The sequence below is a fragment of the Actinoplanes sp. NPDC049681 genome (assembly GCF_044465265.1).
Taxonomy (GTDB): Bacteria; Actinomycetota; Actinomycetes; order Mycobacteriales; family Micromonosporaceae; genus Actinoplanes.
The window spans coordinates 603,282-656,202 of sequence record NZ_JBITLP010000003.1; the positions used below are offsets into that span (position 1 = coordinate 603,282).

The window sequence follows — 52,921 nt, forward strand, 5'->3', positions numbered from 1 at the left end:
CCCCTGCCAGGCCGTTTCGCCCGCGATGACCTCGCTGTCCGCCTCACTCATGGACCTCAGCGTACGCGGGGCCACCGACGCTTTCCGACCGCCTGGGAGGGGTCGCTCGCGTGCAAGGATGGAGCCGACTCACGATGTCGTTCAACGAGGAACCCAGAAGGTCGAGGAGTACGTGATGGACGCCCAGTTTTCCGTGCCGGTGCCACGGAACGAGCCCGTACGCGGCTATGCGCCCGGCAGCCCCGAGCGCGCCGCCCTGCAGTCGCGGGTCGAGGCCCTCGCGGCCGAGCGCCTGGAGCTGACGAACACCATCGACGGCGTCCAGAAGCGTGGCGGGGGCGACGCCATCGACGTCGTGCAGCCGCACAAGCGGCACCATGTGCTGGGCGTGACGTACAACTCCACCCACGAGGACGCCGCGGCCGCTGTGGCCGCCGCCAAGCGGGCCGCTCCGGCGTGGCGGGCATTGCCGTACAGCGAGCGCGCCGCGGTTTTCCTGCGAGCGGCCGAGATGCTGGCCGGCGGGTGGCGGGACACGCTCAACGCGGCCACCGTGCTCGGTCAGTCGAAGTCGGCGTACCAGGCCGAGATCGACTCCGCCTGCGAGCTGATCGACTTCCTGCGCTTCAACGTGGCCTTCGGCGAGCAGATCCTCGCCGAGCAGCCGCAGTCCGCGCCGGGCTTCTGGAACCGCTTCGACCACCGTCCGCTCGAGGGCTTCGTGTACGCGATCACCCCGTTCAACTTCACCGCGATCGCCGGCAACCTGCCGTCCGCGCCCGCGCTGATGGGCAACACGGTGGTCTGGAAGCCGTCGCCGACCCAGCAGTTCTCCGCGCACTTCACGATGCGCCTGTTCGAGGCGGCCGGCCTGCCGCCCGGCGTGATCAACATGGTGACCGGCGACGGCCTGGCCGTCTCCGACGTCGTCCTGGCCGATCCCGACCTGGCCGGCATCCACTTCACCGGCTCCACGGCCACGTTCCGGCACCTGTGGCGTGAGGTCGGGTCGAACATCGACCGCTACCGGTCGTACCCGCGGCTCGTCGGTGAGACCGGCGGCAAGGACTTCGTCTTCGCGCACCCCAGCGCCGACGTGGACGCGCTGCACACCGCGCTGGTCCGCGGCGCGTACGAGTACCAGGGCCAGAAGTGCTCCGCGGCGTCCCGGGCGTACGTGCCGCGCGGCATCTGGGAGGGCGGCCTGCGGGACCGGCTCGCGGCGACGGTGGCCTCCATCCGGTACGGCGACGTCACCGACCTGTCGACGTTCGGCGGTGCCGTGATCGACGGCCGGGCGTTCGCGAAGCACGCGGCGGCCCTGGACCGGATCAAGAACAGCGCCGCCTGCACCGTGCTGGCCGGCGGTACGGCCGACGACAGCGAGGGCTGGTTCGTCGCTCCGACGCTGGTGGAGTCGAGCGACCCGGCGCACGAGGTGTTCACCACCGAGTACTTCGGCCCGATCCTCGGCGTGCACGTCTACGAGGACGGCGACTTCGAGGGGGCGGTGGCTCAGGCCGAGGCCGTCTCGCCGTACGCGCTCACGGGTTCGATCTTCGCCACCGACCGCGCGATCGTCGACTGGGCGAGCACGGCCCTGCGGAACGCGGCGGGCAACTTCTACATCAACGACAAGCCGACGGGCGCCGTCGTCGGCCAGCAGCCCTTCGGCGGTGCCCGCGGCAGCGGCACCAACGACAAGGCCGGTTCGATGCTCAACCTGCTCCGCTGGGTGTCCCCGCGGACGATCAAGGAGACCTTCGAGCCGCCGACGGCGTGGCAGTATCCCCACATGGGCTGATTGTCCGGTTCGCGGGTCGTCGTCTTTTCTTCCGCGGGAGAACGGGCGGCGATCCGCAACCTTTATGGGGCTTCGTGACTTCGAGCGCCGTCTGACCGTTTCTCTGCTCCATTCTACCGTGCCGGACCCGTCCTCAAGGGCGAAACGCCCGGTCGCGACCCTCGTGGTCGGACTGTCTGTGCGGGACAGTCGTTTGTGGAGACGCAAATTGGACGGATCGGGCGAAATCCTGGACGCCGGAGCGACAAAGTGGCAGCTTAGAAGGCATGCCCGACTCTCAAATCAACCCAACGGCTGCCGCTCTGCTCGGCCTGCTCCACGATGGGCCGATGACCGGCGGACAGCTGATGGCGGCTGCCGAACGCCGCCTCGGGCCCTACTGGTCGATGACGCGGAGCCAGGTCTACCGCGAACTGCCCGTCCTCGCCGAAATGGGCCTCGTCCGACTTGGCAAGCCGGGGCCACGGTCCAGCCAGCCCTATGCCATCACCGCCGCCGGCAAGCGTGCCTTCAGCCGGTGGCTCGCCGAGGCCCCCGGCCGCGATGCGATCCGTAACCCGGTCGCCCTGCGTGTCGCCTTCGGCCAGCAGCACGCCGGTGGCCAGCTCAAGACGCTCTACACCGGCGCCAACGAGTACCACTCCGAGGCCCTCGCCATGGCGCGGGAGCAGGCCAAGGAGGCCAAGAAGGCCGGCGACGCGTACGGCGCCGCCGCCCTCGAGTTCGCAGTCGCGTACCACAAGGCGGCGCTGACCTGGCTCAAGGCCGCACCCGCGGAGTGACGATCGAAGCACGCAGTACGGGCCGCCCGGCCGCGACACGGGCCGGGCGGCGTATTCTTGACCGTCGTGAGTGCAGCCGACTTTCCTGAACAGCTCAAGGCCCTCGACGCCACCCTGCGCAACATCGAGAACGTGCTCGACCTCGACAAGCTGCGCCGCGACCGGGCGGAGCTCGAGGAGCAGGCCTCCGCCCCCGACCTGTGGGACGACCAGGCCCGCGCTCAGGACGTCAACTCCCGGCTGTCGTACGTCGCCGGCGAGATCTCGAAGATGGAGAAGCTTCGCTCGCGCCTCGACGACGCCGCCCTCCTGCTGGAGATGGCCGAGGACGAGGGGGACGCCGACTCGGTCGGCGAGGTCGGCGACGAGCTGGTCAAGCTGCACAAGGCCATCGAGGAGATGGAGGTTCGCACCCTCCTCTCCGGCGAGTACGACTCCCGTGAGGCGGTCGTCGCCATCCGGGCCGGTGCCGGGGGAGTCGACGCCGCGGACTTCGCCGAGATGCTGCTGCGCATGTATCTGCGCTGGGCGGAGCGCCACGGCTACCCCACCGAGGTGTACGAGACCTCGTACGCCGAGGAGGCGGGCCTCAAGTCGGCCACCTTCGCGGTGAAGGTGCCCTACGCGTACGGGACGCTGAGCGTCGAGTCGGGCACGCATCGCCTGGTCCGCATCAGCCCGTTCGACAACCAGGGCCGGCGCCAGACGAGCTTCGCCGGCGTCGAGGTGATGCCGGTCGTCGAGCAGACGGACCACATCGACATCCCCGAGAACGAGATCCGGGTCGACGTCTACCGTTCGTCGGGTCCTGGTGGACAGAGCGTTAACACCACCGACTCCGCTGTGCGCCTGACGCACATCCCGACGGGCATCGTCGTGACGTGTCAGAACGAGAAATCTCAGCTCCAGAACAAGGCCTCGGCCATGCGGGTGCTCCAGGCGCGGCTGCTCGAACGCAAGCGCCAGGAGGAGGAGGCGAAGATGGCCGGCCTCAAGCAGGACACCACCGGCTCCTGGGGCGACCAGATGCGTTCGTACGTGCTGCACCCGTACCAGATGGTCAAGGACCTGCGCACTGAGCAGGAAACGGGCAATCCGTCGTCGGTCTTCGACGGCGAGCTCGACGAGTTCATCGAGGCCGGCATCCGGTGGCGCAAGCAGACCCAGATGGCCGGCTGAGCCGTCCGCGACACGCCGCCTGAACGAAGAGTCAGGCGGCGTTCACCTTGGGTGCAGATTCCGCCCGCCGCGGTGAAGATCAGCCTCGCGGGGCGCGAAAACCGGCCACCGCCGGGGTTGGCGTTTCCGTTACACCGCGTAGACTCTCCACCCGTGATTCAGCTCGAGAACGTGACGAAGACGTATCCGAAGGCGTCTCGGCCGTCGTTGGACGATGTCAGCGTCGGTATCGAGAAGGGTGAGTTCGTCTTCTTCATCGGCCCCTCCGGTTCCGGCAAGTCGACGATCATCAAGCTCCTCCTGCACGAGGTGGCGCCCACTCGCGGCAAGGTCGTGGTGAACTCCAAGGACGTCACCTCGATGCGGTCGTGGAAGATCCCGCACTTCCGCCGCTCGATCGGCTGCGTGTTCCAGGACTTCCGCCTGCTGCCCAACCGCACGGCGTACGAGAACGTGGCCTTCGCCCTGGAGGTCATCGGCAAGACCAAGGCCGTGGCCCGCCGGGTCGTGCCCGAGGTGCTGGAGCTGGTGGGTCTCGGCGGCAAGGAGCACCGCTACCCGCACGAGCTCTCCGGCGGTGAACAGCAGCGTGTCGCGGTGGCCCGGGCGTTCGTCAACCGGCCGCTGATCCTGCTGGCGGACGAGCCGACGGGCAACCTGGACCCGGACACGTCCATCGAGATCATGCGCCTGCTGGACCGGATCAACCGGACCGGCACGACGGTCGTGATGGTCACCCACGACTCCAACATCGTCAACCAGATGCGCCGCCGGGTCATCGAGATCGAGAGCGGGCGAATCGTCCGCGACCAGGCGCGAGGCGTCTACGGCTGACACCGGGCCCCGCCCCCACAGCTTTTCCTGATTTACGAACGCGGAGTCCCGGAAGGAACCCCCGATGCGTTTCAAGTACGTCCTCAACGAGGTGCTGGTCGGCCTGTGGCGCAACGTCACGATGACCATCGCCATGATCATCACCATGTCGGTGTCGCTCACCATGCTCGGCGCCAGCGTGCTGATGTACATGCAGGTCGACCAGATGAAGAACTACTACTACGGGGAGATCCAGGTTTCGATCTTCCTCCGTGAGGACGTCACGGACGCTCAGCGCGCCGCGATCAACCAGGCCATCGACCAGAGCCCGCTCGTGAAGGAGAAGGAGTACGAGACTCGCGAGCAGGCCTTCGAGAAGTTCAAGGTGCTGTGGCGCGACGAGCCCGACTTCATCAAGTCGGTCACTCCGGACAGCCTGCCGGAGTCGTACCGGGTCAAGCTCAAGGATCCTGAGCAGTACCAGGCGTTCGCCGACCAGATCAAGGGCCAGCAGGGCATCCAGGAGATCATCGACCAGCGGGAGCTGCTCGAGAAGGTGTTCAAGATCTTCAACGCGATCCAGGTGATGGCCCTGGTGGTGGCCGGCTTCATGGCCCTGGCGGCGCTGTTGCTGGTGGGTAACACCATCCAGGTGGCCGCGTACAGCAAGCGCCGCGAGGTCGCGGTGATGAAACTGGTCGGCGCGTCGAACTGGTTCATCCAGGCACCGTTCGTCCTCGAGGCGGTGGTGGCCGGCCTGATCGGCGCGATCCTCGGCTTCGTGTTCATCTTCGTCGGCAAGGTGGTGCTGCTCGACGGCCGGCTCCAGGCGCTGACGAACGTCCTCACGCCGATTCCGGACGGTAACGTCTGGCTGATGCTCCCGCTCTTGGCGGCGGTCGGCGCAGGAGTCTCAGCAATCACCGCCTGGATCACCCTGCGCTTCTACCTCAAGGTCTGACGACCCTCGAGCGCCCGGTCGCCGCGCATCCCGTACGGGGTGCGCGGCGATTGCCGTTCTGGGCGATTTCGGCGGATCGTGACGGAAAGTCGGAGTACGGTTACTCTTCGTGGAGTTCAATCGACGCCGACACCACGGGTCCCGTACCGCGCTGGCCGTCTGCCTGAGCGTGCTCTGCAGTGCCGGGCTCGCCGTCGCGGCCCCCGGCACGGCCCACGCCGACCCGTCCCAGGACGACGCCCGCAAGGCCGGCCGGGCCGTGGACCGCGCCGAGGCGATCCTCGAGGACGCCACGGCGACCGCGCGCAACGCCGCCCGCCGCCTGGAGGCCGCCACGGCCGCCCTGCCCGCGGCGCAGAACAAGGTCGCGACCTCCCGCGGGATCGTCGCCGCCGCGTCCGTCCAGGCGGCCACCGCCCGCCGCAAGGCCGACGCCGTCCGCGAGACGTACGACCGGACCGCCGCCGCCTTCGCCGCCGCCGAGCACCGGGTGTCGGACGCCCGCGACCGCGTCGACGACATCGCCGCCGCGTCGTACATGGGCGGCAACTTCGCCGCGATCAACGTGCTGGTCGGTGCCCGGGGGCCGCAGGACGCCATGGATCGCCTCGGCATGGTCGATCAGGTCATGCAGCACCAGCAGGACGACGTCGACACGCTCATGGCAGCGCAGCGGGTCGCGCGTATCCAACAGGACAAGGCCGGCCTCGCCAAGCGCGCGGCCGAGGACGCCGAGCGGGAGGCCGCCGACAAGCTGGCGGCGGCCCGCGACGCCCAGGCCGCCGCCCAGCGCGCCCGCGCCGCCGTCATCCGGCTCGCCCAGAGCCGCAAGTCGGCGCTGCGGCTCGCCCGCTCCCAGCGCGCCATCGTGCTGGCCAAATACGAGCAGGCCAGGGCCGAGGAGGCGCGCATCCAGGCCGCGCTGCGCGGCTGGGACGACAAGAACGGCGGCGGCTCGTACGCCGGCGGCACCCTGCTCATGCCCGTCCACGGCTGGAAGACCAGCGACTTCGGCACCCGCTACGACCCGTACTACCGGGTGTGGCAGCTGCACGCGGGCACCGACATCGCGGCCCCCGGCGGTACCCCGATCCACGCGGCGGCGAGCGGCCGGGTCATCCGGGCCGGCTGGAACGGCGGGTACGGCAAGTACACCTGCATCGCCCACGGCAAGAAACAGGGCCGCAGCTTCTCCACCTGCTACGGCCACCAGTCCCGGATCTCGGTGCACCCCGGCCAGTACGTGCGCCGCGGAGAGGTCATCGGGCGGGTCGGCACCACCGGCGCCTCGACCGGATATCACCTGCATTTCGAGACGCGCTTCGACGGCGTACCGAAGAATCCCCTGAATTATCTGCCGAGCTGCCTGTGCTGACCCGACGCTAGAATGGCCCTTTCCCCCGGGGTAAGGAGCTCAGATGCCGCGCGAACAGGGGCGCAAAGTGGTGGCCTCCAACCGTAAAGCGCGGCACGACTACGCCATCCTCGCCACCTACGAGGCAGGCATGGCGCTCACCGGCACCGAGGTGAAGTCGCTGCGCGCCGGGCGGGCCTCGCTGGTCGACGCCTTCGGCCACGAGAACAACGGCGAGATCTTCCTGCACGGGATGCACATCCCCGAATACACCCAGGGCACCTGGACCAACCACGAACCGCGCCGCACCCGCAAGCTGCTCCTCAACCGCGAGGAAATCACCAAGCTGACGGGCAAGCTCCGCGACGACGGCGTCACCCTCGTGCCGCTCCAGGTCTACTTCCACAACGGGTACGCGAAAGTCGAGCTCGGGCTGGCCAAGGGCAAGAAGGCGTACGACAAGCGCCAGGATCTCGCCGCCAGGGACGCCAACAAGGAAATCCAGCGCGCCATGGGGCGCCGGAGCAAGGGCATGGATTGACGGGTAACCTCGCCGCGGCCCACAACACCCGCGCGAAGGGATCGCCGTTGTCCGGCAAGCACACCCCAGGACAGTTCGGCCTGCCCCGTTACTCGTTCATCGCCGCGGCCGCCACGCTGCTCGTGATCCTGGTGGCGTGGGTCGCGGTACGTGCGACCGGCCCCGGCTACGACCAGGCACCCGTGCTGATCGTGCCGCCCTCGTCACCCGTGGCGGACGCCGGCTACGCGCTGCCGTCCACGATCCCGGTCGTCGCGCCGTCGCCCGTGGTGTCGAGCACGTCGTCCCGCCCCGTGCGCCCGTCCGCCACGCGGAAATCCGTCGCGCCGACTTCCGCCGTACCGAAGAAACCCGAGCGGACACCGACCCCCGCCCGGACCGCATCATTCACCGCGACCTACCGCACCGGAGCCACCTGGGACCGCGGCTTCATCGGCGCGGTCCAGGTCACCAACACCGGGCGGACCGCGCACGACTGGCGGGTGAGCGTCACCTACCCGTCCCGCGCCCGGGTGGCCGTGACCAACGTCTGGAACGCCCAGGTCACCCACGCCGGCGACACCTGGACCTTCACCGCCGCCGACCTGGCCCCGGGCGCGACCGCCGCCTTCGGCTTCCAGGCCACCCAGCAGTCCCGGGACGGCGCCCGCCCCACCGGCTGTGTGGTGAACGGCACGCCCTGCCGCATCGGCTGATACCGGAATGAACTCCGGGCACCGACGCGTTAGTCTTGTACGGCTGCCGCAGTCGCGGCGGCCCTACGAGGGGGTGACTGGTTTCGACTTCGTACGTGGAGACAGGGGAAGCGAGCCGAGGAAGCCGACGTCGTCTCGAGAATCGGTCGTCGGAAAACAATAAGCGCCAAGGATAACTCCCGCGCTGACTTCGCTCTTGCCGCCTGAGGTAAGTAGCAAGTCTGTCGGACTGAGCACACCTCCGGCTCAGATCTCCGGCATCAGCTAGGAGGTTGGCCAAACGGTCCCGGTCGCGGGGACCGTGCGGCGAGATCAATCAGCGACTGGGCCCGTCACACCATCTTGCTCACGTGAACGGTGGGGCCGAGTAGAGGCACAGTGAGCTGCGCTCGGAGAAGCCCTGACAAAACAACGAAGGACCCGGGTTCGATTCCCGGCACCTCCACGGCCGACGGCCCCCGGTTCGCGAAGAGCGCGAACCGGGGGCCGTTCCGTATGTCTGCTCCGGGGCCGAGCCCCCGGACGCCCCGCGGTGCGGTGGCTGCGGCTGGTGGGACGGTCAGCTTGCCGTTGCACAGATCGCGTACGCCGTCACGGAGCCGTTGCTCGTTCGGTTGGTGACGGTCCACGCCGTCGGCGATGACGGGTAGCTCGATCCGACCTGGGCGTTCGACGTGGCGTTGCCGCCGCCCCCGATGACCTTCTTGCCGGTCGGGCAGGTGGCGATGGAGGTGTTGTTGTTGGCGGAGGCGGTCACCAGTTGCCAGCCGCTCACGCCGTCTGCGCCTGCCGGGCCGCTGTCGCCCTTCGGGCCGGTCGCGCCGGTCTCGCCCTTCGGTCCCTGGCTGCCCGTCGCGCCGGTCTCGCCCTTCGGGCCGGTTGCGCCGGTCGCGCCGGTCTCGCCCTGCGGACCGGTGGCGCCGGTCTCGCCCTGGGCGCCGGTGGCGCCCTGCGGACCGATCGGGCCGGACACGCCCTGCGGCCCCATCGGACCCGTGGCGCCGGTGTCACCCGTCGCGCCCTGCGGGCCGGTGGCGCCGGTGTCGCCCTTCTCGCCGGTCGGGCCCTGCTGACCTTCCGGGCCCATCGGACCCTGTGGACCGACCGCGCCCTGCGGGCCGACGAGGCCGGACAGGAACTCGGTCACGGTGCCGTCGGCGTTGCCGTCCAGCGAGCGCCACACCTCGAAGGCGGATGCGCCGGTGTCGCCCTTCGCGCCCACCAGCGACAGCAGGAAGTCGTCGAGGGTGCCGTCGTGGGACTGGCTCCACAGCTCGTACGCGGACTTGCCGTCGAAGCCCTGCCGGCCGACCAGCGAGGCCAGGAACTCGTCCACGGTGCCGACGTGGCCGTTGGCCAGCCACAGCTGGTAGGCCGAGAGGCCGTCGGCTCCGCGCTCGCCGGCCAGCGAGGCGAGGAAGTCGCCCACCGCGCCGCTGTTCCCGTTCTGCAGCCACAGCTCGAAGGCCGAGAGCCCGACGGTGCCGTCAGCGCCCGCGTCTCCGGCCAGGCCTTGCGGTCCGCGGGGCCCGATCGCTCCGGTGCGGCCGGTGGCGCCCCTGGCGCCGGTGAGGCCCTGGATGCCGGGCACGCCCTGCATGCCGCGGCGGCCGGGGTCGCCGGTCCGGCCCTGCGGGCCGACGCGATTCCACGAGATCGGCGTCTCGGCCGAGCTGCAGCGGTGGCCGGCGGCGTGGTCGATGACGCGTACGGCGCCGGTCTTCTGGTGGGCACAGGCGTAGATCACGGACGACGGCGTCGAGGCGAACTTGCCGGCCGCGGCGGCGCCGACGGCGGAGCCGAACAGCAGCACCGAAGCCGAGACGGTGGCGATGCCGACCCGCTTCTTCGAGATCTTCATGGGGAGCCTTCCTGAGGGGCCGGGATCCTTGCAGAAGATTACGTTACGTAACGAAATGTCCGTCGTGAAAGCGCACAGTAGCGCTTATGTCCTTACGGCCAGGTCGCCTTGCCGCTTAGGATGGCCTGAATACGGTCAAGAGCGGCCAAACCGACGTTACTCAAAGTAGCTACCTTGCGGGTACGGAACGTTAGAGCAGCGAGCCTGTCGGTGGCACAACGGGATCGCACCCGGGCGGGACCTGTGGCAGCGGGTTACGGCGGCGATGGTCTAGCCATGGCCCGAGAAGCGCTGCGCGGCGGGTACGAACGGTTGCGGCTGTTCGTACGGCGGGACCTCATGCGGTCGCTGCGCCTGACGTTCCTGCTCGCGCTGGCACTGAGCGCCGTGGGACTCACGGTGCAGATGGGACACATGGCCGTCGGTGCCGGCGCCGTCTGCGCCGTGGTGCAGCTCTTCGGGCTGGCGCTTCGCCTGGTCGAGTTCCGGCGGGGCGCCCCCGTGCCGGTCTGGGTGGATGCGCTCGAGCTGGGCGGCCTGCTCCTCCTGCTCTCGCAGGTGACCGCGGTACACCCGGTCATCAGCGTCATCTACATGTCGCTGCTGTTCCGCGCCGCGATCGGGGGGTTCTGGCGGCTCATCCTGTCTCAGGCCGGGTATCTCCTCACCTGGCTCGTCGCCATCGCGCTGTTCCCGTCGGTGGATGCGGTGCCCGGCGCGATGATCTCCCTGCCGACCACCACGCTGCTGGTGTACGGCACCCGCACGCTGACGATGCGCCTCCAGGAGCAGCAGCGGGCCCAGAGCGCGCTGCTGGGCGCCGTACTGAGTGAGTTGCCGTTTCCCGTGGTGGTTGCCGATACCGGGGGCGCCGTGGTGCTGGCCAACCCGGCGGTCGCGGAACTGGTGGGCTGGACCGGCAGTGGTGAGCCGCAGCTGGGCGATCTCCGCCTCCAGGACGTCGAGGGCCGGCCCGTGGACCTGCGCCGGGTGATCGCCGACGCGACCCGGGCCAAGCTCGAGGTGCAGCTGGTGCGCGCCGACGGGTCCACGCGGCAGCTCAAGGTGCAGACCATGCCGATCACCGGTGGGATCGGTGCCGGGTCCGGTGTGGTGCTCGCCCTGCTGGACGTGACCGCTCAGCGCATGCACGAGCAGCATCTGCACCGGGCCGCGTACTTCGACATGCTCACCGGGCTCCCGAACCGCCGGATGCTGTTCGAGCGGCTCCAGCTGGCCCACCGTACGGACATGCCGTACGGGCTGCTGCTGATCGACCTCAACGACTTCAAGGCGGTCAACGACACCCACGGCCACAAGGTCGGTGACGAACTGCTGGCCGGCGTGGCCGAGCGGATCCGGTCGGCCGTGGACGAGCAGGCCACCGTCGCGCGGCTGGGCGGCGACGAGTTCGCGGTGCTGCTGCCGCACACTTCGGCGGCGGAGGTCGAGGCCGCCGCGGATCGGGTCCGGGAGACTTTGGTACGCCCGTTGCCGCTGAGCTGCGGCCCGGTGCTGGGGCGGGGCACGGTGGGCCTGGCGGTCGCCGAGCCCGGTCAGAGCCCCGAGGACGTCATGGAGCGCGCGGACGCCGCCATGTACCTGGCGAAGCCGGCCAGGCCGCGCCTCCGTACAGCGGAGAGCCCGCGTACCGCGCGGAGCGGCGATGAGGTCAGGGCAGGTCGATCGGGAGCTTGATGCCGTCCAGAGCCTTGCCGCAGGCACACGTACGCTCGGCCGGCAGGCGGGTCACGGCGTCCAGCAGGACGTCCCGCAGCTTGGCGGTGTTGTCCGCGAAGACCTTGAAGACCTCCTCCATGGTGACCCCGTGGTCGCCCTCCACCCCGGCATCGAGGTCGGTGACCAGCGCGATGGCCGTGTAGCAGAGGCCCAACTCGCGGGCGAGTACCGCTTCCGGGTGACCTGTCATATTCACGATCGTGCCGCCGATCGACGAGAACCAGCGCGACTCCGCGCGGGTCGAGAACCGCGGCCCCTCGACCACCACCATGGTGCCGCCGTCGACCGGGTTCACGCCCTCCGCGGCCGCCAGGACCGCGCGGCGGCCGTCCGGGCAATACGGGTCGGCGAACGACACGTGCACGGCCCCCGTGTCGTAGAACGTCTGCTCGCGGCCGCTCGTCCGGTCGATGAGCTGATCCGGCACCACGAAGGTGCCCGGGCCCAGCTCAGGGCGCAGGCCACCGACGGCACAGGGCGCCACGATCTGGCGTACCCCCAAGGAGCGCAACGCCCACAGATTGGCCCGGTAGGGAATCTTGTGCGGTGGGAAGCGGTGGTCGCGGCCGTGCCGCGGCAGGAACGCCACCCGCCGGCCGCCCACCTCGGCGACCGTCACCGGATCGGACGGAGCACCGTACGGCGTGGACACCTCGTGTTCGGTGGCGCCGTCGAGCAGCGCGTAGAGCCCCGATCCGCCGATGACGCCGATCTCCGCCTCTGAGGGTCGCTCGTTCATGCGCAGACCTTATCGGTGGCCGGAACCGCAAGCTAATGTCCAAGCATGGCGGGAAGGCAGGGCTGTCGTGTTCAGTGAAGAGCAGCGCATCGGAGGTCGGTCGGTGGAGTCGATGACCGGGCAACTGCTGGTCGCGACGCCGACTCTGAAGGACCCCAACTTCGACCGTACGGTCGTGCTGCTCGTGGCCCACGAGACCGGGGGAGCCCTCGGCGTGGTGCTGAACCGCGCCACCGAGGTCCCGGTCGCCGACGTCCTGGGCGACTGGGGCTCCCTCGCGGGCGACCCGGCGGTCCTCTTCGAGGGCGGCCCGGTCCAGCCCGAGTCGGCCATCTGCCTGGCCCGCACCCGCCCTGAGGTGAAGAAGCGCGTCTCCGGCTTCCACCAGGTCGCCGGCGCCCTCGGCACGGTGGACCTCTCCGCCGATCCGGACCGCCTGCGCGAGAGCGTGGCGGGCATCCGGGTGTTCGCGGGCTACTCGGGCTGGTCGCCGGGACAGCTCGAGGACGAGATCGCGTCCGGTTCCTGGTTCGTGTTCGACGCCCTGCCGGGAGACCCCTTCGTGAACCGCCCGGACGACCTGTGGGGCATGGTCCTGCGCCGCCAGGGCGACATTCTGGCAGCGGTGGCGCACTTCCCGCCGGACGTGTCGCTGAACTGAGGACCCCCTGCGGCGGGGGCGGTCAGGGTGTGTAATATTCCGTGAGTGCCCGGGAGACCGGACATGACGGTAGAACATGAGCAAGCAAGGAACGTAAGCAAGCAAGGAACATCAGCAAGCAAGGAACATAAGCAAGCAAGGGGCTGTGGCGCAGCTGGTAGCGCACCACACTGGCAGTGTGGGGGTCAGGGGTTCGAGTCCCCTCAGCTCCACCCTTGAGAAACGCCCGGACAGACGTCCGGGCGTTTTCGTTTTTGAGGTCAGCCCCGCGCGGCCGCCCGGCTTTCGCGTTTGCGGTCGTACATGGCTCGGTCGGCGTGGCGCATCAGGGCTTCGGCCTGGTAGCCGCAGTCGTCGACGGTGGCCAGGCCGATGCTGGCCGCCGCCGTCAGTTCGCCGCAGGCCAGGGCGAGAGGCTCCCGTACCGCGGCTTCCAGGCGCCGGGCCAGGGCGGCCGCTTCCGACGGGGTGGTGGCCTCCGTGGTGAGCACCACGAACTCGTCGCCGCCGAGGCGGGCGACGGTGTCCTGCGGTCCGCCGGCGTCCTGGAGTTGCCACGCCACGTGGGTCAGCAGGAGGTCGCCGACCTCGTGGCCGAGGGTGTCGTTGACCTGCTTGAAGCCGTCGAGGTCGATGAAGATCACCGCGAGGCCCGCCCCCGTGGCTTCAGCGGCGGCGAGGGAGGCGTTCAGGCGCTCCGAGAAGAGGGAACGGTTCGCCAGGCCCGTGAGGGCGTCGCGGTGAGCTTGTTTGCGGACCGTCTCGAAGAGCATCGCCTTGTCCAGCACCAGGCCGCCGAGGTCGGCGAGGTGGCGGAGCAGGGCGTCGCCCTCGCTGTCGGCCGGGGGAGCGTCGTGCACCACCAGGCGGCCCATCTGGCGGCCGCCCGCGCGCAGCGGGAGGGCTCGGACGCGGTCGGGTGCCGGCGCGCCGGAGCCGTGGCTGCAGGTGCCCGCGGTGGCTACCGGTCCGGCGTCGGGCAGCTCCGTGAGGTGTACGGACACGCACCCGCACCCGGTCTCGGCGGCGATCACGCCGGCCAGGGAGCGGGCGATCTCCGTACGGTCGAGCATGCCGGCGAGCCGGGCCGTGAACTCCTGGAGCCGGCGTAGCTGGCGTACCTGGTCCTGGGTGCGGCGATGCAGGCGGGACCGGTCGATGGCCAGCGCGATGCGGGCGGTGACGGCCCGCAGCTCGAGCACGTCGGAGCTGTCGAAGGCGACCGGCTCCTGACGGGCGACGAGCATGTAGCCGAGCAGGTCGCCGGAGGCCTCCAGGCGGGCCCAGACAACCTGTTCCAGGCAGTACGCGGCGAGCCAGGGCGGCAGGGGCACCTCGCCCGCGGGGCCGGCCAGCAGCGGCGCGGTGGCCGGCAGGTCCAGGACGCCCGCGGGCAGCGTCCCGGCGTCGGCGGGCAGGTCCTCGGCCGGTACGCCGCAGTGCGCGGCCACGACGAGGCCGGCCTGACCGGACAGCCACACGGCGACGATGTCGGCGCCGAACATCTCGGCCACCTCGCCCGCGATGCGGTCCGCGGTCTCGTCGGCGTCGGCGACCTGCCCCAGCACGCTGACGACCTGTGCCAGGCGGGTGGCGCGGGAGAGCGAGCGGGCCGCGCCGGACTGGGCGGCCGCGATCTGCTCGCGCAGGACCCGGTTCTCCTCGCGCAGGCGGTCGGCCTCGGTGCCGGGCGGCTGCATCTGCTCGACGGCGGCGGTCACAGCGCCAGCACCGCGACGGAGGCGTTGTGGAAGCCGGTCGAGCCCGAGATCCGGGCGAACTCGCCGTACGTGTAGAAGCCGCACGTGGGTACGCCCGCCAGGGCGCCGGTGATGGCGTCGGTCTCGGCGCGCATGCCGGGCTCGCCGAGCAGGCCGGCGCGGGCGGTGCACCCGAACACCAGGGAGCCGCGCGGGGCGCTGGTGAGTCGTGCGGCGGCGGCCGTGGCGGCGGCACCGGCCGCGGCGATGAGGTCGGCCGGCTCGCTGCGCATGATCTGGACGACGGAGTGGTCGCTGACGTAGCCGAACATCGCCAGCCCGCCGTCGTCGGTGGGGCCCAGGATGTGCCGGACGTCGAACCGGCCCGCCGCGGTGGGCAGGCCCAGCGGCCCGTCCATCACCGAGCCGGCCAGGAACTGCTCGCCGGCGCCCGGCTGGGTGTGGTCGCCGGTGACGGTCGCCCGCTTGTCGAAGTACACCTCGGCCGCGGGCCGGCCGTCCAGCTCGTGGATGACGTTGCCGTCGGCCCGCGTCACGATCATGGTGTCGCCCACGGGACTCCAGCCGTGTGCGGTGCCCACACCCACGGGGGTCGGCGAGCCGATCCAGATCACGACCAGGCCGTTGGTCAGGACGCGCTCCTCGCCGTACTGGTAGGTGGCGACCTGGGTCAGGTTTTCGCCCGCGCTGCCGCCGATGACCGGGACCGCGGCGCCGGCGGCCGCGTAGCACCCGCGCATGACCTCGCGCTGGTCGCCGGCCAGGCCGTCCGACAGGACGAGCAGGGTGTTGTGGGGATGACCGGCGCCCGCGCGTGCGCGAGCCGTCTGGGTGGTCTCGCGGGCTACGGCGTACAGGTCGGAGCCGAGGGAATCCGCCACCGCGACGCCGAAGGACAGGCCGGCCGCGGGCAGATAGGCCGCGCTGCAGCCCATGGTGCCCTGGGCGGCGCCGGTCAGCCAGCCGAACGAGCTGCACCCCAGGACCCGGGCGTCGCCGGCCTCGCGGCAGGCCGCGCGGAGGAACTCGTGCGGGTCGTAGTCGACGGTCGGGAAGATCAGGACGAGGTCGTCCGCGGAGGGCCGGCGTCCCCCGAGGGCGGCGCGCACGGCTTCAGTCGCGGCCTGGTCGGCGGTGCCGGCGCTGCTGCCGCCCACGCCCACCCGCTGGTCCGGATACACCGTCGAGGAGCTCACGTCATACCGAGATCGGCAGCCGAGGGGTAAAGCTGAATTCGCTACGCTGCCGATCCACACGCGCTGTGGAGTGGCACACGGGGGAGGGATCGGGAGATGACCGCACCGCTTGACCTGGACCGTCTGGCCGCAGCGGCCGCCCACGACCCGGCTGCCCTGGAGGAGCTCCTCGCGGCGGTGCGTCCCGAGGTGCTGCGGGTCTGTGCACGGTTCCTGCCCAACCGGGAGGACGCCGAGGAGGCCTGTCAGGACGCGCTGCTCGCGGTGGCCCAGGGAATCGCCCGGTTCGAGCGCCGGGCCGCCTTCCGGACCTGGCTGTATCGGATCGCCGCGAACCGCTCCCGCTCGACGTATCAGGTGCTGCGGCGGCGCTTTCTCACCGAGTCGAGCGGGCCGCTGCCCGAGCGGCCGGACCCGCAGCGGACCAGCGTCGTCGCCGGCACCCGGCTCGACCTGCTCGACGCGCTGGAACGCCTCGGCCCCCAGCTCGCCGAACCGGTGGCTCTGCGCGACGTCATCGGCCTGAGCTACGCCGAGATCGCGGTGTGCCTGGAGGTGCCGGAGGGAACGGTGAAGTCTCGGATTCACGAGGGCCGCCGACGGCTGCGCGAGCGGCTCGACGGCGAGAACTGTGATCTAGACCACAGGCCGAACAAATGACGGTGGCGCCATGACGAACAGGGTGCAAGGTTCGACGACCGAAGGAGCCACCGTCATGCACCGCCCCTCCATCAGCCGACTCGCCACGCTGGGTTCGCTCGCCCTCTGCGTGGCCGCGGCGACCGCCGCCTGCGGATCCGAACCGGTGTCTCCGCTGCCCGTCGATGCGCCGCCCCGAGCCGTGGCGTTCTCGGCACCCCCCTCGAAGTCCGCACCCACGACGGCGCCGGCGTGCCTCGGTGCGGTCGACACCGCGATCGACGCGCAGGAGCAGCCGCTGCCGCCGTCACTCTGCATCAGCGTCGGTGGCAGGCTACGGCTGCGGAACCTCGGACCCGGCCTGCTGGACGCGGCCCCGGACTCGCTCGTGGAGGGGTTCTACGGGGGCGGGGTGCACAGCATCCAGTTCGTGCGTCCCGGCACTGTCACGCTGCGCTTCCCCCAGGGCGAGGACGACCGTACGGCCGAAATCACGGTGGTGGTGCGCCGGTAGCGCCCTAGTGCACCTCGATCCCGGCGAGCAGCGCGTCGACGAACGCCGCTGGGCTGCTCGCCGGCGGTGCGATCTGGACGTACACGAGGCCCTCGCCGCCGGGAACCACCCCGGCGGCCTCGACGATGACCGGCTTGCCGGCCTCGCACGACGCGTGCCGAGCCACCACCCAGTCGACGCCGGCCGCGCGACTGGTCCGCACCGGGTCGGCGGTGCACCGGGCATGGCGACGGCCGGCCACGAATGCTGCGGGGGTATCGGTCCGGCCGAGGCCACGCGACACCCCGATGAAGGCTCCCGGCACCTTCGGGTCGGACAACCACCGCCCGGGCGCCGGCGAGATCACCAGGGCCGGATCGCGGCGGCCGTCGGCATCCCGCTGTCCCTCCCAGCCCTGGCCGTCGCCGCGCCAGCCGGGCGGCAGTGCGACGGTGATCCGCCCGGTCGTGTCGCTCGCGCTCGCCGGGAACCGCCCGCCGGCGGCGTCCGCACCCAGGGTGGTGACGGTGAGCGCCGCCCCGAGCAGCAGCCCCGCCGCCACCAAGGGCCGGCGGCGCCGAAGCGATCGGGACCGGTCATCGGCCGTGGTGGCTCGCCCCAGCGCGGCGGCGAACTGGGCCGCGTCGCGGAAACGGTCACCAGGCCGGTGCGCGGTCGCGGTACGCAGCACGTCGGCGACCCCCACAGGTACGCCCGCCCGCAGCCGTACCTGTGACCGGGGAACGTCCGTCCGCGCCGCCAGAAGCCGTTCGCCGAGGCGGCCCAGGGCGTACACGTCGGTGCGGGTGTCCACGATCGACAGTGGGTCGTCCTGCTCAGGCGCCATGTAGCCGGGAGTGCCGGCCCGGGCGGTGAGCCCGGAGGCCGCGGCGAGCGCCTTGGCCAGGCCCAGGTCCGCGATCAGCACCCGCTCCCCGCCCGCCGGTCCGGAGCGGAACAGGATGTTGCCGGGGGTCAGGTCCCGATGCACGATGCCGTTCTCGTGCAGCACACCGACACCGGCGGCGATGTCCTGCAGCAGCCGAAGGCCGCTGCCGACCGGCACCGGGCCTTCGGCCAGCCGGTCGCGCAGGCTGCCGCCGTCGGCCCAGGTCATGACCAGGTACGGACGGCCGTCCGGCAGCTCACCCAGCGAGTGCACCCGGACGACCCGTTCGTGATCGAGCCGCCACAGCAGCCGGGCCTCCTCCTGGAACCGCTCGCGTACCCGTAGGTCGTGGCTCCAGTTCTCGGCGAGCACCTTGATCGCGACCCGGGCGCCGAGCGACGCGTGGTGACCCAGCCACACGGTGGCGAAGGACCCGGTGCCGAGCAGCCGTTCGACACGGTAGGGCCCGATCTGCTGGGGCGCGATCATGCATCGAAGAATAGAGAACAGGGCCCAGCATGCCGGATGGGATGCGAGTCGGTAGCGGGATGGATGGCGTTCGGTAGCTTGGCGGCCGCGGCCGTCAGGAGGACGGCCGCGGCGCCGAATCGGGAGCGGTAGGGCTACTGGGGGAGTGAATCGTGCTGCTGACGTGGGCAGAGGTTTTTCAGGCCGTGGTGGCCGGGGCGGCGGGCATGCTGGGCGTCTACTCGGCCGAGGCCGGCCTGCGGTCGCTGCGGCGCAGCGGGATGTGCCCCGAGCGGTGGGCGCAGAACCGGACCTTCCTGCGGGCCCGCCGGGAGCCGGTCGCCGACCGCCTCGGCTGACGGTTGCGCTGTCGGCGGAACCGCCTCCGCCGGGGCGGCGGGCGCCCGGGATCGCCGCCAGAATCGACCGCATGGCCGCTTTCTCGCTTCAGGCACAGCCGATCGACGCCGCCGAGTGGTTGGACCTCGCGCGGCGCGCCGAGGCCGCCGGGTTCGACACTCTTCTCGCCGCCGACCACCCCGGGTCGTGCGCGGCTCCCTTCGTCGCCCTTGCCGCGGCCGCCGCCATCACCTCGACGATCCAGCTGGGGTCGTACGTCGCCAACGCCGGGATCCGGGAGCCGATGCTGCTCGCCGCCGACGTGGCCACGTTGGACGTTGTCTCCGGCGGGCGGGCGGTGCTGGGTATGGGAGCCGGCCACACGCCGGCCGAGTGGGATGCGGTCGGGCGGGTGCGGCCCGGGGTGCGGGGGCGGGTCGACCGGTGCGTCGCGGTCGCTGATGCCACCGTACGGCTGCTGGCGGGTGAGAAGGTCACGGTCGCCGGCCCGGAGCTGACGATGCTGAACGCCGTGCTCGAGGAGCCGCGGCCGGTGCGGGAGCGGGTGCCGCTGCTCGTGGGCACGGCGAACTCGCGGCTGCTGCGCTGGGCCGGCGAACACGCGGACGTCGTGGGACTGACCGGGTTCGGGCGTACGAAGGCCGACGGGCACCAGCACGAGGCACGGTGGCGTCTCGCCGAGATCGACGCGCAGGTCGAGCTGGCCCGCTCGGGCGGAGACGCGGCTCTCGAGGCGCTCGTGCAGATGGTCGAGGTCACCGACGACGCCGAGGCGGTGCTGGCCGGCCACGCCGAGCGGATGGGCATCAGCGTCGGCGACCTCGCGGAGGTGCCGTTCGTGCTCGTCGGCACCGAGGACGAGATCGTCGCGGCGGTGCGCCGGCACCGCGAACGGTGGGGCATCACGCGCTACGCCGTACGCCGGAATGCTCTTGATCTGCTCGGGCCGCTGCTGCCGCGACTCGCCTGACGGCTCACTCCTGGAAGAGCTCGCGCTCGACCTTCTGCCGGAAGTCGGCGTAGATCTGCTTGTAGCGCGCGACGGCACCCTTGTTGTCGCCGCGGTCGAGCAGGCACAGGGTCTCCTCGTGACCGGTGATCCAGGTCTGCCAGAGATCGCTCTCCGCGCCCATGGCCAGGATCCGCAGGGTACGGGCGACCACGAGGTCGACCATCGTCTGCAGCTCGCGGTTGCCGCTGGCCAGGATCGCGATGGTGCTGAAGTCGGCACCGGCCGCGCCGGCCGCCAGCACATTGCCGGCGCGCAGACCCTCGACGAACTCGCGCTGGCGCTGGCGCATGAGATCGATGTGGGTGGCCGTGAGGTTCTCGACCCCCCATTCGAAGCCGGCGCAGGCCAGTACGCCCATCACGTCGATGAGCTCGAGGGCGTTCTTCTGGGTCACCTTGGTGACGTGGCGGGTGCGGTTGGGTGCGATGTCGATCAGGCCCTCGACGGAGAGCTGAGCGATCGCCTCGCGGACCGGTGTGATGCTGACGCCGAGGCGGGCGGCGAGTTCCGCGTCCTTGATGAGGGTTCCGGGCGGAAGCTCGCCCGTGACGATCTCGTTGCGGAGCTGGCGCACCACGGCGGCCGTACGGGTCGGCGGGACCGTATAGGACATACGGGCAGCCTACTCACCGTCACGAAGCGGTGGCGGACGTACCCGGGCGAGGGGAATCCGGGGCATGCTGAACGGGTGCCGGACGCCGTACCGTTGATCGACCTCGATGTGGCGCCGACGCCTGCCCGCGCCGAGCCGGGAGCGCTCCACCGGCAGCTCGTGCCGCCGCGCCCGGTCCTGCTGCTGGGCGTGCTGACCGCGGTGCTCCTCGGTTTGGCCGCGGCGGCGCCGCCGGCACCGAGGATGGCGCGGGTCCTGTCGGCCGGGGGTACGGCGGCCGCGGCGTTCACGCTCGGGCCGTCCGCGCTCTACACCGCCACCTTCGGGCCGAACCCCAACAGCGAGTCGGGGGTACGCCGCTACGACCTTCCGGCCGGCACCCAGTCGTGGGCGACCGCCGTCCCGCAGAACGTGCAGGCGCTCACCATCGACGCCGCGGCCGGCGTGCTGCTCGCCCGTTCCGGCTCGGATCCCCGGATGACGTTCCTCGACGCCGCGGACGGCACCATCCTCTGGCACCTGGAGTCGGCGGCCACCTCGGCGCTCACCCTCGTGAACGGGAAGGTGCTGCTGCGTACCGATATCGGGGACACGACCGCCCGGCTGGCGCTCGTCGACGCGCGTACCGGGGGGCAGTTCTGGAGCCGGGTCGTGGACAGCCGCTCGGAGATCGGCAACGACCTCGAGGAGACCCCCGACCGGATAGTGGTCATCGGCAGGGACGGGCACGTCACCACCCTGCGGTTCGCCGACGGGGCGCTGCTCGGCGAGGGCGATCTGGGCGTACGCCCGCCGACGCAGCTGCGCGACGCGGTCCTGGCCGACTTCGTGGCGGTGACGGTTGCCGGGCCACGCGTCTACGTGTCGCGGCGGGAGCGGGGGAGACCTTCGCTGACCGCGTACGGGCTGCCGGCACTGTCCGTCGACTGGCGGGTCGAGGGCGGACCCGTCGGCACCGTGTACGGCTGCGGCCCGGTGCTGTGCATCTCGGACACCCGCTGGGTCAGCGCCTTGGATCCCGCCGACGGCTCGGTGCTCTGGTCCGACCCCGCTTGGAGCGCCGCGCGGTTCACACCCCAGGGGCTGATCGCGTACGACCAGTCGGAGGATCCCGAGTCGGCCATGATCGACCCGTCGACGGGGGCGGTGCTGCGGCGGCTGGGGAATACCGTCGTGCTCGGCGGGGTGTGGCTGCGTACGGACACCGAGATCCCGGGGCGTGTCTGGGTGAGCGTCGCGAACGGTCAGGTGCACACCGCGGGATCGCTGGAGTCCACGGCGCCGTACGGGTGTGTGGCGCGGGTGCCGTACCTGGCGTGCCCGACGACCGCCGGGCCGACCGGGGTCTGGCGCTTGCCCCTCACGTAGCGGCAGGGCCTAGCGTCGTCGGCATGGGCGTCCTCCGCGCAAGCACGCATGAGGTCACGTGGAGCGTCGGCGAGCTCGCCGCGGCGACCGGTCTGACCGTGCGGACCTTGCACCACTACGACGAGATCGGCCTGGTGCGCCCGTCCTGGCGCAGCCCGGCCGGGCACCGCCGGTACGCCGCCGCCGAGGTTCGCCGGCTGCACCGGGTGGTGGCCCTGCGCGGCTTCGGGTTCGGCCTGACCGAGATCGCGGCGCTGCTCGATGCGCAGGAGGCGGGGGACGTACGGGAACTGCTCCGGCGGCAACTCGACCAGGTCTCGGACCGGATCGCGCGGGCGACCGCCCTGCGCGATCGACTCGGGGCGGTGCTGGAACGGTTCGACGCGGCGGGCGACCCGTCCGCGGCGGTGCTGGTGAGGCTCATCGAGGGGATGACTGCGGTGGAACACACGTACACGCCTGAGGAACTGGAGCGGATGGCCGCGGCACGCCGGGAAGCGGCCGCGCGGTGGAGCCCGCAGGAGCTTCAGGAGATGGGGGAGCGCCGGCAGGCGATGTGGGACGCGATGACCCCGGAGGAACGGGCCGAGCTGCAGCGCAGCCGGCCCGCCCTGCCCTGAGTCACTTGGTCTTGGTGATGACCAGTTCCTTGGTCTCGGTCAGTGCCAACGGCTCGTTGTAGGCCGGTGGCGCATTCCATGCCTGCAGCTCGTCGCCGTTGCAGGCGGCCATCTTGACCTTGGCGGTGCCGTCGACGTGGGTGTCCTTGTTCGGCCCGGACAGGGCGGTGGGTGTGAGGCAGTATCCGAAGCTGTCCCGGATGACGTAGTCCAGCGTGGAGTCGTTGGTGTCACCGAACACCGTCCACTGGTAGTTCTTCGTGGTTGCCATGCTGCAAGGCGACATCGTGACGTATCCCGTCGTGTTGCCCGGGGATTTCAGGCAGGCATTGGGATTGCCGGTGCCAGCCGTCTTGATCAGCCCGGTCACCGGGTTCTTCGGGTCGAAGGAGATCGCGGGAATCGTCCACTGCTGATTCCAGCCCACGGCGCCGTCCGGGGCCTGCTTGCAGTACCACACGATCATGTACGAGTAGGTGGCATCGAAGTAGGTCACGTCGAGGCACCGGCTGAACTGTTTGTAATTCACCAGCTGGTTGGTCTTCGCCGACGCCATGCCGGCGCCCGCCGCAGCCTCGGGACGGAAGACGTTCTTGTTGGACACGCCTCCGCACCCGCCGACCACGAGCTGGCTCGCGGTGCCGGCGGTCTGGACGTTGATGCAGTAGCCGTCGAGGTTCACCCCGTCGGAGGTGCCTTGGAAGTTTCCGTTGTTGTCCAAGCTCCACTGCTGCCGTGCGGCGCGGGGGCTCAGGCACGGCTGGAACTTGATCGGGGTGTTGTTCACGTGCGGCAGCGGTGCGTCCAGGCACATGCCGGTCGATGTTGCGGCCGCATCCGGGTTGACGACCTGGAGGTAGAGGTCCGCGGTGTAGGCGAAGCGCTGGTCGTCGGAGCCGCCGTCCACGCACGGCTGCGCCCATGCGATGTCACCGGCCTTCGGTGTGTTGTTGAGGCCGGCGTCCATGCAGAGTTGGGTGGGGCTCGTCGGCGACGCCAGGGGAATCTGGCCGCCGACGATGTTCTTGTTGTTGGTCTTGAAGGTGTAGGTCGCTTCGATGGTGCGCGTGCCGGGGTCGCCGAAGTCGGGGACGGTGGCGCCCCGGCCGCCGACCGCCTTGAGGACGGCGTACTTCGGTACGGCCGTCGGCGGGCAGGGAAGTTCGGTGGCCGTGGTGGCGGTGCCGACGATGCCGAAGTACTTGATCGAGACGCGATAGCGCAGGGTAGCGGTGGCGGACGAGGTGTCCTGTAGGCCGCCCGTGTCCTGGCTCCCCGTGAGATTGCAGGGGGGAAGGTCCGCCAGCTTGCCGAGGACCACGGCATTGCCGTCGGCGTCCTTGCCGGGCGAACCGGCCGCGCGTAGGTGAGCGAGGGCCACGTCGATCCCGGCCTGCGCGCCGTCGAGCGACACGGTACGGGCGTCCACGACCCGGGTGGTGGTGTACTGGGTGACCACGACCGGCACCAGCGTGGCGCTCATGCCCATGGCCACCATGCTGACCAGCATCGCCATCGGCATCGAGCCCTCGTCGCCGCGTCCGGGGCGCCGGAACGGGTTCCTCACGACGGTTTCCCTTCGTTGCAGGCGGGCGAGTCCGGCGTGTCCTTGCCGGTGTTGAGCGCGGTGAACGTCGCATCGATGCGGGCCAGGCCGGCGCCCGTCCGTGCGGTCAGCTGGATCCGCAGCATCTGGAACTTGGACTCGAACTTGCCGCCGATCGGTGTGGCCCCGGGCGTCGGGGTCGCCGTGGCGAACGGGGTCGCGCCGTAGGCGTGCTTGGTGAACGGCTTGAACGGATTGGCCGGCGTGTCGGTCATGTCGATCTGCGAGGCGAGCGTCTGCCCCACCGTCCCCGAGGCCGGCGGCAGGCCTGCCTTCCAGCTGAAGAGCTGGAGCACGCCCGGCTTCCCGCTGTCGCCGGGCACCAACCGGAGTTGGTAGCAGTCGGTGGGGTCGACGCCGGCGAACCCCACGTACCAGGTCCCGCTGGTGGCCTTGGCCGGGTCACCGATCCAGGAGGCGTAGCGCAGTTGCTGATCGAAGCGCTGGAAGGCGCGGGCGAGCTGGTTCTGCGCGTCGCTGCGGGTGTCCGTCGCAGACACGGTCTTGTACACCTGGAGGATCGCGCCGGTGAACAGCACCATGACCACCGACATGATCCCCATGGTCACCATCAGTTCCGCCAGCGACGTCCCGGAGTCGTCCGGCCGCCGGCGGCCCCGTCGCATCAGGTCACCGTCCAGACGAACATCAGTTTCGCGGTGTCCGGAACGGCGCTGGTCACGATGAGCGTCACCGTGTACTTGCCCTTCACGGTCGGCTTGCCGCTGACCGTGCCACCGGAGCTGATCGTCACGCCCGGCGGCAGGCCGGTGGCGGTCCAGGTGTGCGACGGCGGGTTGGCGCCGGACGAGTCGGCGGTGAACGACGTGATCGTCGTGTTCACCGGGGTGCTCCGATCCGGGTTGGTCGTGGGGTCGGGAACCGTCACGCGCAGATCGGCGCCGGTGCGGTTGTCGACGATGCACACCACGTCCATGGTCGCGGTGGCGCCGGTCTTGTCCGTGACCGTGATGGTGGTGATGTAGCGGCTGCCGTTCGTCACCGTGCCGGTGACCCGGCCGGTGGCGGCGTTGATCGACAATCCGCCCGGCAGGTTCTGCCCCTGCCAGGTGTACGGCGCCGTCCCGCCCGTCGCGACCAGCGTGTAGTCGATGTAGTCGTCGATCGTCATCGTCTGCTGACCCGGGTTGTAGAGCGTCAGCGGTATGGCGACGCGCCACACGAACGAGACGGACACCGCGCGGGCGGGCGTGCCGGCGTCGGTCATCGTGACGGTGGTCGAGTACGCCTGGACCGCCGCGGAGGTGGTCCCGGAGATGACACCGGTCGTCGCGTTGATCGTCAGGCCGGCCGGCAGGCCGGTGGCGGACCACTTCACGGGCTGCTTGCCCCCGGCTCCGGCCATGGCGAGGTTGACGGGGGTGCTCGGCCGGGTCTGCTGGTCGCCCGGGTTGATCAGCATGGGCGCCTGGATGACGGTCCAGCCGAAGGTGGACTTGTCGCTCCGCTTCTGCGGCAGCTCGCTGTCGGACACGGTGATCTCGACCGTCGGGTACGAGCCGGCCGATGGCGTACCCGTGATCAGGCCGGTGTCGGGGTTGATGCTCAGGCCGTTGGGCAGCCCGGTGGCCGACCACTTCAACGGCAGCGTGCCGCCGGTCACGGTCATCTGCAGGCTCACCGCGTCGTCCGTGTAGTTGGTCTGGTCGGCGGGGTCCTTGATCACGGGCGCCGGCTGCTTGACGTCGAAGGTCGGGTCGGCTCCGACGCTGGCCAGCATGGAGGCGACGTAGACGCAGGCGTTCTCGGGGCAGGGGCGGCGCTGCGTCCAGGTCACCGCCACCAGGACCCGGACGAACTCCGGGCCGGTGGGAATGACCGACGGGTCCGCGGGCGCGGTGCATTCGCCGACGGGCACGGCGCCGGTGCTGGGGTCGGGTGTCGCAGCGGAAGTCAGCTTGGCCTGCCAGCATTTGCCCACGTACCAGCTCTGCTGGTACGTCGGATCCGTCGGCTGCTGTTTAGGAACGGTGTAGGCGGCGGTCGGCAACGGCGCGTCGGTGCCGGCCGACGAGCCGGTCAGGCCCTCGCCCCAGGCGATCCGCATCTTGTCGAGGTGGCGCTTCACCGCGGCGGGCGCGTCGGTCCACTGCTTCTTGACGGCCAGCTCGCCGCGGCCCGACAGCAGCGACGACGGGGTGAGCGCGCGAGCCCGCTCCAAGGCGTCGGTGGCCAGCTGGATGGCGACGTTCTGGCCGCTCTGCGAGTCGGTCGCCACCACCGAGGTGACCAGGAACGGCGCGGCGGCCGTCATCACCGTGGTGATGACCGCGATCGCCATCAGCACCTCGATGAGCGAGAACCCGCCGTCTCCGGACGCGCGCATGCGCCGCGGCGCGCCGGCTACGGCTGGATCCATCGGCATGCTTCGTCCTCGCTGGTGTAGGGCCTACACCGCTCCTATCGACGGGAGAGCCCGCCGACTTGAGGATTCCCGGGCATCAAGCTGTCCGCCGCGGCGGCAGGGCGCCCGGGTCCACCTCCTCGAGGAGATGCCGCTCGACGCCCGCCTCGTCGAGGATGCGTTCCACCGCGGCGATGGAGAGCCAGTCCAGGATGTCCTCACCGTGCACGATGCGATACCAGCGGGTGCCGCGGCGGCGTACCACCTCGACGCGCCAGGACCCGTCCGGTGTCTGCATGGCGCCCTCGATGTCGCCCACCGGCGTCAGTCCGTCGTGACGGCGGGGGCACCCGATCCGGCCGGCGGCGCCACGAACGCGCTGACCGTCAGGCTCAGCCGGGTTCCACCTTCCGCACTGACCTCCAGGTTGGCCGTCTGGATCAGCACCGCACGCTTCTGGCCACTGCCCTGGAGCGAGTCCAGGAATGCGGAGAGGTTGTCGACCGCACCCTCGGCGGAGAGCTGGATCTGGATCGACCACACGCCCGGCAGCGCCTTCAGCTCGGAAGGGATGCCGACGGAGATGCCACTGACGTCGACGTCCAGTGACGTGCCCGACGCCTGGAGCTGGCGCAGAAAGGCCGGTACGCCGGACCCGGAGGGCAGAGCATCCCGGTAGGTGTCCCGCGTGGCGGTCAGCGACTTCTCGTTCTTCTTCTCGTCCGCCAGCTTGGCGACCCGCTTGCGCAGGTCGATGGTCTGCGCCTGCCGCTCCTCGGTCTCGCTCGCCAGCTCCGCGGCCTCCGCCTTGGTGGTGCTCACTACGCCGAAGTAGGTGACCGCGATCAGGACGGCGGTCACGATGACGCCGATGATCATCCATAGGCGATCGGTACGGCCCCGCATCACTTACCCCCGGTCGACTTGCAAGGGTCGCCGAACCGCCCGCACAGCGCATTACGGGTGATGTCGACGGAGAGGCTGAAACTCACCTTGTCGCTCGAGGTGGTGACGCTGGTGACGTACGGGTTCGCGATCTTGGTCTGCTGGGCGAGGGCGTCGACGTACGCCGCGACGGCCTGCTTGTCGGGCGCCGTGCCGGTGACGGTCACACTGCCGATGGTGTCGGACTCACTGGTGCTCGGGAGCGTGCCGGCGGACGATGACTTGCTGCCCTCCTCCGCGTCGTCCACGGAGCCGTTGATACCGGTGACGTCGATGTTCACTGGATCCCCGGTGGTGCGCAGCATGGTGAGCAGATCCGCCCAGTCCAGGTCGTTGGCCATCGTGCTCTTGAGTTGCCCCTTGAGCAGGTCGGTCTCGTTGCGCAGCTGCACCACGGTCGCGTACTTGTCCTGGGCCCGCTGCAGCTTGGCCACCTCGGTGGTAGCCGCCGTCAGGTCTTCGTCGGCCGCCTGCTTGTCGCGGTTGGCAGCGACGATCCAGGCGCCGCACAGGCCGGCGACGATGATGACGATGACGATGACCCAGGTACGCACGCGGCGGGCACGCCGGCCGGCGACGATCTCCTCCGGCAGGAGGCTCGCCGAGATGTTCAGCACCCGGTTGATCCGCTGAGTGGTGACGGCGGGGTCCACGGGCATCAAGGTGGTGGCCATCAGGCTGCCACTCCCAGGGTGAGGCCGATCGACACCGCGGCCGAGGGCAGGAATCCGTCGAAGCCGCGCTGCTTCGCCTTGCGGGTGTCACGCAGCCGGCTGGCGTTGTCCGCGTACACGACCGAGACGCCGAGCTGCTTCTGCACGTGCTCCGCCAGCCCGGGCATCAGGGCGCTGCCGCCGCACAGGGCGATCCTGGTCACCTGCTTCTGCCGCTCGCCCGAGGCGAGGTAGGTGAACGAGCTGCGCAGCTCGCTGATGAGCGGCCGGACCGCGTCGCCGACCGCGGTGGCGCTGTCCGGGCGTTCGTTTCCGTGCAGCCCGTAGCGGCACTTGATCGCCTCGGCCTCCGCGGGCGGAATGCCCAGCCGGGTGGCGATGCTCTCGGTGATTTCGGTGCCGCCCCGCGGAACGGTACGCACGAACAGCGGCTCGCCGTCCGCGTGCACGACCACACTGGTCACGGCGGCCCCGACGTCGACGATGGCCTCGATCTGGGCGTCCAGCCGGGAGGCGGCGCGCAGCAGCGCGAACGACGCCAGGTCCACGTTGACGACGTGCAGGCCGGCGCGCTCGACGGCATGCACCAGATCCATCACGGCGTCCTTGGGGGTGGCGACGAGCAGCCCTCGGATGGTCGGGTTGTCGCCCGGTTCCTCGAGGGGCCGGAAGTCCAGCAGCGAGCGCTCGACCGCGAGCGGGAGCATGTCGCGTACCTGGAACGGCAGCGAGCGGCGCATCTCCTTGGCCGGCAGGTTCGACACCGACGCCTCGCGAACCACCAGCTGGGGGTTCGTCACGCCGAGCACGACGCGCTTGGTGGAGAACTTGCACGCGGCCCAGAGCTGCTTCAGCGCGGACGTGACGGCGAGCGGCTCGGCCGGGATGCCGGCCTGCATCGTGCCGGGCGGGAGCGGCACCTGACCGAAGTTGGTCAGGTTGTACTCGTCCTTGGTGCGGCGGACCTCCACCGCGCGGATGGAGGACGAGCCGATGTCGAGCCCGATCGGAGTGACGCCAGCCATCGGTTCCTTCCTTCTCCTCAGGCGATGGGGGTGAACAGGGAGACGTACCAGTCGGCGATGGGTGCCGCCGCGAACACGGCCAGGAAGGCGCCGGCGAGCATGTACGGGCCGAACGGGATCTTGCTCTTGCGCCCGGCCAGCCGGGTCGCCATCAGCGCCGCGCCGACGAGCCCGCCGAGCAGGAACGCGGCGAACGCGCCCACCGCCACCGGGCCCCACCCGAGCCATCCGAGGTAGAAGCCGAGCAGCGGCGCGAGCTTGACGTCACCGAAGCCCATCCCGCCGAAGTGGGCCAGGAGCCGGTAGACGGCCCAGAGCAGCGCGCCGGCGGCCAGTCCTCGCAGGATCGGGGTCGTCCCGTCGCCGAGCAGTGCCGCCGGCACGAGCAGGGCAACCGCCACGAGGTACGACGGCAGCACGATGGCGTCGGGCAGCCGCATCACGTCCAGATCGATCAGGGCGAGTGCGACGGCGACGGCCGCCAGGTAGAGGTAGGCGGGAAGTGCCCAGGAGTAGCCGAATCTGGCGGCCACCGCCACGAACAGCGCCGCGGTGCCGGCTTCGACCAGCGGGTAGCGGATGCTGATCCTGGTGCGGCAGTCGGCACAGCGGCCCCGCAGGAGCAGCCAGCCGAACACCGGCACGTTGTGCCGGTTCCGGACGGTAGCGCCGCATTGTGGGCAGTGCGAGCCCGGCCGGACCAGCGATTCTCCCCGCGGGATCCGGTAGATCACGACGTTCAGGAACGAGCCGACCGCGAGACCGAGGAGGGCCACGACGCCGAGCAGCAACGGCTGGGGCATGGTGGTCCTCCTCGTTCTCGTCGGTGTTTGGCTCAGAACGGCGCCGGCGTCGGCGCCATTCGGCACACGATCAGCTGGTGGTGAGGCCCGCGCAGTCGTCGACCTTGGGCTTGTCGCCGGCAGCCGCCTTCACCGAGCCACCCTTCGAGCTGTCGTACATGTAGACCTTGCCGGTGCCGCCCTCGTTGGTGGCGCAGATCTTGTAGCTGCCCGAGGTGCCGCTGCCGGTGATCTTCACGTAGTTCATCTTGGTGTTGTCCGACAGCGTGATCTGGTTGGTCGTGCCGCTGCTGTCGAGGCTGAAGCTCTTGTCCTTCACGCCGCTCGACTCCGGGTACTTGTTGCCGTTGTCGGTGTACCACTGCTCGACCGCGCTGACCGCGCCGCGCACGTCGGACTGCGCCGACTTGTCGGCGGCGCCCTGGCGGTAGTTCAGGTACACCGGGACGGCGATCGCGACCAGCACGCCGATGATGACCACGACGACCAGGAGCTCGATGAGCGTGAAGCCCTCGTCGTCCTTCTTGGCGCGCAGCCGGTTGATGATGTCCTGCATGGAACGTGCCTCCGTTGTGGCGTCAGGGTTGGGGCGGGGATGCGGTTGTCCGGGCTCGGGCGCCCGACGTCGACCGGAGACCGGTCGGTCACTGCTCCAGGGCCTTAGTTGCTCTGGATGTTCTGGTAGATGGTGAACATCGGTAGGTACAGGCAGATCACCATTCCGCCGACCACGCCACCCATGACGAGCACCATGATCGGTTCGATCGAGGCCGCCAGGGACTCGGCGGCGCTGTCGACTTCCCTGTCATAGAAATCGGCGACCTTGTCGAGCATCTGACTGATTTGACCGCTTTCTTCGCCGACCTCGATCATCTGCGTGACCATGGCGGGGAAGACCTTGTGGTGGCGCAGGGCCGAGGACATCGGCTGGCCGTCGCGCACGGCGGACTGGACGTCCTGCATGGCTCGGTTGATGACCTCATTGCCGGTGGTCTCGCCGACCACGGTGAGCGCCTGCATCACCGGCACGCCGACGTTGAGCAGCAGGCCCAGATTGCGCGAGAAGCGGCTCATCGCCAGCTTGCCGAGGAGTTGCCCGAAGACCGGCATCCGGAGCTTGATCGTGTCGACCTTCAACCGGAAATCGGCGCTGGTGCGCAGCTGGCGCTTGTAGAGGACCGCGCTGCTGATCGTCACGCCCAGGAACGTCGGGGCGATCCACGCCATGTTGTGGCTCAGGTCGACGAGGAACTGCGTGATGGCGGGTAGCTCACCGCCGAGATTCTTGAACATCTGTTCGAAGATCGGGACGATGAACTTGAGGACCGCCCCGATCATGACGAAGGTGAAACACAGCACGATCGCGGGATACGTCAGGGCGGCCTTGATCTTGCCCCGGAGTGCGGTGTCCTTCTCCATGCTCTCGGCGACCTGCTCGAGAGCCTGGTCGATCATACCGCCGGCCTCGCCGGCGCGGACCATGGCGATCATGAGGCGCGGGAAGATCTTGTCGTGCTTCGCCATCGCCGCCGACAGCGCGACGCCGGTGGACACGTCGGCACTGACCTCGCCGACCGCCTTCTTGAGGCTGAGGGCCGAGGTCTGCTCCTCGAGAATGGCCAGCGAGCGCAGCAGGGACATGCCCGACCCGGTCATCGTGGCGAACTGCCGCGCGAAGATCGCGAGGTCCTTCAGCTTCGTCCGGCCGCCCAGACCCGGGATCTTGATGTCCATGTTGAGGCCCTGGCCGGCCTCGGTCAGGTTCAGCGGCATCTCGCCGCGCTGCTTCAGCATGTGCATGGCGGCCGCATCGTTGGCCGCCTCCACCGTGCCCTTGGTCTTGCGGCCGGTCGAGTCGATGCCGTTGTAGTGGAAGGTCTTGGTCGCCGGCATGTCACACCCGTCCGATGAGGCGCTTGAGTTCGTCGGCCGAGTGGCAGATCTCCAGGGCCGCCTGCAGCGACACGACGCCCTCGCGGACCCGCTCGGCCAGGTGCTGGTCGAAGGCGAGCATGCCGTCGTTGCCGCCGGCCTGCATGAAGGAGGGGATCTGGTGGGACTTGCCCTCGCGGATCAGGCTCCGAATGGCCGGCGTGGCGGTGAGGATCTCGCACACCACGGCCCGGCCCTTGTTGTCGGCGCGCGGCGCGAGCGCCTGCGTGACGACGCCCTGAAGGCTGGCCGCCAGCTGCGCGCGGATCTGCAGCTGCTGGTGCGGCGGGAAGATGTCGATGACGCGGTCGATGGTCTGCGTGGCGCTCTGCGTGTGCAGGGTCGCCAGCACCAGGTGGCCGGTCTCCGCGGCGGTCAGCGCCGTCGCGGTGGTCTCCAGGTCGCGCAGCTCGCCGACCAGGATGATGTCGGGGTCCTGCCGCAGGGCGTGCTTGAGGGCCTGCGCGAACGTCTGGGTGTCCGAGCCGACCTCGCGCTGGTTCACCACGCTGCGCTTGTGCGGGTGCAGGAACTCGATCGGGTCCTCGATGGTGATGATGTGCGCCGCCCGGCTGCGGTTGGCGAGGTCGAGCACCGAGGCCAGCGTCGTGGTCTTACCGGAACCCGTCGGGCCGGTCACCAGTACGAGACCGCGCGGCAGGTGCGCGAAGCGGCTCACCGAGTCCGGCATGCCGAGCTCGTCCAACGGCTTGATCTTGTGGGGGATGGCCCGGAAGACCGCGCCGCACGAGTTGCGCTGGATGTAGAGGTTGCCGCGGAACCGGGAGACGCCCACGATGCTGTGCGCGAAGTCCAGCTCCTGCTCGTGGCGGAACGTCTCCCACTGGGCCGCGGAGACGCCGGCCCGGCACAGCAGGGCGGTGTCCGCCGAGTTGAGCTTGCCGTAGCCGGGCAGCGGGCGCAGACCGCCGTCGACCCGGATCATCGGCGGGGAGCCCACCGTCAGGTGCAGGTCGGACCCGCGCGCCTCGACGAGCGAGACGAGCATCTGGTCCAGCACGGCCAAATCTCCCGCGGCGGGCTCCGCCGGAGCGGCCTCCTGCGGTAGTTCTTGATCGACCGTGTACATCCGCTGCCCCGTCAATCTCCTCGTGAACCTCTGACGTCTCCCCATTCGGCACCGCGATCGAGGGCTTTAGGAGCTTTTCCGCCAGAAATGCGCGGTACCGGCCCGTCCGCGGTACCCTGCCGCGCCGTGTCAGACGGCGACGCGCGAGACCTCGCGTACCGAGGTCAGGCCGCCGGCCGCCTTCGCCAGGCCGTCCGCGCGCAGGTCGTACATGCCCTGGTCGACGGCGACCTCGCGGATCTCACCCGCGGAGGCGCGCCGGATGGTCAGCGTCTCGATCTCGGCTGAGACCGGCATGACCTCGTGCAGCGCGATGCGGCCGCGGTAGCCGGTGTTGGCGCAGTCGCGGCAGCCGATCGGCTTGTACAGCACCTCGGGGATCTTCAGGTCCTCGATCGGCCAGCGCGCCGCCTCCAGCTCCTGCTCGGTGGGTGCGTACGCCTCCTTGCACCAGTCGCAGAGCCGCCGCGCGAGCCGCTGGGCCAGTACGCAGTCCAGCGAGGAACCGACGAGGAAGGGCTCGATGCCCATCTCGGTGAGGCGGGTGACGGCGCCGGGAGCGTCGTTGGTGTGCAGCGTGGAGAGCACGAGGTGACCGGTCAGCGAGGCCTCGGTGGCGATCTGGGCGGTGTGGCCGTCCCGGATCTCACCGATCAGCACGACGTCGGGGTCGGACCGCAGGATCGCCGGGAGAACCGCGGCGAAGGTGAGCCCGGCCTTCGCGTTGACCTGCACCTGGTTGACGCCGCGCAGCCGGAACTCGACCGGGTCCTCGACCGTGATGACGTTGATCTCCGGCTTGCTGATCCGGCCCAGCGTCGCGTACAGGGTGGTGGACTTGCCGGAACCGGTCGGGCCGGTGACCAGGACCATGCCGTGCGGCTTGGTGAACGACTCGGCGAAGCGGGTGAGGTTGTGCTGGGTGAAGCCCAGCTTCTCCATGTCGAGGTCGATGCCGCCGGTGTCGAGCACCCGGAGCACGATCTTCTCGCCCCAGACGGTCGGCAGCGTCGCCGTACGCAGGTCGACCTTCCGGTCCCTGATCATGACGGTGATGCGGCCGTTCTGCGGCACCCGCTTCTCGGTGATGTCGACGCCGGACATGATCTTCAGGCGCGAGATCAGCGCCGACATGACGCCACGGGACACCATGTCCAGCTCGTGCAGCACGCCGTCGATGCGGTAGCGCACGCGGAGCCCGTCCTCGGTCGGCTCCAGGTGCAGGTCGGAGGCGCGGTTCTGGACGGCCTGCTCGATCAGGCTGTTGACGTACCGCACGATCGGCGCGTCGTCGGAGGTGGTGGCCTGCGCCGTCATGCCCGCCTGGTCGTCCAGCGGGTCGTCGGCCAGGTCGCCGAGGTCGCTGTCCTCGCGCTGCAGGCGCTCGATGATGCGGCGGACCTCGCTGCGGGCCACCACCACCGGGCGGACGGTCATGCCGGTGGCGGCGCGGACGTCGTCCAGCGCCACGACGTCGCCCGGGTCGGTCACGCCGACGACCAGCTCGCCGTCCGTGATCTGCAGGCCCAGCACCCGGTGCCGCAGGACGACCGGCAGCGGGATGCGCCTGAGGGCCGTGGGGTCGATGGGGTAGCTGGCCAGGTCGACGGTGTTCATGCCGAACGCGTACGCGGCAGCCTCGGTCAGCTGCTCCTCGGTGACGACCCGCGCGCTGAGCAGCACCGCCCGGACCGATCGGCCGCTGTTCTGCGCCTCCTCGGCCGCAGCGTCCACCGCGTCTTCCTCGATGCCCATCTGCTTGAGGGCGTCGAGCAACGGGCGGAAGGTCTGATCCATGACATCCTCACGACGTATGACCGGGGGATTACGTCTGTCCCATCGGACACTCCCGCCGTGAGCTGAGGACGCGTGTCAGGGGTGACGAAACGCTCTCCGGTATGCCGTCGGCGCCACCCCGACCGAGTGCTGGAAGTGCTGCCGGAGCGCCGTGGCGCTGCCCAGGCCCGAGCGGCGGGCGACCACGTCCACGCTCAGATCGGTCGACTCCAGCAGCAGCCGGGCGTGCGCCATCCGCTGCTGCAGCAGCCACTTCTGCGGGCTCATCCCGGTCTCGTCGCGGAACCGGCGGGTGAACGTCCGTACGCTCATCCGGGCGTGCCCGGCCAGCTCGTCCAGGCTGATCTGCTCCGCCAGCCGGCTCAGGGCCCAGGCGCGGGTGGTCTCGGTGCCGTTGCCGTGCGCTGCCGGGATCGGGCGCTCGATGTACTGCGCCTGGCCCCCGTCGCGCCACGCCGGCATCACGCAACGCCGGGCGGCCTGGTTGGCCACCGCGCTGCCGTGGTCGCCGCGGACGACGTGCAGGCACAGGTCGGCGCCGGCCGCCACGCCGGCCGAGGTGAGCATGTCGCCGTCGTCGACGAACAGCACCTCGAAGTCCCACTCCACCCGCGGGTAGAGCCGGCCCAGCCGCTTCGCCCAGGCCCAGTGGCTGGCGGCCCGGCGGCCGTCGAGCATCCCGGCGGCCGCGAGCAGGACCTCGGCCACCTCGGCCGTGACCGTGCCGTCGGTCAGGGGCGGCCCGCCGCTCACCCCCGGCACGAGCACGGTGTCGGCGGTCGCCAGCGGCGCCAGGTCGTGATCCGGCACGACCGTGAAGCCGCCGCGTTCGGGCCGCACCGGCCGGCCGCCCGGACCGCAGGTGGTCACCGTGTAGAGCGGGGTGTTGTCGGCGGTGCGGGCGGCCCCGAAGACCTGCGGCGGAACGCCGAGGTCGAAGCCGACCACGCCGTCGAGGACGAGCATCGCCACGGCATGGGTCATGGCCCGATTCTTGCGCATCATGGCTTCCCGGCCACTCGTCCGCCCGGCCGGACCTCCGCAGAATGATCGGGTGACTCTCCGCCGCCCGCATCCCGCCTGGCTCGTCGCCGCTGTCGCGTTCATCGCCCTGATCGGTGCCGCCGGCTTCCGCGCCACGCCGTCCGTCCTGCTCCAGCCGCTGCACGACGAGTTCGGCTGGTCGCTCGGCACGATCTCGGCCGCGGTGTCGGTCAACCTCCTGCTGTACGGCCTGACCGCCCCGTTCGCCGCGGCGCTCATGGAGAAGCTGGGCATGCGCCGGGTCGTGGCCGGGGCGCTGATCCTCGTCTCCGCCGGCAGCGGCCTGACCGTCTTCATGCGGGCGAGCTGGCAGCTCGTGCTGTGCTGGGGCGTGCTGGTCGGGCTCGGCACCGGCTCGATGGCGCTGGGCTTCGTCGCGATCGTGGCCAACCGCTGGTTCGTACGGCGCCGGGGACTGGTGACCGGTGTGCTGACCGCGGGCGGCGCGGCCGGCCAGCTCGTGTTCCTGCCGCTGCTCGCGCGGCTCACCGGCGCGCACGGGTGGCGGACCGCCGCGCTGACCGTGGCGGCGGCCGCCCTTGCCGTGGTGCCGCTGGTGTGGTGGCGACTGCGCGACCGGCCGGCGGAACTGGGCGTGGCCGCGTACGGGGCCGGCCCGGGCGATCCTGCGCCGCCCGCCACCCCGCCCGGCAGCGCCGCCCGCAACGCCCTGCGCTCGCTGCGTACGGCGGCCCGTACCCGGGCGTTCTGGCTGCTGGCCGGGGGCTTCGCGATCTGCGGGGCCACCACGAACGGGCTGGTCGGCACCCACTTCATCCCGGCCGCCCACGACCACGGCATGGCGGGGACGACGGCGGCGAGCCTGCTCGCCCTCGTCGGACTCTTCGACATCGCGGGCACGATCGCGTCCGGATGGCTCACCGACCGGGTCGACAGCCGGCTGCTGCTCGGGGCGTACTACGCGCTGCGGGGGCTCTCGCTGCTGGTGCTTCCGTCCCTGTTCGCCGCCACGGCGCATCCGAGCATGGTGGTCTTCATCCTGTTCTACGGCCTGGACTGGGTGGCCACGGTGCCGCCGACCGTCACCCTCTGCCGGGAGTACTTCGGGGCGAGCGGCGCGGTGGTCTTCGGGTGGGTCTTCGCCTCGCACCAGTTCGGCGCGGCGATCGCGGCCACCTCGGCCGGCCTGGTGCGCGACCGGCTCGGCAGCTACGACTGGGCCTGGTACGGCGCGGGCACCTTGGCGCTGACGGCGTCGCTGCTCTCGCTGATGCTGCTGGCCGGGCGGCGTACCCGCGAGACCGGCCCGGCGGGTCCGGGCATCGGCCTCGCGTTTCCCGCCGCCGCGCCGGCCGCGACTACTTCGGCTGGGTGAAGCGGATGCTGTTGCCGAAGGGGTCGCGCAGCCCGCAGTCGATCCCGTACGGACGCTCGGTCGGTTCCTCGGTGAACTCGACGCCCTTGGCGAGCAGCGTCTCGTAGGTCTTGCGGCAGTCGTCCGTGGAGAAGATCAGTGAGCCGCCCGTGGCGCCCTTGGTCACCAGCTCGCGGACCTGCCGCGCGGTCTCCTCGGACATCGCCGGCGGCCCCGGCTTCTCGAGCAGGATGTGCCGGTCGGGGTGGCCGGGTACGCCGACGGTGAGCCAGCGCATGAAGCCGAGGTCGACGTCGGCCGTCACCTCCAGGCCGAGCTTGCCGACGTAGAAGCCGAGGGCCTGATCCTGGTCCAGGACGTAGATCTGCGAGTGCGTGATGGCGTTGAACATGCGGATCACGCTAGCCAGCGGGGCGCCGGAAAACTTATCCGGAACTGCTCGGTCGCATCCATGCCATCGCGAAGCAGGTCGGTACGCCCGCGAGCGCCGCCGCCTCCCGCCGGTACTGACGCGGAGACCGGCCGACGATGTCCCGGAACGTCCGGCTGAACGTGCCCGGGCTGCCGAAGCCCACCTCGAAGCAGATGTCGGTGATGCTGCGGTCGCTCTCCCGCAGCAGGAACATCGATCGCTCGACCCGGCGGCGCTGCAGATAGCGATGCGGTGTCTCCCCGAACGTCGCCCGGAACGTGCGGGCGAAGTGGGCCGGCGACACGTGCGCGATACGGGCCAGGGCGGCGACGTCCAGCGGCTCGGCGTAGTCCCGGTCCATCGCGTCCCGGGCCCGCAGCATCCGCCGGTTCGTGTCCTCCACCGCGCGCATGTCAGAGGGGCGGAGGCTCGATCTCGGTCTCCAGGCGGGTGCCCGAGAGCGCGCGGGCGAGCAGCGGGTGGCTGTCGCCGTACACCTTCTGCAGCTCCTCCGAAGCGGCCTGCGTGGAGCCGTCGTCGCCCGCGTCCAGCGCCACGTTGAAGGCGCAGGCCAGGGTGTCCGGGTGATCGGCGCCGCGCACGATGCGGGAGCGGTTGAGCGTGTCCAGCGCGATCTCCCGGGCCTGCTGGGCGTCACCGGTGGCGAGCAGGTCGGCCGCCATGCCGTTGGCGCAGCTGAGCGTGAAGGGATGGTCGGCGCCGACGCTGCGCCGCAGGCCGCCGAGCGCCTCCTGGTCGATGGTGCGGGCTTCGGCGTACCGGCCGGTGGCCCGGACCACCCCGGCCAGATCGGCGGCGGCGGCGAGGGTGAACGGGTGCTCGTCGCCGAGTACGGCGTGATAGCGGGCCACCGCCCGTTCCAGCAGCCGGTGCGCCTCGTCGAGGTCGCCGGCGTCGCGGGCGCAGTTCGCCAGCGACACCATGGCGCCCAGCGTCTCCACGCTCAGGTCACCGAACTTCTGGCGGTAGAGCTCCACGTTGGTCGCCGCCAGCGCGCGGGCCTCCGTACGCCCGGAGCGCCGCGCCGCCATCGCCGCGAACCGCCCGGCCCACAGCGCCATCGGATGGTCGGGCCCCAGCGTGTCGAAGTGGCCGGCGACGGCGAGCAGCTCCGAGGCACCCGCGTAGTCGCCGAGGCCGAACAGGTCGAACGCCAGCCCGGCCCGCGACGACAGCGTCTCCGGGTGCCCGTCCACAAAGATCATCTGCCGGTGTCGCAGCACCTGCTCGTCCAGTGCCTTCGCGCCCCGGAAGTCGCCGAGCAGCCGCAGGTCCGCCGCGAGGTTGTTGGCGCAGCGCAGCGCGGTCGGGAAGCTCTCGCCGAACAGCCGGCGGTAGCGGACCAGGTTGTCGGCGTCCAGTTGCCGGGCCTGCCCGAAGTGGCCCTGCATCCGCAGGTCGGCGCCCACGCTGTTGGCGGTCGCCAGGGTGGTCTCGTCGTCGCCGCCGAGCACCTCGCGCTGCGATCGCAGGGTCTGCGCGTTCAGCGCCCGGGCGTCGGCGGTGCGGCCCACGGCCCGCAGGGCGTTCGCCAGGTGGAAGGACGCGAGCAAGGTCTGCTCGTCGGTCTCCCCGAGGCTGTCCCGCCACCGCGACACCGCCTGGTTGGCCAGGTCGCGGCTGGAGTCGTAGTCGCCGCGGGCGTAGAGGAAACGGATGCAGTTGATGACGAGCTGGCGGATCTCCTCCGAGTCGCCGCCGAGCACGTCGGAGTGGACCAGATGCGGGATGATCTCGGCGTACCGGGGCCAGTGCGTCGGGTTGTCGGGGTCGCCCGGGTCGGCGGCGGCCAGCATCGCGCGCACCGTGCGCAGCAGGGCGGCGTGCCGTTCCGAGCTGAGCTGCTGGCCCAGCATGCCGCGGACCATCGGGTGCACGATCAGGCTCTCGCCCGGCGGATCCAGGTCCGCCAGGCCGTAGCGGCCGGTCAGGCGGATCGCGGCCTTCAGCCGTCGTTCGATCCGGACGGTACGGGCGAGCTCCGGCGAGACCAGCCCGCGGGCGGCCCACAGCAGCTCCCACGACACCGGCGCACTGGCGAGGAAGGCGCTCAGCTGGAGCAGCTCGAAGGCGGCCGGGGACGCCTCGGCGAGCCCGTCGGCGGCCAGTCCCCAGGCGACCCGGATCGGGGTCGGGAAGGCCAGCTCGCCGGCGCGGGCGTCGTAGCGGCGCAGGTACTCCTCGACGCTCCAGCCGGTCGCGGTCCGCACCGCGGAGGCCTCGTCGAGGGCCATCGGTACGTCGCCGAGGTGGGCGGCGAGCCGGTCGGCGTCCGCGGCGGACAGCTCCGGGGCGCGGCGCTGCAGGAAGTCCACGCTGTCCGTACGGTCGAAGACGGGAACCGGCATGGCCTGCGCGACCTCGGTGGTCCACCGCGGATTGCGGGACGTGACGAGCACGTGGCCGGCGCCGCTCGGCAGGTAGGGCTTGATGTCCTCGGGCCGGTTGGCGTTCTCGAAGACGACGAGCCAGTTCCGGTACGGCTCACCGCGGCTCAGCGCGTCGCGCACCGCCCCGAGCGTGCGGTTGATGTCCCGCGCCTCCGGCAGCTTGAGCTCCTGCGCGAGCCCGACCAGCGCGGCCCGCATGCCGGCGGTCTGCTCGGCGGGGATCCACCACACCAGGTCGTACGTGTCCGCGTAGCGGTACGCGTATTCCACGGCGAGCTGGGTACGTCCTGTGCCGCCCAATTGGTGATCGGCGGAGGGCAGCAACACCACCGGTCCGTTGCCGAGCAGCTCGCGCATGTCGGCGAGGAGCCCCTCGCGCCCGACGAATCGCGTGTTGCGCGGCGGCAGACCGCCCCGGATCGGCACGCCGCCCCTCCCCACAGATGTCCCCGCCCTCTACTGTCATGCTGCCGATTACCGTACGTGGAATCATCACCACTACGGAAGATTGGCCCCACCGCATCAAACGGAAGGCCCCCCGGTGACCGACGAACCCGTGACGAGTCTCGACCGCGACGCCGACGTGGTCACCGTCGCCCTGCAGGGCGAGGTCGACGTGCTCAACGTGGACCAGGTCCGGATCGCCCTCGTCGAGGCCCTCGAGGCCCGCCCGCGGACGCTGGTCGTCGATCTCGAGAAGCTGTCGTTCATCGACTCCACCGGGCTGGGCGCGATCATCTTCGGCTTCCAGCGGGCGCGGGACGAGGGCGTCGAGTTCTTCCTGGCCCGCCCGACCCGCGGCGTGCACCAGATCCTGGTGCTCAGCGGCGTCCTCGAGGTCGTCGAGCTCAAGCAGTAGGGCCGCCCGGTGCGTGCTCCGGACGGCCCTGGAGGTCACGTCATCCGACCCAGGCGAATTCCCTGGCGGGCACCGCGACCGCCGTACGGAAGTTGTTGTTCACCGTGGCGGCCTCGGTGGCGTTCGGGTAGGCGTTGGTGCAGGAGACCGGCGCGCTGCTGCCCGACATGAGGTCCGAGCAGAGGCCGGTGCGGCGGTCCGGCAGCCCGAGGATGTGCCCGAACTCGTGCGCGGCGATCCGCGGGACGTAGTAGCCCTCGTTCACCGCCTCCCGGCCCATGTACCAGCGGCCGTTGCCCAGCGACGTGGTGTACGTCCGCGGCCAGCCGTTGTCGGCGTACACGCGGATGTTGGGGGTGCGCCCGGCCGGGACGGGCTCGAGCCGGACGGTGGTGACCCGGCTGTTCCAGATCTGCGCACCCTGGTTGACGACGGCGACGAACTCCTGCGCCTGGCTGGCGTCGTAGTACAGCACCCGTGGCGCGGCCGCCGCGGGATCCGCGGCGGCGACCTGCAGGCCGGCCGCCGCCAGGAACGCGAGCAGGACGGCGGACAGTCTCTTGAACAGCATCGATGACCTCCCTGAGGGTGGGGACGGACTGCCCACACGGTAGTCAGGGAACGACGTTCATCGATGCAGTTCGGTCATACCTGTTGCCGCCTCATGGTCACGTGATGGCGGCCGGTCGTTCGTCAGCGGGACAGGGCGGCTTCGCGGGCGAGCAGCGCCGTGAGGTCGCCGGCCGGCATCGGCCGGGCGAAGTGGTAGCCCTGCGCCTGCGCGCATTCGAGCTCCCGCAGCCGGGAGGCCTGGGTGGCGTCCTCGACGCCCTCGGCCACCGGCGCCAGCTTGAAGGTCCGCGCGATCTGCAGCACCGCCTCCGCCACGGAGGCGCCGGAGCTCTCCTGCATGGCCTGCACGAACGACTTGTCGATCTTGACGACGTCGACCGGCAGGGTGCCGAGGTGGCTCAGCGACGAGAAGCCGGTGCCGAAGTCGTCCAGCGCGATCCGCACGCCGAGGGTCTTCAGCGCGCCGAGCACCCGGGCCGACTCGACCAGGTCCACGAGCGCGACCGACTCGGTCAGCTCGAGCACGAGCAGGTTCGGCGGGAGGCCGGTGCGCTCGAGCACGCCGCGGACCTCGTCGACGAGGTCCGGGTTGCCGAGCTGGCTCGCCGACAGGTTGACGTTGAGCTCGAAGCCCGGGTTGTCGCGCTGCCACTCGGCGGCCTGGCGGCACGCCTCCTCCAGCACCCAGCCGCCGAGGCGGGGGAGCAGGCCCAGCGACTCGGCCATGTCCAGGAACGCCACCGGCGGGATCATGCCGCGCTCGGGGTGGTTCCAGCGGATGAGGGCCTCGACGCCGACCGTACGCTCGCCCTCGAGGTCGACGATGGGCTGGTAGTGCACCTCGAACTCGCCGGCGTCGACGGCACGGCGCAGGTCCGCCTCCTCGTGGCGCCGGGCCTCCACCGCGGCGAACTGCGCCGGGTCGAAGCGACGGGCGAGGCCCTTGCCCTCGGCCTTGGCCTGGTAGAGGGCGAGGTCGGCCTCGCGCATGACCTCGTCGACGGCGGTGCCGGCGCCGCGGGTGATGGCGATGCCGGCGCTGGCCGGGATGGTCAGCACGACGTCGCCGATGATCAGGGGCTGTTCGAGGTCGCGCAGGATCCGGTTCGCCACGGTGTCGGCGATCTGGTCGTCGACGAGGCGGGGGAGCAGCACGACGAACTCGTCGCCGCCGAGACGCGAGACGGTGTCGTTGTTGCGGACGTTGGCGGTCAGCCGCTCGGCCGCGGTACGCAGCAGCTCGTCGCCGACGGAGTGCCCGTACGTGTCGTTGACCTCCTTGAACCCGTCCAGGTCGACGAGAATCACGGCGGTCATGGTGTCGTCCGCGTCGGCGAGCGCGTCGGTGGCGTGGTCCATGAAGAGCTTGCGGTTGCCGAGCTCGGTCAGCGGGTCGCGGAACGCCTGCCGGGCCAGCTGGGCGCGCTGCCGGGTCAGGTCGCGGACCAGGCCCTCGTTGGTCCGCGCACCGAGGAACTGCCGGAGCAGGATGATCGCGGCGACGACGATGGTGAGCCAGGTCAGCCCGCGGTTGCTCGAGCCGCTGTGGGCGAACCAGTAGCCGGCCATGACGACGGCGGAGGCGACCGGGGCGTACTGCACCAGCGGCCACCGGCGGGCCAGCAGGAGCACGCCGGCGCCGAACCCGAGCACCAGGCTCACGCCGACGGCGAGCGTCAACGGCTCGGCACCGCCCCGCGTCGCGTCCGCGAACAGCGCCGGCCAGGCGAGCAGCAGCAGCGACGTGAAGATCATGATGACGTCGACACAGCGACGCACACGATCCACGGTCTTGCCGGTCCGGCTCATGTCCCACCTCCAACGGGCAGCATGATCGGCCCGGCGGCGGGTGACTTTAGGAAACCCACCTCGACACGGCGAGCGGGTCGGGAGGGTCGTCGCGCAGCGCGTCGTAGGCCGCCGCGGCGAGCTCCGGCGCGGCCCGCAGGCCGCCCGTCAGGAACATCCCGGCCCAGGCGGCTCGGTCACCCGGATTCTTCCGGTACGCCCTGAGCGCGGCGGCGTCGTCCCCGCGCACGTACGCGAGATCGCCCTCCGCGCCGTCCAGGGGCAGCCCGCGCAGCAACCGGTGGGTGAGATCCAACCGGGCGCTCGCCTCCAGAGCCCGCTGCGGTGCCGGGCGCAGCACGGAGGTTACCGGCGGCGCCGGCTCTCCGCGCCGCCACGCGGAGGCCAGCGCCGCCGCGTCCGCCGGGTCGACGTGCAGGTTCCGCAGCCGCCAGCGCAGCCGATGATCGCGGTTGGCGCCCTCGGCGAGGCGCAGGACAACCGGGTCGACCGGCTCGTCCAGCCAGGGCCGCACCTCCGCGCGCAACGCACCCACGAACCGCTCGCCGGCCGGGGTGAGATCGCGCAGGCCGTCCGCCGCGGCGGCCACCGCGGCGCGCCACCGGGCGAACTCGAACCGGGCGAGCGGGTCGCCGGGCCGGGCGCGCCAGAAGCGCGTGACCGTCAGGTACGCGTACGCGCCGTGCAGGATCCCCGACGCGGGCCGCGGGTCGTCGCGCCAGGGCGAGTAGCCGAGCTCGTCGGGGGCGGCGAGCAGGTCGAAGAGGTACTGCACCGCGTTGAGGATGCTGTGCTGGGTCTCGTGCAGCAGTCCCACGGCGAAGGCGGTCGCGTCGGCCGGCTCGGAGATCGCCACGGCGCCGAACGCGTCGGCCGAGGTGGCGCTGATGCCGCGGGCGGCCGGGTCGGCGCGTACGGGCACCACGCTGTCGAGGATGGCGGCCAGGATCGCGGCGTCGGGGCGTACCAGATCGACCAGGAGCCGCCACGCGTCCTCGAACGCCGTCTGCCAGCGGGCCAGCTCTTCCGCGGTCAGCGGGGGTGCGGGCGGCAGGCCGAGCCCGGCGCGCAGGGGATCCGTGTCCTCGAGCCGTACCGAGATGCGCAGCCCGTCGTGCTCGGCGGTGAGCCGCCTGCCGGGGACGCGCCGGGCGCGGGGCGTCCGGGCCCGGGCGGCGAGATCACTCAGGTGGCCGACGCCGGCCCGGTCCGGGGTCGCGCCGGCGCGCAGCGCGGTGAGGCAGCGGGTGGCCCAGACGCCGAAGAGGGGGCGGGCCAGCAGGTCGCGGACCCGCTCGGGCTCGGCCCGCTCCGCGGCGGCCAGCGCGGCGAAGTCGTCCGTACGGGTGGCCACCGCGATCTCGCGCAGCAGCAGGAGGTGGCGGCTCAGCCGGGCCCGGCGCAGTTCGCCGAGGGTGGCGGGATCCGGCCGGCCGGCGCCGAGCGCGGCGAGGGCGGTGTCGCTGAGCCGATGCGGCGAGGCCGCTCTGACCGCCGTCGATCCCATCCGTGCCGTGCCGTCCTAGAGGGCCGAGTTGAATCCGGCGATCGGCTCACCCGGACGGGCGAGCTCGTCGGCGAGCCGGCGCAGGCACCGGCCGAGGGCGCTTTCATCCGTTCCGTCCGCTTCGGCGTCCGCCGCGAGTTCGGTCAGCGACAGGGTCGACACATCGATCATGGCCGACCGCCATTCCGGCGTCGCACCGGTGGTGCTCCTGCCCCCGTCCACGTCCGCCTACCTTCGTCGGATGGTGCTAATTGTCGGTCAGCAACAATCAATGTATTGCCGCCACATTACGGCGGTCGTCGGGTCGGGTGATGTCCGGGCGTGTCCCGGGGCGGGGTCGCTCAGGGCGCCGCGGCGTGATCTCATAGGACGCCAACACCACGAAAGTCGGCAACGGAGGACAAACTGTGCTGGGGCGTGACCCGACGGGGGAGCAGGTGGAGGAACTGGCCGAGGACGAGGCGACCGGCGAGACCGACGCCGAACCCGAGCCCGAGTCGCCGGTGATGCCGTCGCCGCCGTTCCCCACCTTCCGGAGCCGGCCGACTCTGCCGCACCAGACGCCCGGTGTCGGCTTCGAGAGCGGGCGGGACAGCCGTGCCCGCTGAGGATCCGCGCCCGCCGCTGCCGCAGCGTGGTCCCGCGCCCGCGGTCGAGCGGATGGACAACGCCGAGCTCGCTCGCATGGTCGAGGCCGAGCATCCGTACCGGGGCAAGGCGCTCTTCGAGCTCTCCGACCGCATCCCGCACGACGACGACGCCGCGACCAAGGTGGCGATGCTGAGCCGGCTCAGCTCGCTGCGCGAGGCGCGGCTCTTCGACCGGGTCTCGCTGGCCTGGTCGGCGATCATCGCGTTGCTGGCCGCGGAGACCCCGCACTCGCGGGCGGCGGCGTACGAGGCGTTCGGTGCCCTGGACATCGCGGAACAGCGGGACATGCTGGACTATCTCGAGGTGACCGCCATCGAGGAGGCGCATCCGAGGATCGGGTAGGCGGCGCGGGCGGGACGCCCGCGCCGAGCGCGGCGTCAGGCCTCGACCTTCACGTCCTTCCAGAACGCGACCCGGTCCCGCACGGCCTTCGCGTCGGGCTTCGGGTCGGGGTAGAACCACACGGCATCCTTGGTGACGTGCCCGCCGGACTCCAGCGTGTAGTAGGAGGCCTTGCCCTTCCAGGGGCAGACGGTGTGCGTGTCGGAGGGGCGCAGCACGTCTTCCCGCACCGAGGAGCGCGGGAAATACGTGTTGCCCTCGACTACCACGGTGTCGTCGCTCTCGGCGATGATCTCGTCGTTCCAGATGGCCTTCGGCATACCCCGAACGTAGCGCGCCCGTCGGCCCCCGTCCGATATGCGGGGTTTATTCGCCTCCCGGGGGTGAAACGCCGGGGGACATCCGGACATTGCCCCCGCCCTGTACGACGATTTAAGGTCGATCCGCCCAGGACCCCCCACCGACGGAAGCGCACCGCCATGATCAGTTCGACCACGCTTCCGGGCGTCCGCGAGCAGGCCCGGCACGCGCTGCTGCTGCTCGGCGGCCCGGCCCCGGCCCGTCTCGTCGTGGACGTGCACACCGCCCTGTTCGACGGGGACCTGTCCATGTCCGGCATGGCGGTCATGCTGCGCGACGAGGAACGGCACTACGATCCGGACGCCCTCACCGCGTACCGGATCTGCCCGGCCCTGCACCACGACCTGACGGTGGCCCGCGGCCTGGTGACCCTCTCCGGCTGGCCCGCGGCCCGGCGCCTGGTGTCGGCGCGGTCGGCCCGGGCCGACGCCCTCGCCGCCGTGGTCCGCATCGCCGAGTTCGTCGCCATCCGGGCCCAGGCCGGCAGTGCCGTCCTCGACCTGCTGAGCCGCCTCGCCGAGACCGTGCCGGGCGGTCCCGAGGCGTTCCTCGTGCACGACCCGCGGGCGCTCGCGGACGCGGCCCGGGCCGCGCTCGCCGAGATCACCGTCGACGCGCTGCCCGAGGCGGTCGAGCGGCGGTGGGCGGCCCTCGACGAGCGGCAGCGGCTGTTCGGCGTCATGAGCCTGCCCCACCAGCGGGCGCGCGGGTGACGGCGGCGCTCGACCGGATCCGCGGCGGCGTACCCGCCAAACGGCACAACGCGCGCACCATCGCCGCGCTGACCGCCAACCCGGGATGCGCCCGGCGCGCGGTGCTCGACGCCGCGGGGGTCGACAAGCCGCGGCTGGCCGAGCGCATCGGCTTCCCCGGCAACTTCGGGCAGTCCCGCTTCGCGCTCGCGCGCGGCAACGGCTTCGAGGCGATGCTCAAGGCCGACGACTGCGCGCTCCTGCTGTCGGTGCTGCGCGACGTACTGGCGCTGGAGACATCCGCCGTCTCGTACGACGACCTCGGCGAGGACGACGACGCCACGCTGACCGCTCGGCACGGGCGTACCCGGGACCTGCTCGCGGCCGCCGCCGGAGCCGCCCTCATCGACCACCCCCTGCTCACCCTGGCCGTGGCCGGCCGCAAGGTCTTCCTCGAGCCGGACCTCATCGCCTTCCACGCCGGAAGCCCATCCCACCACCCCGCCACCGCCCACAACCGGACTGAAGGCGGCCTGCTGCACGTCGTGGAGATCAAGTCGTTCGCGATCGTCGACGGCCAGGCCGACAGCGCCAAGGTCTCGGGCGCCGCGGTGCAGGCCGCCGTGTACGTGCTCGCGCTGCGCCGGCTCCTCGCCGACCTCGGCCACGACCCGGCCCTGGTCAGCCACGACGCGGTGCTCGTGTGCCCCCGCGACTTCTCCCTGCAGCCCACGGCCGTGCTGGTCGACGTCCGCAAGCAGCTTTCCACCCTCACCCGGCAGCTCACCCGGCTCGCCTCGGTCGCTGACCTGGTCGCCGCCCTGCCGCCCACGCTGACCTTCGACACGGCGCTGCCGCCGGCCGACCTCACCGCCGCGCTCGGGCAGGTCGAGGCCCGGTACGCGCCCGAATGCCTGTCCGCCTGCGAGCTGGCCTCCTACTGCCGGCACGAGGCCGCCGGCAGCACCGCGGCGCTGGGCCGCCCGGTCCGGGACGCGCTGGGCGGTGTGGACACCGTGGATGAGGCGCTGGCGCTGGCGGCGGGCACGCGTACGCCCACCGAGGAACAGGCCGAGGCGGCCGCGTTGCTGCAGGCCGCCGCCCGGCTCCGCGCCGAGGCCCTGTGAGCACGCTGACCGCGCTCGCCCGGGCGCAGGCGTATGCGGCGGGCCGCGCCCAGCCGATCGCGACGGTACGCCACCTGCACCTGCACGAGCGGCCGCTGGTGCTCATCCCGTACACGATGGCCGGTGAACCCAACGCGCCGCTCGCCGCGATGGTCGGCACCGCGGAGGCGAACCCCCACCTGCTGGTCGTGGCCCAGCCGCGCAACCGCGACGACCGGTTCGCGTTCGCCGCCCGCCTCGCCGAGGTGCTCGTGCCGTACGTGGATTCGTTCACCGCGGTCACCGAGGCGGTGGCGGTGGACCGGGGACGCGACGTGCGCTACCGGTTCACCGACGCGCCGCAGATCTGGGTGCCGAACCCCGGCGGCATCGACTTCCTGCGGCTGTTCGGGCGTTCCACCCGCTTCCGCAGCACCGAGGGCGAGTACGCGGTGCCCGTGTCGGTGCCCCTGCTCGGACGGTGGCTGACGTTCTTCGCCAACGCGGCGGAGGTGCCGGGCTCGTCGTTGCTGCTCAACGCCGTACAGGCGCTGTCGTCGCATTGGGCGACCGGGCAGAGCAGTGCCGAGGACGCCCAGCTCGCGGCCCTGATGGCCTGGCTGTCCCCGCCGCCGGGGACGTCCGTCTTCGAGGCGGCGGCGCGGGCCGAGGACCCGGCGGTGACGCCCCCGGCCGGCCCGGCCACCGACCCGGCGTTCGACAACCACGTGCTCGCGCCGCTGCTGTCGGTCGCCGAGCCGGACGTGGCGGAACTGACGCGGGTGCTGCGCGACCAGCTCCTGCCCACCTGGACCCTGATGTGGCGCGCCCTCGACCTGCTGCGCGCGCTGCCCGCCGGCTCCCGGGTCCCCGGGCGCTGGGACGGCGACCGCGACTCCTTCTCGTCCTTCGTGCAGCACCTGGCGGACGGCGGCCCGCCGCAACCCCGCCGCGACGGTGCCGTGGCCGCGGCCGCCCGGCTCAGCCGCCTCGAGAACGCCGCCGCCCGCTACGCCGTCCAGCGCGCCTTCGACGACCCGCTCGTGATGGCCGAGCACCGGCTGAGCGGCGCGGCCTTCGCCGGCGACGTCACCCTGGCGAAAGCCGACCGGATCGACGACACCGGCAAACGACCGGTGCTGCGCCCGCGCATCATGGTGGTCACCCCGGAACCGGTACGGGTGGCGCCCGGCGCCGCATTGACCTCGCCCGCAAGGCCGGCCCAGAAGGCCACGGTGATCTCCGTGACGCCGGTCGACGGCTCGAAGACCGAGGTCCTGCTCGAACTCTCCGGCGGGATGGGCCGCAAACTGGTCGCCGAGCCGGGCAGCGTGCCGGAGGTCGGTGAGCGGCTGCTGCTGACGACACTCAGCGAGGCGTACCGCCCGGGCGGCGCCTTCCCGGAGCCGGACCAGACCCCGTGGACCCACGGCGGCCCGCCCTCACAGGAGCCGGACGAGTAGGAAGGCTATGTCGTCGGCGCGCCGGGCCGCCCCCTCCACGAGGCGGGTGCACAACTCGTCGCCCGGCAGCTTCTGGTGTCGGTGCAGGATCTCCCGGACCCGGGCGATGCCCTCGTCGAGCACATGCCCCGGATCCTCGACCAGGCCGTCGGTGTAGAGCAGCAACACCGACCCGGCCGGCACGGCGCGGCGGTGGGTCGTACGCTCCAGCCGCGGAACGACCCCGAGCAGCGGCTCCGGGCTCTCCCACCAGACGTCGACCGTGCCGTCGGGGCGCACCAGCAGCGGCGGAGGATGCCCGGCGTTCGCGAACGTGACCTCGTAGGCGGGGCCGTCACGGCGTACCCGGGCCAGCACCGCCGTGGCCGCCGCCGGCACCCGCAGCCCGCGGACCGCCCGGTCGAGCTGGGTGAGCAGGGGGCCGGGCTCGTCGTCACGCCCGTACGCGTCACCGCGCACCAGATTGCGCAGCTGGCCCATCGTTGCCGCGGCCTCGATGTCGTGCCCGGACACGTCCCCGACGGCGAGCATCACCGAACCGTCCGGCTGAGCGAAGGCGTCGTACCAGTCCCCGCCGACCGCGGCGCCGGCCTGCGCCGGCAGGTAGCGGGCGTGCAGCTCCACGTCGGGAATCGTGGGAAGCTCGGTCAGCATGCTGTGCTGCAGAACCTCGGCGACGTGCCGCTGCTGCCGGTACAGCCGGCTGTTGTCGATGGCCAGCCCGGCCCGCCGCGCGATGTCCAGCGCCGTCCGCTCGTCGCCCTCGCTGAACGCGGCCCGCTGTGGCCCGTTGACCAGCGCGATCGACCCCAGCACCCGCCTCGTGACCGGAGCGGCGACCGGAACGACGACGAACGAGGAATACCCGAGCCGCATGGCGATGTCGGCCATCTCCGGATCGGTGGTACGAGCCAGCAACGTCTCGGCAGTCTCACCCTGGCGGCGCACCGGCTGCCCGGACCGCTGCACGGCGAGAACCGCGGACCCCGCGCCGAGCCCGCCGGCCATCTTCGCGGCGAACCGCTCGACGTCGGCCGCCAAGGCAGGATCGCGATGCGTGGCGGAGACATGGCGGACGTTGCCGTTCGGATCGGCGAGCGTGACGAGACACCAGTCGGCGAGGCGGGGGACGACGCCGCCGGCGAGCCGCCGGACGCCCTCCTCGACGTCGAGCGTGCCGGCGAAGGCTTCGGTCAGCTCGGCGAGCATGGCCAGCTGGGCGCGGGCCTCTTCGGCCTGGTGGCGAGCTTCCTCGGCTTGGGTGAGGGCCTTCTCGGCTTGGTGGCGGGCTTCCTCGGCCTCGGTGCGGCTCGCTTCGGCCTGGTTGCGGCTCGCTTCGGCCTGCTTACGGGCCTCTTCGGCCTGGTTGCGGGTCTCCTCCGCGAGGTCGCGGGCGATCCGGAGGCGGAGCTCGGAGGAGCAGGCCTCGGCGAGATCGGTGAGGATCGCCAGCTCGTCGCCGGTCCAGGCGCGAGGCTCGGTGTCGATAGCGCACAGGGACCCGAGCGTCCGCCCGTCGGCATCGGTCAGCGGCACCCCCGCGTACGCCACGACCCCGAGCTCCGGGATGGCGAGGTTGTCGCGGACCTGGGCGTAGATGCGGGCGTCGGGAAACACCTTGGTGCTGCCCTCGATGACCACGTGCCGGCAGAACGAGTGGGAGTGAGGAGTCTCCCGCTTGGCACTCCACGGCTCGGCCAGGCCCACCTGCCCCGGAAAGAACTGCCGCTCCTCGTCCACCAGGGAAACGAGGGCGACGGGTACGCCGAGCAGCCGCTTGACCAGCGACGCGAACCGATCGAAAGCCGCATCGGGCTCGGCCCCGACACAGACCCGCTGAAGCGAACGCAGACGCGAGGCATCGCCGATCACACCGCGATCCGGTGCGCCGGGTTCCGAGCGCTCGGACATGCCCCTCCCACCGTCGCCCCCAGGCGGTTCGATCAGCCAGGCTACCCGCGGAGCCGGACGTCATGCAGGGCATGCGGCACCGATCCACATCACTCATCCGGGCGCCGCGGGCGCGGGGTACATGGGGTCCGAGGGTCGGGGTGCCGGCTTGAGCGTGGGTCCGGGTGCGTCGGAGGGTGCCGGTTCGGCCCGTCGGCCCTGAGCGTCAGGGTGCGGGCGTGTCCGCGGTCGTGACCCGGGCTTCGCCGGCGACCGGTGTCCAGCGCTCGGCCCAGCGCTTGCGCACCACGTCGAACGCGGCGTCGTCCAGCCCGTACGTCGACACGATCACCTCCATGCGACCCGGCTGACGGCTGGCCAGGTGTTCCCTCCCGGCGATCACGACGAGGTGCCCATCGGCGTCGACGAGCCACGCGACCCGCTTGCCGACCGGCGTGGCCTTGCCGCCCGCCAGGGCGAGCGCCTGGCGGCCGGTGGCCGTGCCCGTCAGGTAGAGCGTGCGGCGTACGCCCGTCGGCTTTTCGTCGAGCAGGTAGCGGAGCTGGATGAGGAAGGACCGCCAACCCTCCTCGATGGCGTCGTACCGGTCGCGATCGCCGGACGGCCGCCCCTCGCGCACCACCCGGACCGTGGCACGGTCCTCGTCCCCGGTGACCTCCAGATAGGACCCGTCGGCCCAGCCCATCTGCTCCGGCGCGAGGAAGGTCGCCTCGTCCACGAAGATGTGCCGGATCTCGGCGTCCAGCCCGTCGTAGTCCCACCCGAACCACTGCCGCAACACGTCCGGCTGGGTGACGGCGGCCCAGACCTGGTCCCGGCCCGCGGTCACGGAGACTTCGACGTCGTACGGCTTCGGCCTTTGCTGATCGGTCACGGTCACTATCCTGGCGGTAGTCTCCGGATCACGCCACGCGATCGCCGTCGATGTCATCAAGTCGTTTCGTGTGTCGTCCCCTTTCCGTTCCGGGGCGTTGGCGTTCGTCGCCGGCCGGCAGTGGTGTGCCGGGTGCGCGAGCCGGGTGCGGGGCTTCGGGCCGGTGCTCGCCGAGCTGCTTCGGACGGGCGGAGGAACCTTGCTCGGGACTGGCAGCCCCGGAGTAGGCCTGTCCGGAACTCTCCGGACTCGATTTCCGCTGGGCGGTCTTGGGCTGGGTAACGCGAGGCCGGGCGTAGCCGGGCTCGGCGGCCTTGGGCGGGTCGTAGCTGGGCTGGGCGGCGCTGGGCTGGGCGGCGCTGGGCTGGGTGGCGCTGGGCTGGGTGGCGCTGGGCTGGGTGGCGGCCGACTGCGGTCGGCCCGTCGGTGCGCGGTTCAGGGGGAATCGCCGGCCCGCGCTCAGACCTGAGCGGATGGTGCGGATCGTCTCCGCCCGACCCAACCCGCACCAAGCACCGGCCGCCATGAGCTCCCGCGACACGGTGGCGGCGTCGAGGAAGCCTGCACCCACGAGCCGGCCGAGCGCGAACGCCGCCCGGTTCAGCGTGTCGTTGCGCGTTCCGACCAGGGCTCGGGCCACCCGATCGATCTCGGCCTCGAGGGCCACTGCCGCATACCGCTCGGGATGGACGATCCCGGACCAACCCGAGCCGGCCGAGCCGGTGCCCGCCGAGCCGGTGCCCGCCGAGCCGGTGCCCGCCGAGCCGGTGCCCGCCGAGCCGGTGCCCGCCGAGCCGGTGCCCGCCGAGCCGGTGCCCGCCGAGC

53 protein-coding genes, 1 tRNA gene, 1 other RNA gene and 1 pseudogene (1 of these 56 running past the window's edge) are annotated in these 52,921 nt (G+C 71.3%); 25 read left to right on the top strand and 31 right to left on the bottom strand.

The annotated features are described in order from the left end of the window. On the bottom strand, positions 1-51 hold the 5' portion of the coding sequence (locus ACIBO8_RS12655) for a hypothetical protein (protein ID WP_396115270.1). Its footprint begins 963 nt before the window's first position; only the first 51 of its 1,014 coding nucleotides appear in the window; its start codon is at positions 49-51; its stop codon lies off the left edge, out of view. A gap of 124 nt (positions 52-175) precedes the next feature. Between ACIBO8_RS12655 and pruA the strand changes: the two genes are divergently transcribed. From pruA to ssrA, 9 genes are all read left to right on the top strand, one after another. Further along, positions 176-1,804, top strand: coding sequence for an L-glutamate gamma-semialdehyde dehydrogenase (pruA, locus tag ACIBO8_RS12660; RefSeq protein WP_396115271.1), 1,629 nt, complete (start codon positions 176-178; stop codon positions 1,802-1,804). A gap of 266 nt (positions 1,805-2,070) precedes the next feature. Beyond that, a complete protein-coding gene (locus ACIBO8_RS12665; protein ID WP_396115272.1) occupies positions 2,071-2,586 on the top strand; it encodes a PadR family transcriptional regulator in 516 nt (171 codons plus the stop codon). A gap of 66 nt (positions 2,587-2,652) precedes the next feature. Then, positions 2,653-3,765: a peptide chain release factor 2 gene (prfB, locus tag ACIBO8_RS12670; RefSeq protein WP_396115273.1), complete on the top strand. Its 1,113-nt coding sequence runs from the start codon at positions 2,653-2,655 to the stop codon at positions 3,763-3,765. Positions 3,766-3,918: 153 nt separating this feature from the next. Beyond that, on the top strand, positions 3,919-4,599 hold the full coding sequence (ftsE, locus tag ACIBO8_RS12675) for a cell division ATP-binding protein FtsE (RefSeq protein ID WP_364705778.1): 681 nt from the start codon (positions 3,919-3,921) through the stop codon (positions 4,597-4,599). A 64-nt stretch (positions 4,600-4,663) separates the two neighbouring features. Further along, on the top strand, positions 4,664-5,539 hold the full coding sequence (gene ftsX / locus ACIBO8_RS12680) for a permease-like cell division protein FtsX (RefSeq protein ID WP_396115274.1): 876 nt from the start codon (positions 4,664-4,666) through the stop codon (positions 5,537-5,539). Positions 5,540-5,648: 109 nt separating this feature from the next. Beyond that, positions 5,649-6,914: a M23 family metallopeptidase gene (locus tag ACIBO8_RS12685; RefSeq protein WP_396115275.1), complete on the top strand. Its 1,266-nt coding sequence runs from the start codon at positions 5,649-5,651 to the stop codon at positions 6,912-6,914. A 43-nt stretch (positions 6,915-6,957) separates the two neighbouring features. Beyond that, positions 6,958-7,434, top strand: a complete 477-nt coding sequence (gene smpB, locus ACIBO8_RS12690; RefSeq protein ID WP_396115276.1) for an SsrA-binding protein SmpB — start codon at positions 6,958-6,960, stop codon at positions 7,432-7,434. Further along, a complete protein-coding gene (locus ACIBO8_RS12695; RefSeq protein WP_396115277.1) occupies positions 7,431-8,129 on the top strand; it encodes a cellulose binding domain-containing protein in 699 nt (232 codons plus the stop codon). Before smpB ends, ACIBO8_RS12695 begins: the two co-directional genes overlap by 4 nt. A 69-nt stretch (positions 8,130-8,198) precedes the next feature. Beyond that, positions 8,199-8,577, top strand: a transfer-messenger RNA (tmRNA) gene (gene ssrA / locus ACIBO8_RS12700). A 111-nt stretch (positions 8,578-8,688) separates the two neighbouring features. On the opposite strand, the gene ACIBO8_RS12705 is transcribed toward ssrA, so the two are convergent. Beyond that, positions 8,689-9,990: a hypothetical protein gene (locus ACIBO8_RS12705; RefSeq protein WP_396115278.1), complete on the bottom strand. Its 1,302-nt coding sequence runs from the start codon at positions 9,988-9,990 to the stop codon at positions 8,689-8,691. Between the two features lie 276 nt (positions 9,991-10,266). On the opposite strand from ACIBO8_RS12705, the gene ACIBO8_RS12710 reads away from it, so the two are divergent. Further along, complete coding sequence (locus ACIBO8_RS12710; protein ID WP_396115279.1) at positions 10,267-11,688, top strand: diguanylate cyclase domain-containing protein; 1,422 nt, start codon at positions 10,267-10,269, stop codon at positions 11,686-11,688. Here ACIBO8_RS12710 and ACIBO8_RS12715 read toward each other — a convergent pair. After that, positions 11,663-12,469, bottom strand: coding sequence for an S-methyl-5'-thioadenosine phosphorylase (locus ACIBO8_RS12715; RefSeq protein ID WP_396115280.1), 807 nt, complete (start codon positions 12,467-12,469; stop codon positions 11,663-11,665). The genes ACIBO8_RS12710 and ACIBO8_RS12715 overlap by 26 nt on opposite strands. Before the next feature lie 112 nt (positions 12,470-12,581). Here ACIBO8_RS12715 and ACIBO8_RS12720 point away from each other — a divergent pair, with 112 nt between their 5' ends. Both ACIBO8_RS12720 and ACIBO8_RS12725 read left to right on the top strand, forming a co-directional pair. Then, positions 12,582-13,130, top strand: coding sequence for a YqgE/AlgH family protein (locus tag ACIBO8_RS12720; protein WP_396115281.1), 549 nt, complete (start codon positions 12,582-12,584; stop codon positions 13,128-13,130). A 139-nt stretch (positions 13,131-13,269) separates the two neighbouring features. After that, positions 13,270-13,342 (top strand) — tRNA-Ala (locus ACIBO8_RS12725). A 48-nt stretch (positions 13,343-13,390) separates the two neighbouring features. Here ACIBO8_RS12725 and ACIBO8_RS12730 read toward each other — a convergent pair. Both ACIBO8_RS12730 and ACIBO8_RS12735 read right to left on the bottom strand, forming a co-directional pair. Beyond that, positions 13,391-14,851, bottom strand: a complete 1,461-nt coding sequence (locus ACIBO8_RS12730; RefSeq protein ID WP_396115282.1) for a diguanylate cyclase domain-containing protein — start codon at positions 14,849-14,851, stop codon at positions 13,391-13,393. Next, entirely contained in the window at positions 14,848-16,047 is a 1,200-nt protein-coding gene (locus ACIBO8_RS12735; RefSeq protein WP_396115283.1) for an FIST signal transduction protein, read from the bottom strand. Before ACIBO8_RS12735 ends, ACIBO8_RS12730 begins: the two co-directional genes overlap by 4 nt. 96 nt (positions 16,048-16,143) lie before the next feature. Between ACIBO8_RS12735 and ACIBO8_RS12740 the strand changes: the two genes are divergently transcribed. Then, positions 16,144-16,707, top strand: coding sequence for an RNA polymerase sigma factor (locus ACIBO8_RS12740; RefSeq protein WP_396115284.1), 564 nt, complete (start codon positions 16,144-16,146; stop codon positions 16,705-16,707). Between the two features lie 55 nt (positions 16,708-16,762). Then, entirely contained in the window at positions 16,763-17,200 is a 438-nt protein-coding gene (locus ACIBO8_RS12745) for a hypothetical protein (protein WP_396115285.1), read from the top strand. Positions 17,201-17,204: 4 nt separating this feature from the next. Here the strand turns inward: ACIBO8_RS12745 and ACIBO8_RS12750 are convergent, their stop codons facing one another. Next, positions 17,205-18,557 (bottom strand): serine/threonine-protein kinase, encoded by a 1,353-nt coding sequence (locus ACIBO8_RS12750; RefSeq protein WP_396115286.1) that lies wholly within the window; start codon positions 18,555-18,557, stop codon positions 17,205-17,207. A gap of 152 nt (positions 18,558-18,709) precedes the next feature. On the opposite strand from ACIBO8_RS12750, the gene ACIBO8_RS12755 reads away from it, so the two are divergent. Next, entirely contained in the window at positions 18,710-18,895 is a 186-nt protein-coding gene (locus ACIBO8_RS12755) for a hypothetical protein (protein ID WP_396115288.1), read from the top strand. 71 nt (positions 18,896-18,966) lie between these two features. After that, positions 18,967-19,866: an LLM class flavin-dependent oxidoreductase gene (locus ACIBO8_RS12760; protein ID WP_396115289.1), complete on the top strand. Its 900-nt coding sequence runs from the start codon at positions 18,967-18,969 to the stop codon at positions 19,864-19,866. Positions 19,867-19,870: 4 nt separating this feature from the next. Here the strand turns inward: ACIBO8_RS12760 and ACIBO8_RS12765 are convergent, their stop codons facing one another. After that, a complete protein-coding gene (locus ACIBO8_RS12765) occupies positions 19,871-20,521 on the bottom strand; it encodes a GntR family transcriptional regulator (RefSeq protein ID WP_396115290.1) in 651 nt (216 codons plus the stop codon). Positions 20,522-20,596: 75 nt separating this feature from the next. Here ACIBO8_RS12765 and ACIBO8_RS12770 point away from each other — a divergent pair, with 75 nt between their 5' ends. After that, positions 20,597-21,889: a PQQ-binding-like beta-propeller repeat protein gene (locus ACIBO8_RS12770; protein WP_396115291.1), complete on the top strand. Its 1,293-nt coding sequence runs from the start codon at positions 20,597-20,599 to the stop codon at positions 21,887-21,889. A gap of 23 nt (positions 21,890-21,912) precedes the next feature. Next, on the top strand, positions 21,913-22,509 hold the full coding sequence (locus tag ACIBO8_RS12775; RefSeq protein ID WP_396115292.1) for a MerR family transcriptional regulator: 597 nt from the start codon (positions 21,913-21,915) through the stop codon (positions 22,507-22,509). A 1-nt stretch (position 22,510) separates the two neighbouring features. On the opposite strand, the gene ACIBO8_RS12780 is transcribed toward ACIBO8_RS12775, so the two are convergent. From ACIBO8_RS12780 to ACIBO8_RS12840, 13 genes are all read right to left on the bottom strand, one after another. Continuing rightward, positions 22,511-24,076: a ricin-type beta-trefoil lectin domain protein gene (locus tag ACIBO8_RS12780; protein ID WP_396115293.1), complete on the bottom strand. Its 1,566-nt coding sequence runs from the start codon at positions 24,074-24,076 to the stop codon at positions 22,511-22,513. Continuing rightward, positions 24,073-24,741 (bottom strand): type II secretion system protein J, encoded by a 669-nt coding sequence (locus ACIBO8_RS12785; protein ID WP_396115294.1) that lies wholly within the window; start codon positions 24,739-24,741, stop codon positions 24,073-24,075. The genes ACIBO8_RS12780 and ACIBO8_RS12785 overlap by 4 nt, the downstream gene beginning before the upstream one ends. Then, positions 24,741-26,501 carry a putative Ig domain-containing protein gene (locus ACIBO8_RS12790; protein ID WP_396115295.1) on the bottom strand — a complete coding sequence of 587 codons (1,761 nt, stop codon included), beginning with the start codon at positions 26,499-26,501 and terminating at the stop codon, positions 24,741-24,743. The genes ACIBO8_RS12785 and ACIBO8_RS12790 overlap by 1 nt, the downstream gene beginning before the upstream one ends. A 76-nt stretch (positions 26,502-26,577) precedes the next feature. Beyond that, complete coding sequence (locus ACIBO8_RS12795) at positions 26,578-26,799, bottom strand: hypothetical protein (RefSeq protein ID WP_396115296.1); 222 nt, start codon at positions 26,797-26,799, stop codon at positions 26,578-26,580. A 5-nt stretch (positions 26,800-26,804) separates the two neighbouring features. Continuing rightward, positions 26,805-27,359 (bottom strand): hypothetical protein, encoded by a 555-nt coding sequence (locus ACIBO8_RS12800; protein ID WP_396115297.1) that lies wholly within the window; start codon positions 27,357-27,359, stop codon positions 26,805-26,807. A gap of 26 nt (positions 27,360-27,385) precedes the next feature. Beyond that, entirely contained in the window at positions 27,386-28,099 is a 714-nt protein-coding gene (locus ACIBO8_RS12805; RefSeq protein ID WP_396115298.1) for a PilN domain-containing protein, read from the bottom strand. Further along, the gene (pilM, locus tag ACIBO8_RS12810) at positions 28,099-29,124 is read right to left on the bottom strand and encodes a type IV pilus assembly protein PilM (RefSeq protein WP_396115299.1); all 1,026 of its coding nucleotides are present in this window, start codon (positions 29,122-29,124) and stop codon (positions 28,099-28,101) included. The genes ACIBO8_RS12805 and pilM overlap by 1 nt, the downstream gene beginning before the upstream one ends. A gap of 17 nt (positions 29,125-29,141) precedes the next feature. Continuing rightward, positions 29,142-29,927: a prepilin peptidase gene (locus ACIBO8_RS12815; protein ID WP_396115300.1), complete on the bottom strand. Its 786-nt coding sequence runs from the start codon at positions 29,925-29,927 to the stop codon at positions 29,142-29,144. Positions 29,928-29,997: 70 nt separating this feature from the next. Beyond that, complete coding sequence (locus ACIBO8_RS12820) at positions 29,998-30,483, bottom strand: prepilin-type N-terminal cleavage/methylation domain-containing protein (RefSeq protein ID WP_396115301.1); 486 nt, start codon at positions 30,481-30,483, stop codon at positions 29,998-30,000. A gap of 104 nt (positions 30,484-30,587) precedes the next feature. After that, a complete protein-coding gene (locus ACIBO8_RS12825; protein ID WP_396115302.1) occupies positions 30,588-31,820 on the bottom strand; it encodes a type II secretion system F family protein in 1,233 nt (410 codons plus the stop codon). Position 31,821: 1 nt separating this feature from the next. Continuing rightward, entirely contained in the window at positions 31,822-32,949 is a 1,128-nt protein-coding gene (locus tag ACIBO8_RS12830) for a type IV pilus twitching motility protein PilT (protein WP_396115303.1), read from the bottom strand. A gap of 129 nt (positions 32,950-33,078) precedes the next feature. Next, complete coding sequence (locus tag ACIBO8_RS12835) at positions 33,079-34,746, bottom strand: GspE/PulE family protein (RefSeq protein ID WP_396115304.1); 1,668 nt, start codon at positions 34,744-34,746, stop codon at positions 33,079-33,081. Positions 34,747-34,821: 75 nt separating this feature from the next. After that, the gene (locus ACIBO8_RS12840; RefSeq protein ID WP_396115305.1) at positions 34,822-35,730 is read right to left on the bottom strand and encodes a GlxA family transcriptional regulator; all 909 of its coding nucleotides are present in this window, start codon (positions 35,728-35,730) and stop codon (positions 34,822-34,824) included. A gap of 70 nt (positions 35,731-35,800) precedes the next feature. Here ACIBO8_RS12840 and ACIBO8_RS12845 point away from each other — a divergent pair, with 70 nt between their 5' ends. Further along, entirely contained in the window at positions 35,801-37,126 is a 1,326-nt protein-coding gene (locus ACIBO8_RS12845; RefSeq protein ID WP_396115306.1) for an MFS transporter, read from the top strand. Here ACIBO8_RS12845 and ACIBO8_RS12850 read toward each other — a convergent pair. From ACIBO8_RS12850 to fxsT, 3 genes are read right to left on the bottom strand one after another with little or no spacing between them, the layout of a single operon-like run. After that, positions 37,110-37,517 (bottom strand): VOC family protein, encoded by a 408-nt coding sequence (locus ACIBO8_RS12850; RefSeq protein WP_396115307.1) that lies wholly within the window; start codon positions 37,515-37,517, stop codon positions 37,110-37,112. The genes ACIBO8_RS12845 and ACIBO8_RS12850 overlap by 17 nt on opposite strands. 34 nt (positions 37,518-37,551) lie before the next feature. After that, complete coding sequence (locus ACIBO8_RS12855) at positions 37,552-37,950, bottom strand: helix-turn-helix domain-containing protein (protein WP_396115308.1); 399 nt, start codon at positions 37,948-37,950, stop codon at positions 37,552-37,554. Position 37,951: 1 nt separating this feature from the next. Next, positions 37,952-40,375, bottom strand: coding sequence for an FxSxx-COOH system tetratricopeptide repeat protein (gene fxsT, locus ACIBO8_RS12860; RefSeq protein ID WP_396115310.1), 2,424 nt, complete (start codon positions 40,373-40,375; stop codon positions 37,952-37,954). 115 nt (positions 40,376-40,490) lie between these two features. Here fxsT and ACIBO8_RS12865 point away from each other — a divergent pair, with 115 nt between their 5' ends. Then, the gene (locus tag ACIBO8_RS12865) at positions 40,491-40,808 is read left to right on the top strand and encodes an STAS domain-containing protein (RefSeq protein WP_396115311.1); all 318 of its coding nucleotides are present in this window, start codon (positions 40,491-40,493) and stop codon (positions 40,806-40,808) included. 40 nt (positions 40,809-40,848) lie between these two features. Here ACIBO8_RS12865 and ACIBO8_RS12870 read toward each other — a convergent pair whose 3' ends face one another. The 4 genes from ACIBO8_RS12870 to fxsA all read right to left on the bottom strand — a co-directional run bounded on the left by ACIBO8_RS12870 (position 40,849) and on the right by fxsA (position 44,919). Next, positions 40,849-41,379: a snapalysin family zinc-dependent metalloprotease gene (locus tag ACIBO8_RS12870; protein WP_396115312.1), complete on the bottom strand. Its 531-nt coding sequence runs from the start codon at positions 41,377-41,379 to the stop codon at positions 40,849-40,851. Positions 41,380-41,501: 122 nt separating this feature from the next. Beyond that, complete coding sequence (locus ACIBO8_RS12875) at positions 41,502-43,190, bottom strand: putative bifunctional diguanylate cyclase/phosphodiesterase (RefSeq protein WP_396115313.1); 1,689 nt, start codon at positions 43,188-43,190, stop codon at positions 41,502-41,504. 46 nt (positions 43,191-43,236) lie between these two features. Then, positions 43,237-44,697, bottom strand: coding sequence for an aKG-HExxH-type peptide beta-hydroxylase (locus ACIBO8_RS12880; RefSeq protein WP_396115314.1), 1,461 nt, complete (start codon positions 44,695-44,697; stop codon positions 43,237-43,239). Positions 44,698-44,712: 15 nt separating this feature from the next. Beyond that, positions 44,713-44,919 (bottom strand): FxSxx-COOH cyclophane-containing RiPP peptide, encoded by a 207-nt coding sequence (fxsA, locus tag ACIBO8_RS12885; protein WP_396115316.1) that lies wholly within the window; start codon positions 44,917-44,919, stop codon positions 44,713-44,715. A 185-nt stretch (positions 44,920-45,104) separates the two neighbouring features. On the opposite strand from fxsA, the gene ACIBO8_RS12890 reads away from it, so the two are divergent. Beyond that, a complete protein-coding gene (locus ACIBO8_RS12890) occupies positions 45,105-45,305 on the top strand; it encodes a hypothetical protein (protein WP_396115317.1) in 201 nt (66 codons plus the stop codon). Then, positions 45,295-45,690 (top strand): hypothetical protein, encoded by a 396-nt coding sequence (locus ACIBO8_RS12895; RefSeq protein WP_396115318.1) that lies wholly within the window; start codon positions 45,295-45,297, stop codon positions 45,688-45,690. Before ACIBO8_RS12890 ends, ACIBO8_RS12895 begins: the two co-directional genes overlap by 11 nt. A 35-nt stretch (positions 45,691-45,725) precedes the next feature. Here ACIBO8_RS12895 and ACIBO8_RS12900 read toward each other — a convergent pair whose 3' ends face one another. Next, positions 45,726-46,010, bottom strand: coding sequence for a DUF427 domain-containing protein (locus ACIBO8_RS12900; protein ID WP_396115320.1), 285 nt, complete (start codon positions 46,008-46,010; stop codon positions 45,726-45,728). A 159-nt stretch (positions 46,011-46,169) separates the two neighbouring features. On the opposite strand from ACIBO8_RS12900, the gene ACIBO8_RS12905 reads away from it, so the two are divergent. From ACIBO8_RS12905 to ACIBO8_RS12915, 3 genes are read left to right on the top strand one after another with little or no spacing between them, the layout of a single operon-like run. After that, positions 46,170-46,763, top strand: coding sequence for a hypothetical protein (locus ACIBO8_RS12905; protein ID WP_396115321.1), 594 nt, complete (start codon positions 46,170-46,172; stop codon positions 46,761-46,763). After that, complete coding sequence (locus tag ACIBO8_RS12910) at positions 46,760-47,869, top strand: hypothetical protein (protein ID WP_396115322.1); 1,110 nt, start codon at positions 46,760-46,762, stop codon at positions 47,867-47,869. Before ACIBO8_RS12905 ends, ACIBO8_RS12910 begins: the two co-directional genes overlap by 4 nt. Continuing rightward, positions 47,866-49,311 (top strand): hypothetical protein, encoded by a 1,446-nt coding sequence (locus ACIBO8_RS12915; RefSeq protein WP_396115323.1) that lies wholly within the window; start codon positions 47,866-47,868, stop codon positions 49,309-49,311. The genes ACIBO8_RS12910 and ACIBO8_RS12915 overlap by 4 nt, the downstream gene beginning before the upstream one ends. Here the strand turns inward: ACIBO8_RS12915 and ACIBO8_RS12920 are convergent. The 3 genes and pseudogenes from ACIBO8_RS12920 to ACIBO8_RS12930 form a co-directional block, all read right to left on the bottom strand. Further along, complete coding sequence (locus tag ACIBO8_RS12920; protein WP_396115324.1) at positions 49,291-51,222, bottom strand: SpoIIE family protein phosphatase; 1,932 nt, start codon at positions 51,220-51,222, stop codon at positions 49,291-49,293. The two genes, ACIBO8_RS12915 and ACIBO8_RS12920, sit on opposite strands and share 21 nt — an antisense overlap. A gap of 205 nt (positions 51,223-51,427) precedes the next feature. Then, a complete protein-coding gene (locus ACIBO8_RS12925) occupies positions 51,428-52,096 on the bottom strand; it encodes an activator of HSP90 ATPase (RefSeq protein WP_396115325.1) in 669 nt (222 codons plus the stop codon). A 28-nt stretch (positions 52,097-52,124) separates the two neighbouring features. Beyond that, positions 52,125-52,921: pseudogene (locus ACIBO8_RS12930) on the bottom strand (hypothetical protein); the annotation flags it as partial.

Excerpts from the sequence above, each read along its gene's own strand:
- ACIBO8_RS12835 (WP_396115304.1), bottom strand. The coding sequence starts at position 34,746 with ATGGATCAGACCTTCCGCCCGTTGCTCGACGCCCTCAAGCAGATGGGC.
- ACIBO8_RS12905 (WP_396115321.1), top strand. The coding sequence starts at position 46,170 with ATGATCAGTTCGACCACGCTTCCGGGCGTCCGCGAGCAGGCCCGGCAC.
- ACIBO8_RS12875 (WP_396115313.1), bottom strand. The coding sequence starts at position 43,190 with ATGAGCCGGACCGGCAAGACCGTGGATCGTGTGCGTCGCTGTGTCGAC.
- ACIBO8_RS12790 (WP_396115295.1), bottom strand. The coding sequence starts at position 26,501 with ATGCCGATGGATCCAGCCGTAGCCGGCGCGCCGCGGCGCATGCGCGCG.
- smpB (WP_396115276.1), top strand. The coding sequence starts at position 6,958 with ATGCCGCGCGAACAGGGGCGCAAAGTGGTGGCCTCCAACCGTAAAGCG.
- ACIBO8_RS12850 (WP_396115307.1), bottom strand. The coding sequence starts at position 37,517 with ATGTTCAACGCCATCACGCACTCGCAGATCTACGTCCTGGACCAGGAT.
- ACIBO8_RS12920 (WP_396115324.1), bottom strand. The coding sequence starts at position 51,222 with ATGTCCGAGCGCTCGGAACCCGGCGCACCGGATCGCGGTGTGATCGGC.
- ACIBO8_RS12720 (WP_396115281.1), top strand. The coding sequence starts at position 12,582 with ATGACCGGGCAACTGCTGGTCGCGACGCCGACTCTGAAGGACCCCAAC.
- ACIBO8_RS12765 (WP_396115290.1), bottom strand. The coding sequence starts at position 20,521 with ATGTCCTATACGGTCCCGCCGACCCGTACGGCCGCCGTGGTGCGCCAG.
- ACIBO8_RS12855 (WP_396115308.1), bottom strand. The coding sequence starts at position 37,950 with ATGCGCGCGGTGGAGGACACGAACCGGCGGATGCTGCGGGCCCGGGAC.
- ACIBO8_RS12775 (WP_396115292.1), top strand. The coding sequence starts at position 21,913 with ATGGGCGTCCTCCGCGCAAGCACGCATGAGGTCACGTGGAGCGTCGGC.
- ftsX (WP_396115274.1), top strand. The coding sequence starts at position 4,664 with ATGCGTTTCAAGTACGTCCTCAACGAGGTGCTGGTCGGCCTGTGGCGC.
- ACIBO8_RS12715 (WP_396115280.1), bottom strand. The coding sequence starts at position 12,469 with ATGAACGAGCGACCCTCAGAGGCGGAGATCGGCGTCATCGGCGGATCG.
- ACIBO8_RS12760 (WP_396115289.1), top strand. The coding sequence starts at position 18,967 with ATGGCCGCTTTCTCGCTTCAGGCACAGCCGATCGACGCCGCCGAGTGG.
- ACIBO8_RS12805 (WP_396115298.1), bottom strand. The coding sequence starts at position 28,099 with ATGGCCACCACCTTGATGCCCGTGGACCCCGCCGTCACCACTCAGCGG.
- ACIBO8_RS12785 (WP_396115294.1), bottom strand. The coding sequence starts at position 24,741 with ATGCGACGGGGCCGCCGGCGGCCGGACGACTCCGGGACGTCGCTGGCG.
- ACIBO8_RS12870 (WP_396115312.1), bottom strand. The coding sequence starts at position 41,379 with ATGCTGTTCAAGAGACTGTCCGCCGTCCTGCTCGCGTTCCTGGCGGCG.
- ACIBO8_RS12900 (WP_396115320.1), bottom strand. The coding sequence starts at position 46,010 with ATGCCGAAGGCCATCTGGAACGACGAGATCATCGCCGAGAGCGACGAC.
- ACIBO8_RS12740 (WP_396115284.1), top strand. The coding sequence starts at position 16,144 with ATGACCGCACCGCTTGACCTGGACCGTCTGGCCGCAGCGGCCGCCCAC.
- ACIBO8_RS12705 (WP_396115278.1), bottom strand. The coding sequence starts at position 9,990 with ATGAAGATCTCGAAGAAGCGGGTCGGCATCGCCACCGTCTCGGCTTCG.
- ACIBO8_RS12665 (WP_396115272.1), top strand. The coding sequence starts at position 2,071 with ATGCCCGACTCTCAAATCAACCCAACGGCTGCCGCTCTGCTCGGCCTG.
- ACIBO8_RS12840 (WP_396115305.1), bottom strand. The coding sequence starts at position 35,730 with ATGACCCATGCCGTGGCGATGCTCGTCCTCGACGGCGTGGTCGGCTTC.
- ACIBO8_RS12750 (WP_396115286.1), bottom strand. The coding sequence starts at position 18,557 with ATGATCGCGCCCCAGCAGATCGGGCCCTACCGTGTCGAACGGCTGCTC.
- ACIBO8_RS12820 (WP_396115301.1), bottom strand. The coding sequence starts at position 30,483 with ATGCAGGACATCATCAACCGGCTGCGCGCCAAGAAGGACGACGAGGGC.
- ACIBO8_RS12800 (WP_396115297.1), bottom strand. The coding sequence starts at position 27,359 with ATGATCATCGGCGTCATCGTGACCGCCGTCCTGATCGCGGTCACCTAC.
- ACIBO8_RS12825 (WP_396115302.1), bottom strand. The coding sequence starts at position 31,820 with ATGCCGGCGACCAAGACCTTCCACTACAACGGCATCGACTCGACCGGC.
- pruA (WP_396115271.1), top strand. The coding sequence starts at position 176 with ATGGACGCCCAGTTTTCCGTGCCGGTGCCACGGAACGAGCCCGTACGC.
- ACIBO8_RS12880 (WP_396115314.1), bottom strand. The coding sequence starts at position 44,697 with ATGGGATCGACGGCGGTCAGAGCGGCCTCGCCGCATCGGCTCAGCGAC.
- ACIBO8_RS12710 (WP_396115279.1), top strand. The coding sequence starts at position 10,267 with ATGGCCCGAGAAGCGCTGCGCGGCGGGTACGAACGGTTGCGGCTGTTC.
- ACIBO8_RS12745 (WP_396115285.1), top strand. The coding sequence starts at position 16,763 with ATGCACCGCCCCTCCATCAGCCGACTCGCCACGCTGGGTTCGCTCGCC.
- ACIBO8_RS12815 (WP_396115300.1), bottom strand. The coding sequence starts at position 29,927 with ATGCCCCAGCCGTTGCTGCTCGGCGTCGTGGCCCTCCTCGGTCTCGCG.
- ACIBO8_RS12830 (WP_396115303.1), bottom strand. The coding sequence starts at position 32,949 with ATGTACACGGTCGATCAAGAACTACCGCAGGAGGCCGCTCCGGCGGAG.
- pilM (WP_396115299.1), bottom strand. The coding sequence starts at position 29,124 with ATGGCTGGCGTCACTCCGATCGGGCTCGACATCGGCTCGTCCTCCATC.